The following is a 56988-nucleotide window of genomic DNA, read 5'->3' on the forward strand; positions in this document are numbered from 1 at the left end:
CTGGAATCTCGGGGGCGGTCTCCGGCTCGGTGGACATCGGGATGCGGCTCCTGCTCGTCCTGGGGGTGGATACGGCGGGTCTTCAGGATCGGGGGAAGGCGGGGAACGGGGTCGTACGGGTCGTGATCGTGATCAGACGGGGCCTGTCGGGTTTCGGGGATTCCGGACCGTTCGGCGGCTTTGCGCTGGCTGGGCTACCGGCACGTAGCGTATCGGCGGCACCGCCTGGTGGCACTGCGTCGTTGGCCACACCTCCTGACCCTAGGCTGGCCCCCATGACGCCTTCTGACACCCCAGGGAGCCCGGGTGACGCGCGCGGACGCTGGTCCGACCTGGAGCGGCCACCGCTGAACGCCACCGCGCTGCGCCGGGGGCTGGTGCGCCCCGGCGGGCTGTGGACCGAGCTCGAGGTGGTGCGGGCGACCGGCTCGACCAATACGGATCTGGTCACCCGGGCCCGAGCCGGAGCCCCCGAGGGCGCGGTGCTGATCGCCGAGGAGCAGACCGCGGGGCGCGGTCGGCTCGACCGCGCCTGGACGGCTCCGGCTCGGTCCGGGCTCTTCTTCTCCATCCTGCTACGGCCCGGCGGCGCCGGCGTCCCCACCGAGCGCTGGGGCTGGCTGCCGCTGCTGGCCGGGGTCGCGGCCGCCGGGGCGCTCAGCCGTACGGCGGGCGTGGACACCGCACTGAAGTGGCCGAACGACCTGCTGGTGACGGTCGCGGGCGAGGAGCGGAAGTTCGGCGGGATCCTCGCCGAGCGGGCCGGGGACGCGGTGGTGATCGGCATGGGGCTGAACGTCTCGCTGCGCGCCGGTGAACTTCCCGTTCCCACCGCCGGGTCGCTGGCCCTGGCGAACGCGATCTCCACCGACCGCGATCCGCTGCTGCGGGCCGTGCTGCGCTCGATCGCCGAGTGGTACGGGGAGTGGCGCCGCTTCGAGGGCGACCCCGGGGCGAGCGGCCTCCAGGAGACGTACGCGGCGGGCTGCGCGACCCTCGGGCGCCAGGTGCGGGCCGAGCTTCCGGGCGGCCGGGAGCGCGTCGGCGAGGCGGTCGCGATCGACGGCGACGGGCGTCTGGTTCTGGCCACGGAGGGCGGGGTTCAGGAGCCGGTCTCCGCCGGGGACATCGTGCATCTACGCTCCGTACCGAGGGAGGAATGACCCTCCCGCGCAAGAGTGAGCTACGGCACACCTGACGTATCGTGGTCGCGGTCGGTCCAGCTCGGGGCGGCTGTGAGCGAGCTCGGGACCGGGCCGGGAAGAGGGAACGGAAGGGCAGTGCGCAGGGATCGGACAGGGGGCGGGCGGTGACCGCCGACGACGCGGGTTCCGGCACGGCCGAGGAGCGCGAGGTGCTGGACGCCGCCGCGCCCGACGGGGCCGTACGGGACACCGGGGCGCGGGAGAGCGCCGACGCGGAGGCCCCCGACGACGAGGACCAGCCGGACCCCATCGCGCTCCGGCTGGAGCAGCTGATCCTCGGTGCCGAGCGGCGCTACACCCCCTTCCAGGCCGCCCGCAGCGCGGGCGTCTCGGTCGAGCTGGCCACCCGCTTCTGGCGGGCCATGGGCTTCGCCGACATCGGCCAGGCCAAGGCGCTGACCGAGGCCGACGTACTGGCGCTGCGGCGGCTGTCCGGTCTGGTCGAGGCCGGGTTGCTGAGCGAGCCGATGGCCATCCAGGTGGCGCGGTCCACCGGCCAGACCACCGCCCGGCTCGCCGACTGGCAGATCGACTCCTTCCTGGAGGGGCTCACCGACCCCCAGGAGACCGGGATGACCCGGACCGAGATCGCGTATCCGCTGGTCGAGCTGTTGCTGCCGGAGCTGGAGGAGTTCCTGGTCTACGTCTACCGGCGCCAGCTCGCGGCCGCGACCGGCCGGGTGGTGCAGGCGGCGGACGACGTCGAGATGGTGGACCGGCGGCTGGCGGTCGGCTTCGCGGACCTGGTGAGCTTCACCCGGCTGACCCGGCGGCTGGAGGAGGAGGAGCTCGGCGAGCTGGTCGAGGCCTTCGAGACCACGGCCGCGGACCTGGTGGCGGCGCACGGCGGACGGCTGATCAAGACCCTCGGCGACGAGGTGCTCTACGCGGCCGACGACGCGGGCATCGCCGCCGAGATCGCGCTGCGCCTGATCGAGACGCTGACGCATGACGAGACGATGCCCGAGCTGCGGGTCGGGATCGCGTTCGGCACGGTCACGACGCGGATGGGCGATGTCTTCGGCACGACGGTGAACCTGGCCAGCCGGCTGACGTCCATAGCCCCCAAGAACGCGGTCCTGGTGGACGGCGCGTTCGCCGAGGAGCTGAGCCGCACCGGGGAGGCCCCGGTGTCGGAGGCGGAGGCCGCGGAGGCGGCCGCCGCGGCGGAGAAGGAGGGCCAGGAGCCGCCCTCGTACCGCTTCGCGCTGCAGCCGATGTGGCAGCGGCCGGTGCGTGGCCTCGGGGTCGTGGAGCCGTGGCTGATGAGCCGTCGCGCGTGAGCCCGTGCGGGGCGGGCGGGTCCGTATCGTTTCCGCGGCTCCGGCCGGATGATTTCCCACCGGCTCCGGCCGGACTGTTGCCACCGGCTCCGGCCGGATCGTTCCGGTGGCGTCGGCCGGATCACTGAACGGGGCGCGGCGCGGGGCCCGTTGGGCTAGCCTACGTGCGCAAGATCCACTTGGTGGATCCCAGGTCCTGTCGTCGAAGTAGCACCGTCCGCGTCCGCCCGCGGGGTGGGCCCGGCGGTGTCCAGGAGCACGTGTGACCCAGCTTTACGATTCGAGTGCTCAGCGTCCGGGCGCCTTACCTCCACCGGGCTGTCCCGCCCATGGCGAGACCGGTGCCGAACCGCTCCACGCGCCCGAGTTCGGGGCGGACCCCTTCGCGGTCTACCGGCGGCTGCGCGAGGCCCATGGCCCGCTCGCGCCGGTGGAGCTGGACAGAGGCGTACCGGCCATGTTGTGCCTGGGGTACGACACGGCGCTGGAGGTCATGCGGCGCCCCGAGACCTTCTCCAAGGACCCCCGCCACTGGCGGGCCAGGAACGAGGGCCTGCTGCCGGAGTCCAGCTACGCCCCGCAGGTCATCAGGGTCCGGCCGCGGGTCGACTTCGTGGACGGCGAGGAGCACCGGCGGCTGCGCGGCGCCATCGAGGACACCACCGGCCGGATCGACTCCAGCGCGCTGCGGAACTATGTCGAGCGGATCGCCGACTCGCTGATCGACCAGTTCTGCGAGGCGGGCGAGACCGAGCTGATCGGGACGTACTGCGCGCTGGTTCCGATCATGGTGACCAGCCAGCTCTTCGGCTGCCCGCAGGAGATCATGGACCGGCTGCTGCGGGGCGTGGCGGCGTTCATCGACGGCTCGGACCCCTCGGGCGGGGACCGGACCTCGGGCGCGGCGCTGCGCGAGCTGATCGACCTCAAGCGGCGCGAGCCGGGCGCCGACATCACCTCCTGGCTGATCGCCCATCCGGCGCGGCTGAGCGACGAGGAACTGGTCGAGCAGCTACTGCTGCTGATCGGGATGGTGACCGGGGTGGTGCCCGGTCTGATCGGCAACGCCCTGCGGGTGCTGCTCACCGACGACCGGTTCTCGGGGGAGCTGATGGGCGGCAGCATGCTCGTCGAGGACGCCCTCGACGAGGTGCTGTGGACGGACCCGCCGCTGGCCAACATGGGGCTCTACTTCCCGGTGCACGACACCAACCTCGCCGGGAAGCGGCTGCGCGCGGGCGACGCCGTCATGATCAGCTTCGCGGCGACCAACCGGGACGCCCTGCTGAGGTCCCCGCACAAGCAGGGCAACCGGGCCCATCTGGCGTTCGGCGCGGGCGCCCACGCGTGCCCCGGCCGGTCCTCGGCCCGGCTGATCGCCTCCGTCGCGCTGGAGAAGCTGCTGGACCGGATCCCCGATCTCGCGCTCGCCGGGCAGATCGAGGAGCTGAAGTGGCTGTCCGGGATCTTCGTACGGGGGGTGATCACGCTGCCGGTACGGTTCGCTCCCGTTCCCAGGCCGGGGAGCAGGCGTGGCGCGCCGCCCGTCGGCCGCCCGGGTCAGCCGGGTCAGCCGGGTCAGCCGGGTCAGCCGGGTCCGCGGCAGGAGACGCCGCCGGGGGCGCCTCCGCCGCCGCCCATCCCGCCGATCTCGCTGCCGTTCGCCACCGACGCGGCGTCCGCGGCTGAGGCCCCGACGGGGTCGGGGCCGGACCAGGAGCAGCCGGAGGAGGGGCAGAAGCAGCAGTCGACCCTGCTGGGCTTCCTGAACCGGTGGCGGCGGGCCCGCTAGGGCCTGTCCGGGCGCTCACAGGTTCCGCACGCCCCGGGGAGCTGGAATGATCGCGGGCAGTGTGTTCACGGTCGTTAACCGGGAGGGTGCGTGATGAGTGAGCAGCGGTACGGGGAGTGGGTCGCGGTCCGCAGGGACGGCTTCGTGGCCGAGCTGGTGCTGGACCGGCCCAAGGCCATGAACGCCGTCTCGTCGGAGATGGCGCGCTCCATCGCGGCGGCCTGCGCGGCGCTGTCCGGGGACCGCGACGTCCGGGCCGTGGTGCTGACCTCGACCCATGAGCGGGCCTTCTGCGTGGGCGCGGACCTCAAGGAGCGCAACTCGCTCACCGACGCCGAGATGATGCGGCACCGGCCGGTCTCCCGCGCCGCCTACACCGGGGTGCTGGAGCTGCCGATGCCCGCCATCGCCGCGGTGCACGGCTATGCGCTGGGCGGCGGCTTCGAGCTGGCCCTGTCATGTGACGTGATCGTGGCCGACCCCAGCGCGGTGGTGGGGCTGCCCGAGGTGTCGGTCGGGGTGATCCCGGGCGGCGGCGGCACCCAGTTGCTGCCGCGCCGGGTGGGGGCCGCACGCGCCGCCGAGCTGATCTTCTCCGCGCGCCGGGTGGCCGCCGCGGAGGCCCATGCGCTGGGTCTGGTGGACCGGCTGACGGCGGAGGGCGAGGACCGGGCCGAGGCGCTGGAGCTGGCCCGGGGCATCGCCGCGAACTCCCCGGTCGGCGTGCGGGCCGCCAAGAAGGCGCTGCGGCTGGGGCAGGGGCTGGATCTGCGGGCCGGTCTGGAGGTCGAGGACGCGGCGTGGCGGACGGTGGCCTTCTCCGGGGACCGCGCGGAGGGTGTGGCCGCGTTCAACGAGAAGCGTCCGGCGAACTGGCCGGGGGAGTGACGAGCCGGGACCGGGAGGGGCGGACCCTCTGGCGGGAGGAGTAGCGGACCCGGACCGGGGAAGTTGACCGGATCCGGGGAGTGGCCCCGGCCCGGGGGGAGCGAAGCGGCCACCGGGGGTGACCGTTCGCTCGGATACCCGGGGTGAACGGCCCGCAGCGGATTGTTCTCGACGTTCTTACGCTGGAGAGCAGAGCGAACGATGCATGGCCGTGAGGAATGCGAGGCCGTCGTGACGGAAAACGGGGAGATCGGCGGGCGGCCCGGCGGGGTCGACGGACGATTGCGAGCCGTCGTGCGGCTCGCTCAGGAGATGGCGGCGGCGCACACCCCGCAGGAGTCGATGGGCGCGGCGGCCGAGGCGGCCCGCCGTGCCCTCGACGGCGGCTTCGCGGCGATCTCGGTGTGGGAGCGCGACCGGGGGCGGCTGCGGGTCCTGGTGAACGTGGGCGAGCTGATGGCGGGCGAGGAGCGGCTGCCGGAGGACGAGTCGTACCCGGTGCACGACTTCCCGGAGATCGCCGAATTCGTGCATGAGCACTGGGTGGCGGGCGGGGAGCCGCACGCCTGGGTCGAGACGGCCGAGGGCGTGGGCACCGGCGCCGGTTCGGCCCCGCCCGGCGGCAGCTGGGGGAGGGTGGCCGCGCTGCGGCGGCGCGGCCGTGGCAGCTGTGTGGTGGCCCCGATCGTGCTGCACGGGCGGGCGTGGGGCGAGCTGTACGTGGCCCGGTCGGCCGGGTGCCCCGTCTTCGACCGCGACGACGCCGACTTCGCGACCGTGCTGGCCTCGGTGACCGCCGCCGGGCTGGCCCAGACCGAGCGCCTGGAGGAGGCCCGCCGCCTCGCCTTCACCGATCCGCTGACGGGTCTCGGCAACCGGCGGGCGGTGGACATACGGCTGGACGAGGCGCTGGAGGCGTACCACGCGGACGGCACAGTGGTGAGTCTGGTGGTCTGCGACCTCAATGGCCTCAAGCGGGTGAACGACACGCTCGGCCACGCGGTCGGCGATCGCCTGCTGGAACGATTCGGCTCATTGCTGTCCATATGCGGCGCGATGCTGCCCGGGGCGCTGGTGGCCCGGCTGGGCGGCGACGAGTTCTGCCTGCTGGGGGTCGGGCCCCCGGCGGACGAGGTGGTCCGGGTGGCCGACGAGCTGTGCCGGCGGGCGGCGGAGCTGGAGCTGGGCGAGGGGGTGGCCTGCGGGATCGCCTCCACGGGCGATCCGATCGGCCCGGTGCCGTCGGCCCGCCGCCTCTTCCGTCTGGCGGACGCGGCGCAGTACCGGGCGAAGGCGGCGCGTTCGCAGAAGCCGGTTGTGGCGGGGCGGGACGGGGGTGCGGAGGACGCGGTGATCCGCCTGGCCGACACGTCTTCCGCCCACCCGCCGGAACGTCGTCGCTTCCGGGGCCGCCGCTAACCCCCACCGCGCGTTGCGTTCCCCCACCCCGCCCCTCCCCGACCCCGGGGGGCAGCCCCCCGGCCCCCCGCCGGGGCTCCGCCCCGGGCCGCGCTCCTCAATCGCCGGAGGGGCTGGATTGCGGGGCTCCGCCCCGGGCCGCGCCGGGGCGGAGCCCTGGATTTGGGAAGGGGTGGGGTGGGGAGAGAGGCCGCGGACGGCGGGGTGACAGGCGGGGATTCACTCTCTAGGGTGCCTGAATATGGATATGCACACTGTGGTGGTGGGAACGTCCGGAACGACCGCCGACGATGTCATCGCCGTAGCCCGCGGCACCGCCCGCATCGAGATCTCCGAGGCGGCGCTCGACGCCATCTCCGCGGCGCGGCAGGTGATCGACGACCTCGCGGCCAAGCCCGAGCCCGTCTACGGCGTCTCCACCGGCTTCGGCGCGCTCGCCGTGCGCCACATCAGCCCCGAGCTGCGCGCCCAGCTCCAGCGCAACATCGTGCGCTCGCACGCCGCCGGCATGGGCGCGCCGGTGGAGCGCGAGGTGGTGCGGGCGCTGATGTTCCTGCGGCTCAAGACGCTCGCGTCCGGCCGCACCGGCGTCCGGCCCGTCGTGGTCCGGACGATGGCCGCGCTCCTCAACGCGGGGATCACCCCCGTCGTGCACGAATACGGCTCACTGGGCTGCTCCGGCGACCTGGCGCCGCTCTCCCACTGCGCCCTGGCGCTCATGGGCGAGGGCGAGGCCGAGGGTCCTGACAAGACCGTGCGGCCGGCCGCCGAGCTGCTGGCCGAGCATGGCATCGAGCCGGTCGAGCTCCGCGAGAAGGAGGGGCTCGCGCTGCTCAACGGCACGGACGGCATGCTCGGCATGCTGATCATGGCCTGCGCCGACCTCGCCCGGCTCTTCACCGTCGCCGATGTGACCGCCGCCCTCTCGCTGGAGGCGCTGCTTGGCACCGACCGCGTCCTCGCGCCCGAGCTGCACGCCATCCGCCCCCACCCGGGGCAGGCCGCCAGCGCCGCCAACATGCTGCGGGTGCTGGAGGGTTCGGGGCTCACCGGGCACCACCAGGACGACGCGCCGCGCGTCCAGGACGCGTACTCGATCCGCTGCGCCCCGCAGGTCGCGGGCGCCGGCCGGGACACCCTCGCGCACGCCCGGCTGGTCGCCGAACGCGAGCTGGCCTCCGCCGTGGACAACCCCGTGGTGCTGCCGGACGGGCGGGTGGAGTCCAACGGCAACTTCCACGGCGCGCCCGTCGCGTACGTCCTGGACTTCCTGGCCGTCGCGGCCGCCGACCTCGCCTCGATCGCCGAGCGCCGCACCGACCGGCTGCTGGACAAGAACCGCTCCCACGGCCTGCCGCCCTTCCTGGCCGGCGACCCGGGCGTGGACTCGGGGCTGATGATCGCCCAGTACACCCAGGCCGCGCTGGTGAGCGAGATGAAGCGGCTCGCGGTGCCCGCCTCGGTGGACTCCATCCCGTCCTCCGCGATGCAGGAGGACCATGTCTCGATGGGCTGGTCGGCGGCGCGCAAGCTGCGCACGGCGGTGGACAGCCTGGCCCGCGTCCTGGCCGTCGAACTGGTCGCCGCCACCCGGGGCATCGAGCTGCGCCAGGGCCTTGAGCCCGCGCCCGCGAGCCGGGCGGTGCTGGCGGCGGTGCGCCGGGCGGGCGTCGAGGGGCCGGGCGAGGACCGCTATCTGGCGCCCGACTTGGCGGCGGCGGACGCGTTCGTACGATCCGGAGAGCTGATCGAGGCCGTGGAGTCGGTGACCGGCCCCCTCGGCTGAGCGAGCGGAGCCGGTACGTCCCCGGGCGAATGGGCTCGGGCGAAGGGGCTCGAGCGAAGGGGCTCGGGCGAAGGGGCTAGTACGCCTCCGGGCGGGTGCGCCGCACGGAGGCGGTCACCATCGCCACACCCAGCCCCAGGAAGGCCGTGCCGCCGAAGAGGTACGGAGTGACGTCCACGCTGCCGGTATCGGCCAGATCCCCGTCCGGCACGGCCTCGGTCCTGGGCCCGGACCCGGACGTGCTCTCGGAGGTCTGCGAGGACGAAGAGGATGACGAGGACGAAGACGACGATCCCGGGTCCTCCACCGTGGCGTTGGCGGACGGGACGAACCACAGGGCGCACAGCAGCGAACCGGCAGCGGCGGCGGTCAGCAGCGGTCGGCGTGCGGACAACGGCATCCTCCTTGAGGCTGCGGCAAATTGACCCCGTGCGCCGATCGTAGTGACAACTGCGGGTCGTGCGGAAGCGAAGTGGGTAGGACCCCTAACCTCCGTCGCATGACGAGTACCGAGACATCACGGTTTGTCCGGCTTCGTGTGGAGCTCGTGGTCGAGATCGCCGATGCGGACCGGCTGCGGCGCGCGGCCTACGAACGGATCGACGGCGACGCGTCCATGGCCGCGGAGGAGCGGGGCCACGCACGCCGCATGGTGGAGTCGGACGAGGCCGAGGCGCTGGCCTATCTGGTCGAGCCGTTCGAACTGGTGGAGGAGGTGCCGGGGGTCGAACTGGCCCAGGCGTCCTGGAGCAGCGAGCACATCGACTACGATCCTCGCTCCGTCGAGTGGTCCGGGGCCTTCGCCGATCTGGACGAGGACGATTGAGCGACTTCCAGGCGATTACGAGCGACTTCCAGGCGATTCCGGGAGACGAAGACGGCTGAGCCGTGCCGGTCCGGGTGCCGACGGGTCTTACGCTTGACTGGCGCCTTCGCCAAGTGGTCTTGCGCACAGTTTTACTGTGCGTGGAACCGGCCAAAAGGTGCAGGCGTTCTTATCGGGCAGGTCCGGGGTTTCTGGGGTCCAGATCAAGATCCAGGTCAAATGGAGAAGCGTGTGATGACGGACGGCAAGCGCCGTAAGGGTCTGGTGGCCGTGGCCGCCGTGCTCGGCGGCGTACTCACTCTCGCCGCGTGCGGTGGGGATGGCGGCGGCGACGACGCCAAGAACGACGGGCACAAGTCGCAGTCGCAGGTCGACGAGGCGGCCGCCAAGGACGCGTCGGACGCCCACATCAAGATCACGCCGAAGGCCGGTGCGACGAACGCGGGCATCAACAGTGACACCAAGGTCACGGTGAGCGACGGCAAGCTCACCTCCGTCACGATGACGTCCGCGGCGACCGGCAACACCGTGGCCGGGACCATATCGCCCGATAAGACGTCCTGGAAGCCGAGCGGGCAGTTGGAGCGGGCCACTCAGTACAAGATCAGGGCGTCCGCCGAGGACTCCAAGGGCCGTAAGGCGACCGAGAACTCGTCCTTCACCACCGTCTCGCCCTCCAACAGCTTCATCGGCAACTTCACGCCGGAGGACGGCTCCACGGTCGGTGTCGGCATGCCGGTGTCGATCAACTTCGACAAGGCGGTGACCAACAAGAAGGACGTCCAGTCCCACATCAAGGTCACCTCCAGCAGCGGCCAGGAGGTCGTCGGCCACTGGTTCAACGGCAACCGGCTGGACCTGCGCCCGAAGGAGTACTGGAAGGCCAACTCCACCGTCACCCTGAAGCTGGACCTGGACGGTGTCGAGGCGTCGTCGGGCGTGAAGGGTGTCCAGGAGAAGACCGTCACCTTCAAGATCGGCCACTCGCAGGTCAGCACGGTCGACGCCAAGTCCAAGACGATGAAGGTCGTCCGCGACGGCAAGCTGATCAGGACCATCCCGATCTCGGCCGGCAGCCCCGACAACACGACGTACAACGGTCAGATGGTGATCTCCGAGAAGTTCAAGGAGACCCGGATGAACGGTGCGACGGTCGGCTTCACGGACGACGACGGCAAGGGCGAGTACGACATCAAGGACGTGCCGCACGCGATGCGGCTGTCCACCTCGGGCACGTTCATCCACGGCAACTACTGGGGCGCGAAGTCCATCTTCGGCAGCCAGAACACCAGCCACGGATGTGTGGGCCTCTCCGACACCAAGGGCGCGGGCGACCCGAACACGCAGGGCGCCTGGTTCTACGACAACTCCCAGATCGGTGACGTCGTGGTGGTGAAGAACTCCAACGACAAGACCGTGGCACCGGACAACGGCCTCAACGGCTGGAACATGGACTGGAGCCAGTGGGTGGCCGGCAGCGCCGTCGGCAGCGCCTGACACACCCTCTACTCAGCACCGCCGGGCGGCGGTCGGCCTTCGGGCCGGCCGCCGCCCGGCTTTGTGGGGTGCTGAGTGCCGTGTTCACGGTCCGTCGGCGAACCGGTGCGCGCCGTAGCCGTCCGCGCCGAGTGGCGTGACGCGCGGGCCGGAGGAGAATGGGCCATGGGGGCATCCCGTACCGGCCGCGCACGGCCGGAAGTGGCGATACGGAGGCGGCCCCATGCCCGAAGTCACGTCCTATCAGCCCGGAACACCCTGCTGGATCGATCTGATGGTCCCCGACCAACAGGCCGCCCTGGACTTCTACTCCGGGCTGTTCGGCTGGGAGGGAGAGATCGGCCCTCCGGAGGCCGGCGGCTATGCGACCTGGACCCTGCGGGGCAAGCCCGTCGCGGGGGTGATGTCCGCGCGGTCGGTGGGCGAGGAGGCCCCGCCGCCGACCGTCTGGACCACCTACTTCTGCTCCGCCGACGCCCAGGCCAGCTCCGAGTCCATCAGCCGGGCAGGCGGCACCGTGCTGATGCCGGTCATGGATGTGATGGACCTCGGGCGGATGCTGGTGGCGGCCGACCCGCTGGGGGCCGTCTTCGGCGTCTGGCAGCCGCTCGGCTTCACCGGCGCGGGCCTCGTCAACGAGCCGGGCACGCTGATCTGGAACGAGCTCAACACCACCGACCGGGAGGCGGCTTCGGCCTTCTACGCGGAGGCGCTGGGCGCGGAGTCGACCCCCATGGAGGAGGAGGGCGCCGAGGGCTATTTCGCGCTCTCCGTCGACGGCCGCACGGTCGGCGGGCTCCAGCCGCTGCGGGAGGGGATGCCGCCGGAGGTGCCCCCGCACTGGCTGGTCTACTTCGCCGTCGAGGACACCGACCGCGTTTCGGCCAAGGTGTCCGCCGAGGGCGGTACGGTGTTGCGCCCGCCGTACGACATGGTCGCGGGCCGGATGTCACTGGTGAAGGATCCGCAGGGGGCGCCGTTCGCCCTGATCGCCCCGAAGCCCATGAGCTGAACCGGCGCGGGGCCCCGCTCGGTCCCGCTCAGCCCCGCTTGAGGACGAAGTAGCCGGACGTGGAGCCCACGGGCGTGTACGTGCTGCCCGGGTGGAGCTGCCCGGCGTACTCGATCACCTGCCGCTCGGTGCGCTCAGGCGGCTCCTGGAGGGCTATGTAGTCCGGCCGTATGTCCCGGGTGGCGCCGACCCACAGCACCCGGCAGCGGCTGGTGAGCCGGCTTATCGGCCCGACGTTGGCCTCCACCGTCGCCCCGTCCGGGATCCGGTCCAGCAGCCGCTCCACCGCCCGCGTCTGCGGGGGCTTGTCGTACGTGGCGCCCTGGGTGAGGCCGTACAGCGGCATGGAGGACGACAGCGCCAGGGCCGCGCCGCACACCGCGGCGGGCAGTTGACGGGCGTACGAGGCGAGCCAGGGCCGGTGGGTGTCGCGGACCCGGTCCAGGGCGTCCACCAGGGCCAGCAGGACGACCGGCATCAGCACCGCGCTGTAGTGCCAGTCCGTGCCCCAGTAGTGGTCGTCGTGGGAGAGGAAGCGCCAGCCGAGGGTGGGCACGGCGGCCAGCAGCAGCGGGGAGCGCAGCGCCAGCAGCCCGGTGGTCGGCAGCAGGATCCACAGCAGGGTGCGCAGCGCGGTGCCGAACGGGATCGTGCCGGTCTGCTCACCGCCGCTGCCGACCTTGTCCCAATAGTCGTACGAACCGGCGCCGTTGAAGCCGGGGATGACCACGCCGAGCGCGAGCGCCGAGACCGCGACGCCGAAGCCCATCAGCGCGACGGCGAGCGGGACGGCGCGGGGGCCGCGCTCCGGGTCGCGCCGGGCGCGGAGCCAGACGACCGCGCCGATCGCGGCCACGGTGGCGCCCATGTCCTCCTTGACGAAGACCAGCGGGGCGGCCCACAGCAGCGCCGCGTACCAGCGCCCGCGGATCACCGCCTCCAGGGAGAAGGCGATGAGCGGAACGGCGAAGCAGATCTCGTGGAAGTCGAAGTCCACGGCGCGCTGGAGGCCCCAGGACACCCCGTAGGCGATGCCGATCGCGAGCCCCCGGCCGCGCCCCAGCAGCCGGGCGGCGACGCGGGTGACGGGGACGGCGGAGACGGCGAACAGCGCCGCCTGCGCGACCAGCAGGGTGACCGGGCCGGGGAAGAGCCGGTAGACGGGGCCGAGCAGGGCCGTTATGGGGCTGAAGTGGTCGCCGAGGATATTGGCGCCGGGGCCCTTGAGATCGGCTATGGGCGCCTGGAAGTGCGCGTACGCCCGTATCGCCTGTTCGAAGATGCCCAGGTCCCAGGACATGGTGGCCATGCGGCGGTAGCGGCAGACCGACAGCGCCGTAAAGGCGGCGAAGAGGGCGAGGGCCAGCCAGTACGGATCGGCCTTCGGACGCCGCAGTACGCCTGCCCTCGCGAGAAGCCGGGTACGCCCCATGACGACGGCGGTCGCCCCTTCGGCGGTGGTGCCGGGCGGAGCGGTTGCGGCCGTGTCCATCCAGGGTCCTTATCGTGTGGGTGGTCTGTGCGAAAAGATACGCGAGGGGGCGGGAAGGTTGCAGGGACGGTTTCGCATACCGATGCGAGGTTCCGCGGCGGTGCTGGCCGCGCTGCTGGCGGTCGGCGGCTGCAAGGCCGGTGACCAGGACGGCAAGGGCGCTGACGAGGGCGGGGGCGGTCCGAGCCGGCCCGCGGCGTCCGGTTCGGCCCTGGCGGCTGTGTCCTCGCTCACAGTCAAGGGCCGGGCGCCGAAGACGGGTTACGAGAGGAGCGAGTTCGGCAGCTCGTGGGTGGACACCGACGACAACGGCTGCGGGACCCGCGACGACATCCTCAAGCGCGACCTGAAGGACGTGAAGTTCCGCGACGGCCACTGCCTGGTCGCCTCGGGCACGCTCACCGACGATCCGTACACCGGCCGCGATGTCCGGTTCGTCCGGGGCCGCAGCAAGGTGGACATCGACCATGTGGTCGCGCTGTCGGACGCCTGGCAGAAGGGCGCCCAGAAGTGGGACCGGGACAAGCGCCTGGAGTTCGCCAACGATCCGCTCAATCTGATCGCCGTGGACGCCTCCGCCAACCGCCGTAAGGGCGACGGCGACGCGGCGACCTGGCTGCCGCCCAACAAGGCGTACCGCTGTGACTATGTGGCGCACCAGGTGGCGGTGAAGAAGGCGTACGGGCTGTGGGTGACCGGGGCCGAGCGGACCGCGATGCGGCGGGTGTTGGGCGGCTGCCCGGGCACGAAGCTGCCCGCGCGTTAGCCTGCCGGGGCCGGCGGCGGCCACCGGCTCCGGGCCACCGGCGGCGGACCGGAAGCCGGGAGCTGACCAAGACCGTGGTGAATCGTTGTCCAAGCAGTGGCCTAGGCCGCGCCGACTCCATACCATCGATCAACGCCAGATCGTTTGTCGCGCCGCACGATCTCTGCCGGGAGGCTCAATGATCCGCCGCCGTACTGCGCTCTCCGTCTCCGCCGCGTCCGCGCTGCTGCTCTCCGCGCCGCTGATCACCGCGTGCGGCGATGCCCAGCGGCCCGGTGCCGCGGCGGTCCTGGACGGTGGGCGGATCACCGTGTCCCAGCTCCAGGCGCAGGTCAAGGCCGTCCGCCAGGCTCAGGGCAGCGACCCGAGGGCGGCTCAGATGGTCGCGGGCAGCGGCCGGCTGAGCCAGGACACACTGATCCGGATGATCCAGTTCCGGGTAATTGAGCGGGCCGGTAAGGACAACGGGATCAGCCCCAGCCGCCGCGAGGTCCAGCGCGCCCGATCCGCCGCCGAGAAGCAGAGCGGCGGGGCCACCGCCCTGCGCGCCCTGTACCTCCAGCAGGGCATCGCGCCCGGCGGGATCGACGAGGCGGTCCGGATGGACCTCACCCGCAACGGGCTGCTGCGCAAGCTCGGCACCTCCAAGGTCAACGAGGTGTTCACCCAGACCTCCAAGGCCCTCGACATCCGGGTGAACCCCCGCTACGGAAAGTGGAACAACACCCAGGGCACCGCCGTCCTGGCCAAGGAGGCCTGGCTGCGCACCTCCGGCGGTACTCCCGAGCAGGCGTAAGTTACGTTGCAGGGGTGACCGCAGCCGACTCGCCCGTCTCCGCCGACGCCCCCACCGGGCGCATCGTCCTCCTCACCACCAGCCACCGGGTGGCCCCCGGACTGCTGTCCTGGCCCGCCTGGCAGGCGCTGCGCGGCGCCGACCGGGTGCTCTCCGGCGATCCGGACCATCCCCAGCTGCCGTATCTGCGGGACGCTGGCGTCGAGGTGGAGCCGGGCGCACCGGGCGCACGCGAGCTGGTCGACTACTGCGCGGCGGAGGGCGGCCGCACGGCCGTCGTGATCACCTCGGCCGAGGGCGAGTCCGAGCTGACCGACGGGCTGGCGCGGCTGGCCGGATCCGGCCGGGAGGCGATGCCGGACCTGGAGCTGCTGCCCGGTTCCTACGACCTGCCGGGCGCGCGACTGCTCGATCTGGTGCAGGTCATGGACCGGATCCGCGCCGAGTGCCCGTGGAGCGGCACCCGGACCAACGAGGAGCTGGTGAAGTACGGCATCGAGGAGGCGTACGAACTCGTCGAGGCCATCGAGGAGGGCGACCGCGAGGCGCTGCTCGAGGAGCTCGGCGATGTGCTGCTCCAGGTCGTCTTCCACGCCCGGATCGCCCAGGACGACCCCGAGCACCCGTTCTCGATCGACGATGTGGCGGGCGGCATCGTGGACAAGCTGATCCACCGCCATCCCCATGTCTTCGGCGACGAGGCCGCCGAGACCCCGGAGGACGTCCAGCGCCACTGGCTGCGGACCAAGGCGGCCGAGAAGCGGCGCGATTCGGTCACCGAAGGGGTGCCGCTCGGACAGCCCTCGCTCGCGCTGACCGCCAAGCTGGCCTCCCGCGCCCGGATGGCCGGGCTCGACGTGGCCCTGCCGGGCGGGGCGGGCGTCGGCTATGAGCTGCTGGCGCTCGCGGTGCGCGCCGAGGCGGACGGCGTGGACCCGGAGGCGGCGCTGCGCGCGGCGGCCCGCGCCTACCGCGACGCGATCCGGGCGGCGGAGGGCTCCCCGGCGCGGTGACGCGGGGGCTCCCCTACGACGCGGGGGCTCCCCTACGACGCGGGACGGTGACGCGGGGCCGGGTGTGACGCCCATGGGGCCGGAGTGATATCCGGGCGGGCCCGGGTACCCGGCCGCCATGGATACGTACACCGAGGATCTCGCCGTGACCCGGGACCTGCTGGTCGGGACGGGGCCGTTCATCGTCGGGCTGGTGGTCGTGATCCTGTGCTTCGGGGCCGTGTGGTGGGGGATACGGATACGGGCCCGTGAGCCGGTCCCGCCCCAGCGGCCGCAACGCCGCGCCGGTTCCTGGCAGAAGGCCCACGAGGCCGACCACGAGGCGCGGGCGGCGGGCCATGGCCCGGGGCACCAGGACGACGAGGACAGCGTCGGCTACGTCACCCAGAACCGCGAGCCCCATGAGGTGGACCGGGACGGCCGCCGCCGGTTCCCGTCCGAGCTGGGCGGCTCCGGGACCCGCGACTCCGGCAAGCGCGGTACCGAGGACCGGCCCACCTGGCGCGAGGGCGGCAGCGGCTCGTTCGGCAACGGCTGAGCGGTCCGGGTGCTCGGTGGGCGCGTACGACGAGGGCCCGGCACCGGTGGTGTCCGGTGCCGGGCCCGCGTACGGCCGTGCGGAGGTCAGCGCCTGACGGGCACCGGCTCCAGCGTGGCGCGGAAGTGGCGCAGGATCGGGGACTGGTCGGTGATCCGGAAGCCGTAGGCCTGGTCCGCGTTCTTGGCGATCTTCGCGAGCGTCTCGCCCACGTGGTCGTAGTGGCTACGGGTGTAGACCCGGCGCGGCAGGGCGAGCCTGACCAGCTCGTACGGCGCGCTCTTGACCGGGTTGCCGTGCTCGTCCTCCTCGCCGAGGTAGAGCGACCCCAGCTCGGCCGAGCGGATGCCGCCCTCCAGGTAGAGCTGGCAGGCCAGGGCGTGGCCGGGGTAGTGGTGCGGCGGGATGTGCGGCAGCAGCCGCCCGGCGTTGAGGTAGAGCGCGTGCATGCCCGGCGGCTCGACGATGTCCACGCCCGCGGCGCGGACCCGGTGGGCGAGGTGGGAGGCGATCTCGGCGCGCTCGGCGAGATAGCTCGGCTCGGTCACCTCGGTGAGCCCCTGCGCCATCATGTCGAGGTCGCGCCCGGCCAGACCGCCGTAGGTCGCGAACCCCTCGGTGGCGATGAGGAGCAGCTCGCACTTCTGGGCCAGCTCCGGGTCGTTGGTGCCGATGAAGCCGCCGATGTGGACGATGCCGTCCTTCTTGGCGCTCATCATGCAGCCGTCCGCCAGGCGGAACGCCTCCTCCGCGACCTGCCGGGGGGTGCGGTCGCGGTAGGCCTGCTCATGGCGGGTGACCAGCCAGGCGTTCTCGGCGAACCGGGCCGCGTCCAGGAAGAGCGGCACCCCGTGCTGACGGCACAGGGCGGCCGTCCGCTTGAGGTTCTCCATGGACACGGGCTGGCCGCCGCCGCCGTTGTTGGTGATGGTCATGACGACCACGGCGACCCGGGAGCCGTCGGGCCCGGACAGCGTCCGGGCGAGCGCGTCCAGGTCGATGTTGCCCTTGAACGGGTCGGCGCTGTCGAGGTTCTTGGCCTCGGGGCACGGCAGGTCGCGCGCCTCGGCCTGGTTCAGCTCGACATTGGCCCGGGTGGTGTCGAAGTGGGTGTTCGACAGCACGAGGTCGCCGCGCTCCAGCAGGGTGGTGAACAGCACGCGCTCGGCGGCGCGCCCCTGGTGGGCGGGGAGGATATGGGCGTAACCGGTGAGTTCGGTGACCGTCTCGTGGAAGCGGTAGAACGAGCGGGAGCCCGAGTAGGACTCGTCGCCCGCCATCCCCGCGGCGAGCTGGGCGGCGGACAGCGCCCCGGTGCCCGAGTCGGTCAGCAGGTCGATGGTCACCTCTTCGGCGCGCAGGTCGAAGAGGTTGTAGTTGACACGCTTCAGCGCCGCTTCGCGCTGCTGCCGTGTGGTGACGGGTATCGGTTCGACAACCTTGATCCTGTACGGCTCCACGCTGCCCCTGCTCCTGTCTGTTCGTCGTTCGGTGTTTCGGCGTGCTCGGCGTGCGGGGTCCCGGAGTTCGGTGTCCCGGCGTGCTCGGCGTGCTCGGTGTTCGATGTACCGGCGGATCTCGCAGCCGGTGGATTCAGAGCCGAGCCCGCACCCGGTCACGGGTGGGAACCGTCTCGCGGGGCGGCCGGGTCTCGTACGCCTCGGAGGAGACGTAGACGGTCACCCGCCGCGGCCGGCCGTGCTGGTGGACCAGTGCCAGATAGGCGATCAGGCCCACGCCGTCGCCGAGGGGGCGCGGGCTCACGGCGGCCAGCGCCCGGTCGAGGGCTGCGCTGTCCATGTCATTGCTGCGCAACACGGAAATGGCCCGCTCCCGCGCCTCACCGTCGTGCCGGACATAGTCGCGGACGGGCACATGGAGCGTGTATCCGCTGGGCAGCCCGGTCGCCGTCTCGGTGAAGGAGTGGCAGGTGAGGGCGGGGCGCCCGGTGAGCCGGTCGGCGCCCTCGTCGTCGGCGAAGTCCCCGGCGGGGAGGTCACCGACGGTGCGGAGGAACTCCTCCAGCCGCTCCCGGCCCGGTGCGGGGGTCATCCGGGGCAGGGCGCCAGCCTCGGCGGGGGACAGCCCGGGGTGCTTGAGGTAGACCTTCACCCGCGGGGCGTCCCAGTCGCCGAGGTCCAGGGCGAAGAACGGGAAGCCCTCCGCCCGGGGCAGTGAGTCGAACGCTTGGCCGTGGTCCAGCCTCGCCAGCGCCTCGCGGACCGTCTCGGCGGCCCGGTCGGCGCCGTTCGCCGAGGGGTTGAGGTAGACCTTGACCCCGGGGACGCCGCCGGGGCGGAGCTCCAGGGCGCACCAGAGGGCCATCGGGCCCTCGGGGGACGGCGGGAGGAACAGGTCCTCGATCCGGTCGAGCTGGTCGGTCGAGAATCCCCAGCGGTCCGCCATGGCGTGAATTGATCGCAGACCGGCCCGGCCGTTCTCCGCCAGGTCGTCCCCGCCGGAGCAGCCCGGCTCCACCAGCACCCGCAGGTCCGGGGGCCGGCCCGGCAGGAAGGCCAGGGAGAACTCCATGGGGCTGTGGTCGTCGGAGAGAAAGGTGCGCGACGGGGGCGGCAGTGCCAGCGGCCGTCCGGCCGTGGCCCCCAGACTCTCGATCAGCACCCCGTTGTACGCGGCCGTATCGGCCTCGCTCAGCCCCGCCACGTGGCACAGCCGGGTCAGCTGGCCCGTGGCGAGGTCACCCAGCAGTGCCTCGCCCGAACGGAAACCGTTCATCGAACCTCCCGCTGAATCGAGAGGAACGGCTGTTTTGGTTTAGGCGGCGGGGATACCCGGTGTTCCGGTACCACGAGAAGATACCCGCCCTGGGGGGCGGGTATCCGGGCTCCCATCGCGTGTGCTTCCGCGAAATTAGGGTAGGTGTTCGATTGGCCGCAGGGGTGGGGGTGCGGTCGGGATATGAGTGAAACCGCTGATCGTCGACCGACAGTGATGTCGTCGGCGGCGGGAGACCTCACGACAGCTCCTCTTAGATTTTGGCCAACATAAATTGCGCAACACTGCCTACCCGTTCAATTGAACATTCATGCGGTATGAAATGGGTGCCCGATGTGACCTAGATCACGTTCGCCACCACGAGAGGAACGAACTCCACAAGCCGCCCTTCTCCTGCTTATTCTGGGCGTGGGTGCGATGGTCACCCGTCGGGATCTGTTGCTGCGTAACAGGCTGTTTATCCGTACGTATCGGAGTGAATCGGGCAGGCAGCGCGGTCAGCCCTCGGTTGAATGGGCCGGGGCGCCACGTCAGGCTCGACTCGGGCACCGCGAGCTCGATGTCCGGCAGCTTGTTGAGCAGTTTCTCGATGGCCACCACGCCGATCAGCTGAGCGGTGTCCTTGGCCGGGCAGGCGTGCGGACCGGCGCTCCACGCCAGGTGGGCGCGCTTGCTGAGCTGCTGCCGGGAGGCGGACAGCGCCGGGTCGGTGTTCGCGGCCGCGATGGAGACCAGCACCAGATCGCCCGCCCGCAGCCGGGTCCCGGCGAAGTCCACATCCGAAACCGGGTAATGCGGAGCGTAATTGGCCATCGGCGGGCTGTTCCACAGCACATCGTCGAGAGCGTCCTCGACCAGCAGCCCGGCCCCCGCGTACCGCTCGTCCGAGAGCAGCAGCAACAGCGCATTGGCGATAAGATTCCGCTGCGGCTCCGCACCGGCGCCCAGCAGCAGCACCAGTTGATGAGCCATTTCGCCGTCATTCAGCTGGGCGTGGTGCTCCATAAGCCAGGACGTGACATCGTCACCGGGCTGCTTACGCTTCAATGCGACGAGTTCGGCCACGCTCTGGCCGAGTACCTCGTTCGCCTTCTCCGCATTGATTCCGTCAAAAATACCGGAAATACCGAAGATGACCCGGTCGCCGATCTCCGCCGGGCATCCGAAAAGCTCATTGAAAACAAACAGCGGCAGCAGTTTGGCATAATCGTTGAGCAGATCGGCCGAGCCGCGGGCGAGGAACTGGTCCATCAGATAATCCGCGACGCGCTCGACATGGCGGCTCAGCCGATGCGTATCCACCCGGGCCAGGCTGTCGGTCACCGCCTGACGCAGCCGCATATGCTCGGCGCCGTCGGTGAACATGCAGTTCGGCCGGTACTCCAGCAACGGGACGACCGGATTGTCCCGGGTGACCTTGCCCTCGTTGTATTCACGCCAGCGGCGCGAGTCCTTCCGGAAGGTGTCCGGGTTCTGCAGCAGCTGGAGCGCCGCCGAGTAGTCCGTGACCAGAGTTGCGTCGACGCCCGGCGAGAGCTCCACCGGTGCGGTGGGGCCGTACGAGCGCATATAGCTGTAGTAGGCACCCGGATCGGCGGCGAACTCCGTCCCGTACAGCGGCACCCGCTTGCCGCTGCCATGGGCGGGGCAGCCGGGTGGTGGCGCCGCCGGAAAATCCGATTGCATGTTCATCAGGTGCTCCTAGCGGGTACGTTCCTGTAGGTAACGGACAAGCGTTATCAGCGCGTTGGCGGATGACTTCTCGTCACGTGCGTCACAGGTGACGATCGGGGTCTCGGGCAGCAGGTCGAGCGCCTCGCGCAATTCGTTGTCGGGGCGGCTCGGTGTGCCGTCGAAGTGGTTGACGGAAATCGCATAGGGCAGTCCGTAGTGCTCCACCAGGTCGATCACCGGGAAGGATTCCTTGAGCCGTTCCGGATCGACGAGGATCAGTGCCCCGAGAGCGCCTCGGGTCATGTCCTCCCACACCTGGACGAAGCGTTCCTGTCCGGGCGTGCCGAAGAGATACAGGACAAGTCTGTCGCTGAGCGTGAGCCTGCCGAAGTCCATGGCCACGGTGGTCGTGGTCTTGCCCCGGGTGCCCATGAGGTCGTCGATATGGGCTCCGGCCTGAGTCATCCGCTCCTCGGTGCGCAGCGGAGGAATCTCGGACATGGTGCCGATGAACGTCGTCTTTCCGACCGCGAAATGCCCCACGACCAGGATCTTGGCCGCGATCTGCACCGCTTCGTTCAGATAGACGTCATCATCCGAAACGGGCCTGGAGCCCATCCAGCACCTCCTGAAGGAGCGAAACGTCGACAAGCTGCGCGGGAGGCGCGGGTGCGCGGGTGACGAGGTATCCGTCCGAGGAGAGATCGGACAGCAGGACCTTCACGATGCCGATCGGAAGTCCCATGTGTCCGGCTATCTCCGCGACCGAGAGATATCCGCCCGAGCACAGCTCCAGGAGCCCGCGCTTCTCCGGGTCGAGATGGCTGGGGGGTCTCTCTTCGGAGGCGGTGACCAGCGTGATCAGGTTGAACTGGTCGTTCTCCGGAAGCCCTCGACCGTTGGTGATGACGTACGGTCGCACTAATTGAGCGGATTCGGGCTCCTGCTCCCCTGGCGCCGTCATGCCTGAATTCCGGAGTTTTCGCGAGGTGGTGTGGTCAGCGCCTTGCCCAGCTGTCCCACAAGCTGCTGCATCCGGAAGGTGATGTCGGCCATGTCGACATCCGGCGCCGAGGAGACCGCCAGATACGCGCCCTCACCCGCGGAGATGAGGAAGACCCAGCCACCGTCGAACTCGACCAGGGTCTGGCGCCACGTCATATGGGGGCCACCGCAGAAGCCGGCCATGGTGCGGCTCAGCGACTGGATGCCGCTCATCGCCGCCGCGACGGTGTCGGCCTCGTCCTTTTTGACCTCTTGAGAACGGGCCATCAGCAGACCGTCGGCGGAAACCAGGATCGCATGACGAGCCCCTGGTACTTCCAGGGCGCTCTCAAGCATCCATGACAGGTCGTTGTTCACTGAGGATCATGCCCTTCCCTGTTCGGGTTTGCTGCTGAGCGGCCGGACTGAGTGCCGCGCTGGAACGCGCCCATGATCGATGCGGTTTCCTCGCTCGTCCGGGCCGCGGCAGTGGCGTCCGTTCTCGGGACGATGGAAATCGCGCCCTTACGGCGACGCTTGGGCAGGCCCCCGGCGGTGGAACCGCTCACGGTGGAACTGGTCATGGTGGAACCGATCGGCTCCGGCTGCTCGGCCGCCGCGGGAGCGTGGGTCGTCGGCTGCTCTTCCGGCTCGGGCATATTGGTCAGAAGGTCCTCGGGGAGAAGCACGACCGCGCGAACACCACCGTAGGGAGAGGCCGAATCGACGGACACCGTGAAGCCATAGCGCGCGGCGAGCACACCGATCACCGCAAAACCGAACTGCGGCGGATTGCCCAGTCCCGTTACACCGGTTGCGTGCGTGGCCGAGAGCAGCTTGTCCGCCCGGTTCTTCTCCTCCTCGTTCATACCGACACCGGCGTCGTCGATGATGACGCAGACGCCCTTGGGGACGGTGCGGATGGTGATGTCGATGGGCGAGTCGGGCGCGGAGTAACTGGTCGCGTTGTCCAAAAGCTCGGCCAGCGCCAGCGCGACCGGTTCCACGGCCCGGCTGACCAAGGCGAAGTTGCTCTGCGAGCGGATTTCCACCCGGGTGTAGTGACGGATGCGGCCCTTGGCGCTGCGTACCACGTCGTACACCGAGGCGACGGCACGCTGCCGGCCCAGCCAGCCGTCACAGAGCACCGCGATGGACTGCGCACGCCGACCGAACTGCGAGTTCATATGGTCGATCTCCAGGAGGTCCTGGAGAAGCTGGTGCTCGCCGTACTTGTCCTGTGTCTTGGAGATGGCCAGCTGCTGCTCGTTGGCGAGACCCTGAAGGGTACGCATGGCGGACTTGAGCGCGCTCTTGGTGGCCTCTTCGGCGCGGGTGTGGGCCTCCTGCACCGCCTCGGCGTAATTGTTCTCGAGGTCGGCCGAGCGTTTCTCCAGCTCCGCCTTCTCCTGGCGCAGATTCGCCCGCGCCCTTCGCCCGCGGATAATGGCGGTTGCGGCGAGAGGCGTGCCAGCGATCAGGGCCCAGAGCGCTGGATCCTGTAGATATTGCGTCATTGAGACTCTCTTTAAACGACTAGACCGCCAGGGACTTTAGGGAGATGTGGTGCGTTATGCGTCTGGAATGGTCGGACGGCGGTAAGTCAGCGCCCGTACGGCGCCCGCGGGTTCCGGGGACATCGCACTCGTCTTGCCGACGGCAGCGCACAGGCGTCGGTGCGCCGGAACGGCTCCGTATGCCCGACTGGCGGCATAATGCTCCTCAGAGTGGGGATCTCTCGGCGTGATGTGCCGGATCGCCGTGTGTCTTACGCGCCCTTGGCTCGCCTGGCAAGCGCGGTGATCGTATCACCGGTATCACTGGGCCCCGTGCATGTGCCCCAGTCTCATTCGTTTACCTGACGTTGTTTCAGCCACACCGCCGGTTCACCGCGTTGACCGACGTCAGGGCGGGTGCCGGGGGCTCGTGACGGGGCGGCGCGGGCATCCGCCGAACGGCGGTGCCAGCCATCAGATATCCGGGCATTCGACCCCGGCTGTGCGTGGGTGGTGAAGGATGTGTGGAGATGAATGGGGAATTCCGCTAGACATTCATCCCGGTCATGACTCTCTTATTCTCTTTGTTCTGCTTATTCCCTTATTTCGCTTGTCTGCCGTTACTTCCGGCGGGCCGGGCAAGGGCGACCCGTCGCCGGTATCGTCGGGGGGTGTCGGAACAGCCCCGTGACAGCTCCGCTCCCACCCTCTTCACCTGGGAGTTCGCCAGCGATCCATACCCGGCGTACGCCTGGCTACGCGAACACGCCCCGGTGCACCGGACCACGCTCCCCAGCGGTGTGGACGCCTGGCTGGTGACCCGTTACGCCGACGCCAGGAAGGCGCTGGCCGATCCCCGGCTCTCGAAGAACCCCCAGCGGCACAGCGCGGCGGCCCACGCCAAGGGCAAGGTGGGCATCCCGGGCGAACGCCGTGCCGAGCTGATGACACATCTGCTCAATATCGATCCCCCCGACCACACCCGGCTGCGGCGGCTGGTGTCGACGGCGTTCACCCCGCGCCGGGTGGCCGCGTTCGCCCCCCGGGTGCGGACCCTCACCGATCAGCTCATCGACGCCTTCGAAGAGAGGGGAGAGGCGGATCTCATCCATGAGTTCGCCTTTCCCCTCCCCATCTACGCCATCTGCGATCTGCTCGGGGTGCCGCGCGAGGACCAGGACGACTTCCGGGACTGGGCGGGCGCGATGATCCGGCACGGCGGGGGCCCGCGCGGTGGTGTGGCCCGTGCCGTGAAGCGGATCCGGGCGTATCTGGGCGAGCTGATCCACCGCAAGCGCCTGGAGCTCGCGGAGCGGAGGGAAGGACGCGGAGAAGAAGGAGAAGAAGAGGACGGGGAGGACCTGATCTCCGGCCTGATCCGGGCCGGAGATCACGGGGAGCACCTCACCGAGAACGAGGCCGCGGCCATGGCCTTCATCCTTCTCTTCGCCGGCTTCGAGACGACCGTCAATCTCATCGGCAACGGCGTCTACGCGCTGCTGCGCCATCCGGAGCAGCGCGCCCTCATGCAGCGGGCCCTGGAAGAAGGGGACGAGCGGCTGCTCGCCGCCGGGGTCGAGGAGCTGCTCCGCTACGACGGTCCCGTGGAGATCGCCACCTGGCGGTTCGCCACCGAGCCGCTCACCCTCGCCGGGCAGCGGATCGCCGAGGGGGAGCCGGTGCTGGTGGTGCTCGCCGCGGCCGACCGGGACCCCGAGCGGTTCGCGGAGCCGGACGTGCTCGATCTCACCCGCCGGGACAACCAGCACCTCGGCTACGGCCACGGCATCCATTACTGTCTGGGCGCCCCGCTGGCCCGGCTGGAGGCCCGGACCGCGATCGCCACCCTGCTGCGGCGGCTGCCCGGACTGCGGCTCGCGGAGGATCCGGAGGATCTGCGGTGGCGCGGCGGGCTCATCATGCGCGGGCTGCGCACGCTCCCGGTGACCTGGAATTCCGCGGACGGCTGAGCCCTCTGAAGTGGGCGGCCGGGGCCCCAAGCCCCGTACAGCCGGACATACGTGACGAATGATCAGCCGTGTGACCTTGGCGTGACCTGGGATACATCGCCTTGTGATGATCGAGGGCCCTCGCTATGTTCACCGGCAAACCTTGTCGCCATAGCGCCATAGCGCCATAGGAGAGGTCAATCGCATGCGTTCCGGTAATGGTCGACACCGTCGCCCCCGTCAGGCCCCGGCCATCATCGTCGCGGCGGGGGTCACGGGAGCGGGCCTCGCCATGCCCCTCTTCGGGGCGGCCGGCGCACAGGCCGCCCAGACCGCCACATGGGATCACGTCGCCGAGTGCGAGAGCGGCGGTATGTGGAGCGCCAACGAGGGCAACGGCTTCTACGGCGGGCTCCAGCTGACCCTCGACATGTGGAAGAAGTACGGCGGCACGGAGTACGCCCCGCGCCCCGACCTCGCCAGCCGCTCCCAGCAGATATCCGTCGCCGAGGCGATCCTCGGCGACCGTGGCCCCGACGCCTGGCCGAGCTGTGCGCTGGGCGCCGGGCTCACCGACGGCGGCGGCGCCCCCGATGTGGACCCCGGCAGCACGGCCACCCCGGACCAGGGGACGGGCCGCGGCGGGGACGACCCGGGGGACCGGGGGCGGGACGGCTCCTCCTCGGACGCGGACGGCTCGGGTGCGTCCGGCGACGCCGACAAGTCGGACGCGCCGGATGCGTCCGGTTCGGCAGAGGACCCGGAGGCGCCCCACACCTCCAAGTCCCCCGACGGGCTGGACGGCTCCGCCTCGGACGACCCGGCCTCGGACGGTTCGGATTCGGACGGTTCGGATTCGGGCCGTTCCTCGGACTCGGGCGGCTCCTCGGCGTCCGACGGCTCCAAGACCCCCTCGGCGGACCCCTCCGCCGACCCGTCGCCCTCCGGCCGTCACCGCGGCTCCCCGGACGCCGGGGAGCGGACCGACGACGGCGACGCCGGGAGCGGGCGGCCCTCCGGGCGCCATGCCTCGCGTGGCGGGTCGGACCGCGACGATGGCTCCACGGGCGACGATTACACTGTTCGCCCCGGTGACAACCTGTCAGGGATCGCCGAGCACCAGAATGTGGCCCGGGGTTGGGAAGGGCTCTACGAATCCAACGAGGACCTCATCGGGGCCGACCCCGACCTGATCATCCCTGGTCAGCGACTTGACCTCACCATCAGGGAGCAGTGATTCGGGGGGAATTGCCCGATCTGGCCCCAGTGAGACATACATCTCGTCACATTTTCCGGGGCGCACCTCGTGTCCGATCCCTCCTCACCCGGCCCTACCTGCGTCGATGTGGGCCGGGTGAGATCAATTACAGCCCCATTCGCTGCCCTTGGGGTGTTTGAACGTTCTTGGAAGGTGTGTTTAACGTCTTTCCGCTCGCCACCGCGGGCACCGTCGATCGTCACGCCGAATCCTGCCGGCGGTCGGGGGGAACCGACGCGTCAGCGCCGAAGGCAGGAGCGGGGGACCCAAGGTAGGTGCCGAATGGCCTGTGGAAACGGGCTCGTCGGCTAGGGGTGAAGCCGGGAGCGACCATCGCGACCGGCCGGGCAACTCACGTCCGAACCCGACAGCTCACCTCGTAGGCGTCGGTGAGGAAACGAACCAAAATGCTCAAGTCCAACGGGAAGCACCGCCGCCCCTCCAAGGCCACCCGTATCGCCGCGCTCACCGGTCTCGCCGGTGCCGCCGTGGCGGCACCGCTCATCGGGGCGACCTCCGCCTCCGCGGCCACCACCTCGCAGTGGGACCAGGTCGCGCAGTGCGAGTCCGGTGGCAACTGGTCGATCAACACCGGCAACGGCTACTTCGGCGGCCTGCAGTTCTCGAGCTCCACCTGGGCCGCCTACGGCGGCACGGCCTACGCCTCCACCGCGGACAAGGCCAGCAAGGCCCAGCAGATCCAGATCGCCGAGAAGGTCCTGGGCAGCCAGGGCAAGGGCGCCTGGCCGGTCTGCGGCAAGGGTCTGACCTCCGGCGGCGCCCCGTCCGCCCCGTCCGCGCCGTCCGCGCCCTCCGGTTCGCAGGACCAGTCCTCGACGACCACCAAGTCGGCCCCGGCCGCCCAGCCGGCCCAGCCGAAGGCCCAGCCCAAGGCGCAGCCGCACACCGCGCCCGAGCACGCCGCGCGGCACCAGGCCCGTGGTCCGATCAAGAAGGGTGACGGCGAGTACAAGGTCAAGTCCGGCGACACCCTCGGCAAGATCGCCAAGGCCCACGACGTCAAGGGCGGCTGGAAGAAGGTCTTCGAGCTGAACAAGGACATCGTGGAGCAGGCCGACCTGATCTTCCCGGGCCAGCAGCTGCACCTCCGCTGAGCCACGGTCACGGCCACGGCCACGGCCACGGCCACGGTCACGGCCACGGTCACGGCCACGGCCACGGTCACGGTCTGAGGACTCCTCCCGAGTGCCTCTCCCGGGGCCGGCCCCCGAGAACGAGCCCCGGCCGGGCGTGCCGCCCCTATGGCGCGCCCCGCCGGGGCTTTCCCAATGCATAAGAAATCTGGATTTTTAATCCAGAATCTGGCTTTTTGCGTCGCGCCCCTGTCTCGTGGGGCGGGCGAACGCGGGGCGCAGCCCTCCCGGCCCGTTAGGCTCGTGCTGCTACCGCAGACCCATACGAAGGAGAACCTCGTGCCGTCCATCGACGTCGTCGTAGCTCGCGAGATCCTCGACTCGCGAGGCAACCCCACGGTCGAGGTCGAGGTTGGCCTCGACGACGGCAGCACCGGCCGTGCCGCCGTGCCGTCCGGCGCCTCCACCGGCGCCTTCGAGGCCCTCGAGCTCCGTGACGGCGACAAGAACCGCTACAACGGCAAGGGCGTGGAGAAGGCCGTCCTCGCCGTGATCGAGCAGATCGGCCCCGAGCTGGTCGGCTATGACGCCACCGAGCAGCGGCTGATCGACCAGGCGATGTTCGACCTGGACGCCACCCCGGACAAGTCCTCGCTCGGTGCCAACGCGATCCTCGGCGTCTCCCTCGCCGTCGCGCACGCCGCCTCCGAGGCGTCCGACCTCCCCCTCTTCCGTTACCTCGGCGGCCCGAACGCCCATCTGCTGCCGGTGCCGATGATGAACATCCTCAACGGCGGTTCGCACGCCGACTCCAATGTGGACATCCAGGAGTTCATGATCGCGCCCGTGGGCGCGGAGTCCTTCTCCGAGGCCCTGCGCTGGGGCGCCGAGGTCTACCACACCCTGAAGTCCGTGCTGAAGGAGCGCGGTCTGTCCACCGGCCTCGGCGACGAGGGCGGCTTCGCGCCGAACCTCGGCTCCAACCGCGAGGCCCTCGACCTGATCCTCGAGGCGGTCAAGAAGGCCGGCTACCAGCCGGGCCAGGACATCGCGCTCGCGCTGGACGTCGCCGCCTCCGAGTTCTACAAGGACGGCACGTACCAGTTCGAGGGCCAGTCCCGCTCCGCCGCCGAGATGACCTCGTACTACGCCGAGCTGGTCGCCGCGTACCCGCTGGTCTCCATCGAGGACCCGCTGAACGAGGAGGACTGGGACGGCTGGAAGACCATCACCGAGCAGCTCGGCGACAAGGTCCAGCTGGTCGGCGACGACCTCTTCGTCACCAACCCCGAGCGGCTGTCCCGCGGTATCGACAGCGACACCGCGAACGCCCTGCTGGTCAAGGTCAACCAGATCGGCTCGCTGACCGAGACCCTCGACGCGGTCGAGCTGGCCCAGCGCAGCGGCTACAAGTGCATGATGTCGCACCGCTCCGGTGAGACCGAGGACGTCACCATCGCCGACCTGGCCGTCGCCACCAACTGCGGTCAGATCAAGACCGGCGCCCCGGCCCGCTCCGAGCGGGTGGCCAAGTACAACCAGCTGCTGCGCATCGAGGAGATCCTCGACGACGCCGCGGTGTACGCGGGCCGTTCCGCCTTCCCGCGCTTCAAGGGCTGAGCGGACACGTCTGACGCCCGTCCCCGGCCGCGGTCCCGTACCGTGGCCGGGGACGGCGTCGCTCGACGGCGTTACCCAAGCGAAGTCACCACCGGGGAGGCGACGTGCCGGCGGATCGGGAACGGTTCTCCACCGCGACCAGGCTCAAGGCGCTCGGCGAGCACGCCGCCGCCCGGGTCTACCGCGTGCGCACCAAGCGCCGCCGCGGCCGGCTGACCGGCCGGGCCGCCCTGCTCGCGCTGGTCGTCTGCTCCCTCGTCGTGGCGCTCGCCTACCCGATGCGGCAGTACATCTCCCAGCGCTCCGACATCGCCGAGCAGCGGCACGAGGCCCAGCGGGCCCGCGAGGACGTGAAGAAGCTGCGGGAGCGGAAGGCCCGGCTGCGCGACCCCGCCTACACCGAGCAGCAGGCCCGGGAGCGGCTGCACTTCCTGATGCCGGGGGAGACCGGCTACAGCGTGGTGGACGGCGCCGGCGCCGGCGAGCACTCCACCGACCAGGGCGCGGCCGGCCGCCCCTGGTACACCAACCTCTGGGACGCCGTGGACACGGCGGACGCGGCGGGGGCGGGCAGTGCGCGCCGCTGAGGCGCCGCGCTCCGGCCGCACCCGGCGTTCGAATCGAAACGAAGAAGAAGAACTTTCCCACTCATGGATACGCCCCCGCCCCAGACGGAGCCCACCGCGCCCACCGACGCGGACATCCACGCCGTACGGGAGCAGCTGAACCGCGTGCCCCGGGGCCTGCGTGCGATCGCGCACCGCTGCCCCTGCGGCAATCCGGACGTCGTGGAGACCGCGCCGCGGCTCGAGGACGGTACGCCCTTCCCCACCCTCTACTACCTGACCTGTCCGCGCGCCGCGTCCGCGATCGGCACGCTGGAGGCCGAGGGCGTGATGAAGGAGATGACGGCCCGGCTGGGCGGCGACCCCGAGCTGGCCGCCGCATACCGGGCCGCCCACGAGGACTACATCGCGCGCCGCGACACCGTCGAGGTGCTCCAGGGCTTCCCCAGCGCGGGCGGGATGCCGGACCGGGTGAAGTGCCTGCATGTGCTGGTGGCCCACTCCCTCGCGGCCGGCCCCGGGGTCAATCCGCTCGGGGACGAGGCGATCGCGATGCTGCCGGAGTGGTGGCGCAAGGGCCCGTGCGTGAGCCCCTGCGGGACCGAGGACCCGAGCCGGGGGGAGGGCGCATGACCCGCGTCGCCGCCGTGGACTGCGGCACCAACTCGATCCGGCTCCTGGTGGCGGACGTCGATCCGGCCACCGGGGAGCTGATTGAGCTCGACCGCCGGATGAAGATCGTCCGGCTGGGCCAGGGCGTGGACCGCACGGGCCGGCTCGCGCCCGAGGCGCTGGAGCGCACCTTCGCCGCCTGCCGTGAGTACGCGGGGGTCGTGCGTGAGCTGGGCGCCGAGCGCGTCCGCTTCGTGGCCACCTCCGCCTCCCGGGACGCCGAGAACCGCGGCGAGTTCGTGCGCGGGGTCATGGAGATCCTGGGCGTGGAGCCCGAGGTGATCACCGGGGACCAGGAGGCGGAGTTCTCCTTCACCGGGGCCACCAAGGAGCTCACCGGCCATGACCATGTGGCCGGGCCGTATCTGGTGGTGGACATCGGCGGCGGTTCGACGGAGTTCGTCGAGGGCGGCGACGAGGTGCGGGCGGCCCGCAGCGTCGACATCGGCTGTGTGCGGCTGACGGAGCGGCATCTCATCGTCAAGGGTCAAGTGACCGATCCGCCAACGGCCGGTCAGATCAGTGCCATCAAAGCGGATATCGGCCGGGCGCTGGACCTGGCCGGGGAAACCGTGCCCCTGACCGGGGTCTGCCGCCCGGACGGGGGCGGGCACACCCTGGTCGGGCTGGCCGGTTCGGTCACCACCATCGCCGCCATCGCGCTGGGGCTGGCGGAGTACGACCCGGCCGCCATCCATCACGCGAGGATTCGAGCCGATCACGTCGACGAGATCGTGGGCAAGCTGCTGACCTCGACTCATACCGAACGGGCGGCCCTCGGGGCGATGCATCCGGGCCGCGTCGACGTGATCGCGGCGGGCGCCCTCGTGCTCCTTTCGATCATGGAAAGGACCGGCGCCGAGGAGGTTGTGGTGAGCGAACACGACATCCTCGACGGCATCGCGTGGAGCATCGCCTGAGCGGGATCGATAGCGTATGAGCGGCTGCGGAGGGCTCCTCGGGGGCCTTTCGCTGATGGCCGCCAAAAGAGTTCGTGAAATCCTTCACATGAAAAAATTGCCTGGTGGCCGCCTTCTGTGGCGCACCCGACCCTCTTTTGGTGATGGTGTTCAACAAGTGGCGGATCATGGACCGGGTCGTCCGGTGGCGACAGGCCGGCCGGGAACCTCGTGGTCTACTCCCGCGTTCAACGACTGTCGCTGCTCAGAGCGCTGGGAACGTCTTGATCCGCTTACTGGTTCCCCCGCGGAACTATGGCGTCGATCACGGGGGCGCCGGAGTGTAGCAGATACCCCCACATTGCTTGTGAAGGGGCTCACGAGGTCCCCCCCATGGGGTGCTGGATACTCGAATCATGAGCACCACGGAGCGTCCCAGGATCCTCGTTGTAGGCGGTGGGTACGTTGGCCTGTACGCGGCGCGCCGCATTCTGAAGAAGATGCGGTACGGCGAGGCGACCGTCACGGTCGTCGACCCTCGCTCGTACATGACGTACCAGCCCTTCCTCCCCGAAGCTGCGGCCGGCAGCATCTCCCCGCGCCACGTCGTGGTTCCGCTGCGGCGTGTGCTCCCCAAGGCGGAGGTCCTCACCGGCCGCGTGTCGACCATCGACCAGGACCGCAAGGTCGCCGTCATCCAGCCGCTCGTCGGCGAGACGTACGAGCTGCCCTTCGACTACCTGGTCGTCGCCCTCGGCGCGGTCTCCCGCACCTTCCCGATCCCCGGTCTCGCGGAGAACGGCATCGGTATGAAGGGCATAGAAGAGGCCATCGGCCTGCGCAACCACGTCCTCGAGCAGCTCGACAAGGCCGACTCCACCACGGATGAGGAGATCCGCCGCAAGGCGCTCACCTTCGTCTTCGTCGGCGGTGGCTTCGCCGGCGCGGAGACCATCGGCGAGGTCGAGGACATGGCCCGCGACGCGGCCAAGTACTACCCGAACGTGAAGCGCGAGGACATGCGCTTCGTCCTCGTCGACGCCGCCGACAAGATCCTCCCCGAGGTCGGCCCGAAGCTGGGCAAGTGGGGTCTGGAGCACCTGCAGAAGCGCGGTGTCGAGGTCTACCTCGAGACCTCGATGAACTCCTGCATCGACGGCCATGTCGTCCTCAAGAACGGCCTCGAGGTCGACTCCAACACCATCGTGTGGACCGCGGGCGTCAAGCCCAACCCGGCGCTGGCCCGGTTCGGCCTCCCGCTCGGCCCGCGTGGCCATGTGGACGCCGCCCCGACCCTCCAGGTCCAGGGCACCGACTACATCTGGGCCGCCGGTGACAACGCCCAGGTCCCGGACCTCGCCACCGGCGAGGGCGCCTGGTGCCCGCCGAACGCCCAGCACGCGCTGCGCCAGGCCAAGGTCCTCGGTGACAACGTGATCTCCGGTATGCGGGGCTTCCCGCAGAAGGACTACAAGCACGCCAACAAGGGCGCCGTCGCGGGTCTGGGCCTCCACAAGGGCGTCGCGATGATCGTCTTCGGCAAGATGAAGATCAAGCTGAAGGGCCGCCTGGCCTGGTACATGCACCGTGGCTACCACGGCATGGCCATGCCGACCTTCAACCGCAAGATCCGGGTGCTCGCCGACTGGACGCTGGGGATGTTCCTCAAGCGCGAGGTCGTCTCGCTCGGCGCCATCGAGAACCCCCGCGAGGAGTTCTACGAGGCCGCCTCCCCGGTCAGCGCCGCCACCGCGGCCAAGCCGGCGGTCCCCGCCGAGAAGGCCAAGGCGTCCTGACCATACGGGCCGACCGGCCCGACCGTACGGGCCCGGCCCGCACAACTGAACGCCGAGGGCGTCCGCCATCCGTGGGGCGGACGCCCTTACGTCTGCCCTCGCACGGCCTCCGATGGCCCGCTTTTTGAAGCTGTTTTGCCGATTCCAGACGTGTCGGCGGGACTGAACGGTGGGTTCCGTGGTGTTTACGTGGTGAGTGAATCTTCCTGACTCGCCATCACGGAGGTGTGAAATGGCCGACGCCGCTGGGCGGATCGCCACCCTGGCCGAGGAGGTGCTGGGAGCCCCCCTCCCGATCCGCGTCCGCGCCTGGGACCACAGCGAGACCGGTCCGCCCGGCACGCCCACCCTGGTCATCCGGCGCCGCCGCGCGCTGCGCAGGGTTCTGTGGCGGCCGGGCGAGCTGGGCCTGGCCCGCGCCTGGGTCGCCGGGGACATCGATGTCGAGGGCGATCTGTACGACGCCCTGGACCGGCTGTCCGGACTGCTGTGGGAGCGCGGCCCCGCCACCGCGCCGCCGTCCCGGCTCCGCACCGGCATCCAGACGCTGCGCGACCCCGCGCTGCGCACCGCGGCCCGGGAGATGATCGCGCTCGCCGGGCCGGGGCTGCCGCCGCCCCCGCCGCGCGAGGAGGCCCGGACCACCTTCGGCCCGCTGCACTCCCTGCGCCGCGACCGTAAGGCCATCAGCCACCACTACGACGTCGGCAACGACTTCTACGAGCTGGTGCTCGGCCCCTCGATGGTCTACTCCTGCGCCTACTGGGAACGGGCGGACTCCACGCTGGAGGAGGCCCAGCGCGCCAAGCTGGACCTGGTCTGCCGCAAGCTGGCCCTGAAGCCCGGCCAACGGCTGCTGGACGTGGGGTGCGGCTGGGGCTCGATGGTGCTGCACGCGGCGCGCGAGTACGGGGTGCGCGCCGTCGGCGTCACGCTCTCCGAGGAGCAGGCGGCGTACGCCCGTAAGCGCATCGCGGACGCCGGGCTCACCGACCAGGTGGAGATCCGGGTCCAGGACTACCGCGAGGTTCCGGACGGGCCCTACGACGCCATCTCCTCGATCGGCATGGCCGAGCACGTCGGCGCCGTGCGGTACGCCGAGTACGCCGCCATCCTGCACCGGCTGCTGCGGCCCGGCGGGCGGCTGCTCAACCACCAGATCGCCCGGCGCCCCCAGCCGGACGAAGAGGCGTACCACGTGGACGAGTTCATCGACCGCTATGTCTTCCCCGACGGTGAGCTCGCCCCGGTCGGCCGGACCGTGGCCCAGATCGAGGAGGCGGGCTTCGAGGTACGCGACGTGGAGGCCATCCGCGAGCACTACGCGCTCACGCTGCGCCGCTGGGTCGCCAACCTGGAGCGGTCCTGGGCCCGGGGCGTGCGGCTGACCTCCCCGGGCCGGGCCCGGGTCTGGCGGCTCTACATGGCGGCCTCCGCCCTCTCCTTCGAGCGCAACCGGATCGGGGTCAACCAGGTCCTGGCCGTCCGCACCCCCGAGGGCGGGGCCTCGGGGGTTCCGCTGCGCGCCCGCGAGTGGCGCGGCTGAGAGCGACCGATCGGCCGCAGGCGGCTGAGAGCGGCTGAGAGCGGCCACAACGCGGACGTCCCCGCCCGCCCCGGAGAGGGGTGGACGGGGACGTCCCGGGTCCGGCTCGCCGCTACTCGGCCTTGATGGCCATCAGCATGTTGAGCTTGGACGCCCGCCGGGCCGGCCACAGCGCCGCGATCGCGCCCACGAACGCGGCCATCAGCAGGAACAGACCCATCCGGGCCCACGGCAGCACCAGCTCGTAGCTCGGCAGCTCGGCGGCGATCAGCTCACCGACCGCCCAGCCGAAGAAGACGCCGAGGCCGAGGCCGAGCACCCCGCCGAAGAGCGAGATGACCAGCGACTCCAGCCGCACCATCCGCTTGATGCCGCTCCGGTCCAGGCCGATCGCCCGCAGCATGCCGATCTCCTTGGACCGCTCGAAGACCGACATCGCCAGGGTGTTGATGACACCGAGCACCGCGACGATCACGGCCATGGCGAGCAGCCCGTAGAGCATGTTCAGCATCAGGGTGAAGGCCGAGGCGATCTCGTCGGAGGTGTCCTGCTTGTTCTGGATCTTGATCGCCGGGTTCTCGCCGAGCGTCTTCTTCAGCAGGTCCTTGTTGTGCTCCGTCGCGCCGCCCTTGGTCTTCAGCATCACCTGGAAGTCGGCGACGGTGGCCATGTGCGGGGTGACCGCGGCGTTGTCGACCATGACACCGCGGATCATCTGGTTGCCCTTGTAGACACCGCCCACGGTCAGCTTGCCGCTGCGGCCGTCCTCGTAGGTCACCGGGATGGTGGAGCCGACCTTCCAGTCGTGCTCGTCGGCGATCTTGTCGTCGATGAGGGCCTTGGTGCCCCCGAGCGCGGCGAACGAGCCCTCGGTGAAGTCCACGTTCACCAGGTCCTTGATGGCCTTCGGGTCGACGCCCGTGAGGGAGTCGGTGTCGCCCGCGACCCGCGCCGGGGAGGAGCGCAGCGCGCTGATCGAGGTGACCTCGGGCAGCTTCGCCAGGGTCTTGGACACCTCGGGCGACAGCGGCCGCCCGCCGGTCCCGCCCATGCTGACGACGTAGTCGGACCGCAGCCCGTCGGCCGCCATCTTGTCGATCCCCTTCTGCATGGATCCCGCGATCACCGTCATGCCGGTGATCAGGGTGAGACCCACCATCAGGGCGGAGGCGGTGGCGGCGGTGCGGCGCGGGTTGCGCACCGCGTTCTGCCGGGCCAGCTTGCCGGGCATCCCGAAGATCCGCAGCACCGGGGCGGCGGCCGCGATCAGCGGCCGGGACAGCAGCGGGGTGAGCACGAAGACGCCGATCACCAGGACGGCGGCGCCGAACGCCATCGGGCCCTGGCCGTCGCTGCCCATGCCCGCACCCGAGATCACCAGCGCGATACCGGCGGCGGCGAGGATCGCGCCGATGGTGTTGCGCACCACCAGACCGCGGGTGGTCGGCGTGGCGTGCACGCTGTTCATCGCGGCGACCGGCGGGATCTTGGCGGCGCGGCGGCCGGGCAGCCAGGCGGAGAGCACGGTCACCACGACGCCCACGAGCACCGAGACCAGCACGGTGGTCGGCGCGACGATCAGCGGACCGTCCGGGACCTTGGCCCCGGTGGAGTTGAGCACCGAGCGCAGCACGGCGCCGATGCCGACACCGGCGACGAGGCCGACCACGGCCGCGATGGCGCCCACGATGGTGGCCTCGATCAGCACCGAGCGGGTCACCTGGCGGCGGGTCGCGCCCACCGCGCGCATCAGGGCGAGTTCCTTGGTGCGCTGGGCGACCAGCATGGAGAAGGTGTTGACGATGATGAAGATGCCGACGAAGAGCGCGATACCGGCGAACACCAGCATCGCGGTCTGCAGGCTGCTCATGCCGTCTTCGATCGCCTTGGCCTGGTCCTTGGCGAGCTTCTTGGCGGTGTCGGCCTTGGCCTGCTCGGGCAGGACCTTGTCGATCGACGACTTCAGGGTGGCCTGCGAGGTGCCCGCGGCGGCCTTCACGTCGATCTCGTCGAACTGCCCCGGCTTGCCCATCAGCTTCTGCGCGGTGGCCGTGTCGTACAGCGCGAGGGTGCCGCCCGCCGCGACATTGCCGTCGTCGGTGGTGAAGACGCCGACGACCTTCTCGGTGCGCACCGGGCCGTTGACGGACACCCGGATGGAGTCCCCGGGCTTGTAGTGGCCGCGCTCGGCGGTCTTGGAGTCGAGCGCGATCTCGCCCGTGGCCTTGGGGGCGCGGCCCTCGGTCATGTTGTACCGGGCGTCCTTGCCGTCGGCGCCCGGGTAGTAGTTGCCGCCGCGGTTGGAGAAGCCGCCGCCGATCAGGTCGCCCTTCTTGTCGGCGAGGGCGGAGTCGCCCTGCACCACACCGTAGGCGGAGTCGGCGCCGGACACCTTGGACGCCCGGTCCAGCAGCTGCTGGCTCAGCCGGGGCGGCTCACCGGGGTTGGCGGAGTCGTCGTCCTTCTTGTCGGGGGTGATGGCGACGTCGACGCCCTGGAACCCCTTCTGGGAGCTCTTCTGGTAGGCGTCGGAGATGGTGTTGGTGAAGACCAGGGTGCCGGCGACGAAGGCCACGCCGAGCATCACGGCGAGCACGGTCATCAGCAACCGGGCCTTGTGCGCAAGCACATTGCGCAGGGCTGTACGGAGCATGGGGTGTCAGTCCTGAAGGGTGGAGTGGGGTGTGCGGGGCGGCGCTGCGAGTGAGCCGAAGGGGCTTCGGCGCCCCGGAGGCGAACCGAGCCTTCAAAGGGGAGGTGGACGCGCCCCGCGTCAGCTCGTGCGGCCCTTGGCGTCGAAGCGCTTCATGCGGTCCAGCACCCCGTCGGCGGTGGGGTTCCGCAACTCGTCCACGATCCGGCCGTCGGCCAGGAAGACCACCCGATCGGAGTAGGACGCGGCGACCGGGTCATGGGTCACCATCACGATCGTCTGGCCCATCTCGCGCACCGAGTTGCGCAGGAAGCCCAGGACCTCGGCGCCGGAGCGGGAGTCCAGGTTGCCGGTCGGCTCGTCGGCGAAGATGATCTCCGGCTGGCCGGCCAGGGCGCGGGCCACGGCGACGCGCTGCTGCTGACCACCCGACAGCTGGTTGGGACGGTGCTTGAGCCGCCCGGCCAGACCGACCGTGGCCACCACCTGGTCCAGCCACGCCTGGTCGGCCTTGCGGCCCGCGATGTCCATCGGAAGGGTGATGTTCTCCAGCGCGTTCAGCGTCGGCAGCAGGTTGAACGCCTGGAAGATGAAGCCGATCTTGTCGCGGCGCAGCTGGGTGAGCTTCTTGTCCTTGAGCGTGGTCAGTTCGACGTCGCCGATCCGGGCCGAGCCGCTGGAGATGGTGTCGAGACCCGCCATGCAGTGCATCAGCGTGGACTTGCCGGAGCCGGAGGGGCCCATGATCGCGGTGAACTCCGCCTGGCGGAACTCGACGGAGACTGAGTCCAGGGCGATTACCTGGGTCTCGCCCTCGCCGTAGACCTTGCTCAGGTCCGTGGCGCGAGCGGCCGCCGCGGCGGAGTGGGCGGTGGTTTTGACGCCGAGGGGCATGGTGGTCACGGTGAATGGCTCCTGTCGTGCTCTGCGGAGTGGGCGGGACGTCACTCCATGGTTCCGGTTGTGAAAGGGGACGGGATCAGCCCGTGTTCCCGTTCTCGTGGGGGTCTCGCGATGTAGGTGGTGGCGGCGGAGTCCTCCCTGAGGAGGAGAGAACGCCCCGTCCGGGGCGTCGAGATTGCGTCAATCCCCAGTTAATGGGGGTTCAGGGCATATCGGCAGGTCCAATGGCCGTCGGCATCTTCGGGTACCCCGCCCCGCTGCTGATGCACCCTCAGTTGCCAATAAAATAAGACAACCTCGGTCTGCGGATCCACTGTGCGGGGGCATGTCCCCGGATAGGCTCGTGCTGCTCTCTTCCAGGGGAGGGCCGTATGCGCACCGTACGGCCCAGGGGGAACCGCTGCCCGGATGGTGGAATGCAGACACGGCGAGCTTAAACCTCGCTGCCCCTCGCGGGCGTACCGGTTCAAGTCCGGTTCCGGGCACCTTCAGATCCGGTGGGCGCACTCAGCGTGTGTGGATGGTCGCCCCCAGTGCGTGCGCGGGGCCCGCAGGGGCCTCGCGCGGCCTCTTCCTGCATGAAAAGATCCTCCTTGGGCACTAGGGTGCTTTCTTTGCTTACCCATTACTCTTGAGTCAAGGTCGCGCCCGGCGGCCACGGAGGAGTGAGATGAGGAGCAGCAACCCGGTCTTCTCGCGACGGGGGTTCAGCCGCAGCGGCGGCTACGCCGGTTTCGGCGCGGCGCCGCAGGCCGGGAGTCCCGCCGCCGGTCAGGCCAACCCGTACGCGGGCGGTAACCCGTACGCGCAGACACAGGCGCCCAACAACCCCTATGCGGCGGGCGACCAGCAGAATCTGACCCCCGAACAGCTGCAGCAGATGTACGGCGCGCCGCCGGCGGGCCCGCTGCAGACCGGCCGGATGACGATGGACGACGTCGTCATGCGCACCGGTATGACCCTCGGTACCGTCATCGTCGCCGCCGCGGTCGCGTGGATCGCGCAGCTTCCGGTGGGCGCGGGCATCGGCGCCGCGCTCGTGGCGATGGTGCTCGGCCTCGTCCAGTCGTTCAAGCGCACGGCCTCGCCCGCGCTGATCATGGGTTACGCCCTCTTCGAGGGTCTCTTCCTGGGCGTCATCAGCCAGGTGTACAACGAGCGCTGGTCCGGCATCCCGATGCAGGCCGTGCTCGGCACGATGGCCGTGTTCGTCGGTGTGCTCGTCGCGTACAAGACCCGCCTCATTCGGGTGAACGCGCGATTCCAGCGCTTTGTGCTCGCCGCGGCCATCGGCTTCGTCCTGCTGATGGCCGTCAACCTGCTGTTCGCCGCCATCGGCGGCGGGGACGGCCTCGGCTTCCGCAGCGGTGGCCTCGGCATCGTCTTCGGCCTCATCGGCGTCGTGCTCGGCGCGGCGTTCCTGGCGATGGACTTCAAGCAGGTGGAGGACGGCGTCCGGTACGGCGCTCCGCGTGAGGAGTCCTGGCTGGCCGCCTTCGGGCTGACGCTCTCGCTGGTGTGGATCTACCTGGAGCTGCTCCGGCTGATCTCGATCTTCAGGGACTAGTGCCCCTGGGTGTCGCGCAGCACATAGCCGGCACACAGAGCACATAGAAGGGCCCGCGGAGGGGAACCTCCGCGGGCCCTTCTTCCTGTGCGGCTTAAGCCGCTCCGCTCGGTGGGTCTGTCATACACGCTTCTGCCTCCGGGCAGCGGCTACAGCAGCTTGCGTGCCGCACGCCTCAAGTCGTGTTCATGGATGATGGCCTTCGCATGGCCATAGGCGAGCTGATGCTCGCCGCGCAGCCAGCTGACCTTCTCCTCGAATCGGAAGAAAGCGGGGCCCTCGTCGACCGTGCGCAGCCATTCGGCGACTTCACGGCCCGTGCACTGGGGGATGCGGGAGAGTAGGTTCCGGTGAGTCTCGTCGGAGAAGATTTGGGACATCGGCGCCTCCGGACGCTTCCATGCCGGACCCGGGTCCATGGCCCGGGTTTCCTTCAGCTCACCGTGCCTGAGTGTTCGCCCGTTGGCAACAGTCCCTCAGTGGCGCATACGCTCGGAGCGTGGATGATGTCTCCCCCCTCCTGTCCGCCGTCGACCGGCTCGCCGACCGGTTGCGCGCCCTTCCGCAGTCCCGGCTGCGCGCGGGCGCGGCGGCCGAAGGACTGGCCCTGGCTAGGGAATTGTCGGTGCGCGCCCAGCGGCTTGAGGAGCCGGGAACCCCGCCGCGGATCATGCCGGACGCGGGGCTGTTCGTGGTCGCCGACCAGGTGGCGGTGGCCGGACATGACTTGGTGCACGCGCTGGAGCGTGCGCCGGGCGGCGCCGGGGGCGGCGAAACGGCGCGGGGAGCCGCCGACGCGGTGGCGCTCGTGACGGAGGCGGCGGGGCGCTGCGGGGTCTGAGGGCGCGCTTGCGGCCCGGGGCGTGTTTGCGGCTGGGGGCGTGTTTGCGGCCGGGGGCGTGTTTGCGGCCGCGGGCGTGCTTGCGGCCCGGGGCCCGCTGACAAGTACAGGGAGCCCGCTCACCGCCCGAGGTTCCGCCCGCAGCGGGGCGCTGGGTCCCTTACAGCGAGGCGATGACGCGGTCGGCGAGGACGTACACGTTCTCCTCGCCGCAACCGAACGTGAGCGCATACGCACCGGAGACGCCCGAGCCGCCCAGCAGCACCGGGGCGGTGCCCTCGCGCAGCGCGTCCGCCAGCCGCTCGGCCGTCTCCCGGTGGCCCGGGGTCATGCAGATCGTGGTGCCGTCGGCGAAGACGTAGACATCGAGGGTGCCGAGGGGGCCGGGCCGCACGTCGGACAGCGGGGTGCGGGCGTCGGCCAGCTCGGTGAGCCGGGTCACCGTGCGGTCGTGGTCGGCGACGGGCGACGACGGCGCGAAGTCGGGGTGGGACGGATGGCGACGGCGGGCCGCCGCCAGCTCGGCCGACTCCCGGGGCTCGGCCGCGGGCTCCGCCCCGGCGCTCAGCTCCAGCTCCACCTCGGACTCGACCTCGGGCTCCGGGTCCCCGCCCGGGTCCATGGCCTCGGGGCCCAGCGCGTCCAGCCCGAGCAGCGGTTCGAGCCCGGCCAGGTCGGCCTGGCGGGGCACGAAGAGCTGCGCGTCCTGGGAGGCGTCCTCGAACCCGCCCGGCCCGCTCAGCAGTGAGTGGGCATCGGCCGCTCCGGCGGAGTCCCTGGCCTCCTGGGCGGCCCAGAACGCCCGTGCCTCGGCCAGCTCGCGCTCCCGCTCCTCGGCCAGCGCGTCGGCGACGGCCGCGCGTATCTCGGCGGCCGGGGTGGCGCGGGGCGCGGGCACCGTCGCGCCGCTCTCCTCGCCGCCGCCGCCTTCGCCGCCTCCGCCGCCCGTCCGGGCACCGGCGGCCACGGTGGCCGCGAGCTCGGCACGCAGCTCACTGATCTGCCGGCGCACACCGCGCGCGGTGTGCAGGGCGGCCGCCCCTACGGCCGTGGCGGTCACCGCGGCCAGGAGGAGGACAAGACTCGTGGGGCTCACTGACGTACTCCCGGTTGGCTGTAGATCCCCCGAATTCCTACCTCAGCTTGAGGCTTATCGCCTCTCGACGTCAGTGCATACCATCACCAAATGGGCAGAATTCGGTGCCGGGCGGGCCTTTGGTCACCGGTGCTGAGCTGGGGAGACGGCTCTCCCCCAGGACTTTTGTCACATCCTGGGGGAGATTCGGTCACGGCCCGGGCCGAACCAGTGTCGCAGACGCGCTACGACGCGGCCGTCCGGCCCGGCTCCGCGGATCGGCTCAGCCCGGCTCAGCTCAGGCGCTCGATGACCATGGCCATGCCCTGGCCGCCGCCGACGCACATGGTCTCCAGGCCGAACTGCTTGTCGTGGAACTGCAGCGAATTGATCAGCGTGCCGGTGATCCGGGCGCCGGTCATGCCGAAGGGGTGGCCCACGGCGATCGCGCCACCGTTGACATTGAGCCGGTCCAGGTCGATGCCCAGATCGCGGTAGGACGGGATGACCTGCGCGGCGAACGCCTCGTTGATCTCCACCAGGTCGATGTCGCCGATCGACATCCCGGCGCGGGCCAGCGCCTGCTTGGACGCCTCGACCGGGCCGTAACCCATGATCTCGGGGGAGAGGCCGGTGACACCGGTCGACACGATCCGCGCCAGCGGCGTCACGCCCAGCTCCCGCGCCTTGGTGTCGGACATGATCACCAGCGCCGCGGCGCCGTCGTTGAGCGGGCAGCAGTTGCCCGCGGTGATCCGGCCGTCGGGGCGGAAGACCGGCTTCAGGCCCTGCACCGCCTCCAGGGTGGTGCCCGCGCGGGGGCCGTCGTCCTGGCTGACGACCGTGGAGTCGGGGGTGGTCACCGGGGTGATCTCACGCTCCCAGAAGCCCTTCTTGATGGCCTCCTCGGCGAGGTTCTGGGACCGCACGCCGAACTCGTCCATCTCCTCGCGGGTGACCCCCTTGAGCCGGGCCAGGTTCTCGGCGGTCTGGCCCATCGCGATGTACGGGTCGGGCAGCAACTCGTCCTCACGCGGGTCGTGCCAGTCGGAGCCCCCCTGCTCGGCGCGGGTGGCGGTACGGGCCTCGGCCTCCGCGAACACCGGGTTGTGGGTGTCCGGCAGCCCGTCCGAGGTGCCCTTCTTCGACCGCGAGACCATCTCGACGCCCGCCGAGATGAAGACGTCGCCCTCGCCCGCCTTGATGGCGTGCAGCGCCATCCGCGAGGTCTGGAGCGAGGAGGAGCAGTAGCGGGTGATCGTACAGCCGGGGAGGTGGTCCATCCCCATCTGTACGGCCACGATCCGCCCCAGGTTGTGCCCCTGCTCACCGCCCGGGAGCCCGCAGCCGAGCATCAGGTCGTCGATCTCGCGGGGGTCGAGCTCGGGGACCTTGGCGAGCGCGGCCTTGATGATCTCGGCGGTGAGGTCGTCCGGCCGCAGATCCTTGAGCGAACCCTTGAAGGCGCGGCCGATGGGAGAACGGGCGGCAGAGACGATCACTGCTTCGGGCATCACGGCTCCATGGGGGCGGGGTGGGTGCGGGCGGGACTGTGAGGGAAGTTACCCGTACGTATCGGCAGGGTCACGGGGTGCGGGCTGTGACGCGGGACTCTTTTTTCCAAGCGTACGCTCAGTGCGGTCGAAGTGGGCCCCGCTTGCGGGGGGCACGCCAAGGCCGCGTCGGGGCGCCCCAAGGGCGCGTCGGGGGGCCCCAAGGGCGCGCCGGGGGGCCTCAAGGTCGCGTCAGGGGCCCGTACGGCCCGTACGTGACGCCTGGCGCGGCCCGGCCCGGCCCGGGTCAGCGCCCTCAGCAGTTCTCAGCGGCCCGAAGTCGGCGGCGACGTCGGGGACGAGGCGTCGGGGGAGCCGGAGACGGCCGCGGGCTCCTTCGTGGCGGGGCCCTGGCGGCGCAGCAGACGGGCCCAGGGGCCGCGGGCCGCGGTGACCTCCGTGCCGCCCTCCGCGGCCGCCTCGGCCGCCGCCGTGGCGACCGGCAGGATGCCCTCGTCGAGCATCTCCGGCGCCTCCTCGGGCCACAGGCCCAGCGAGTCGCACAGGGTCGGCAGAACGGCCATCGCGGCCGTGGCGTACCCCTCCGCCGAGGGGTGGTAGTTGTCCGGGCCGAACAGCTCCCGCGGGTTCGCCGCGAACTCCGGCCCGAGCAGATCGCCCAGCGAGACCGTGCGCCCGCCCTGCTCCACCACCCCGATCGTCTGCGCGGCGGCCAGTTGCCGGCTCAGCCGCCGCGCGATCCAGCGCAGCGGCTGATAGACGGGCTCGATCGTGCCGAGGTCGGGACAGGTGCCCACGATCACCTCGCAGCCCGTCTCGCGCAGCCTGCGCACCGCGTCCGACAGCAGCCGCACCGAGTTGGCGGGCGGCATCCGCCGGGTGACGTCATTGGCGCCGATCATGATCACGCATACGTCGGGGAACAGGTCCGGATCCTCCAGCACCAGCGTGACCTGGCGCTCCAGATCGCTGGACTGCGCCCCCGGCAGCGCCACGTTGCGCAGGTCCACCGGGCGTTCCGCGACCGCCGCCAGCCCCGAGGCGAGCAGCGCGCCCGGGGTCTGACTAGGGCGGTGGACGCCCTGCCCGGCGGCCGTGGAGTCGCCGAGAAAGGCCAGCCGCAGCGGTGACTGGCCGGTCCTGCGGGCGAAGGCGAAGCCATATCGGCCGTCCGCACGCGGAGGCGGATCGTCCGCCCCGCCCACGACCCGCTTCGCATGGGACACCTCGGTGAGCAACAGCACGGCGGTCACCCCGCCCAGCAGCCCGATCCCGCCGCCCCCGTACGCCGCCGCGGCGGCGATCCGCCGCGCCACCCTCGCCCTCGACATCGACATGGGTCCAGCCCACCTCCGTCCGCACGCGCACGCGCTTCTTTCTCCTTTGTACGCCTTGCTAACAACTTGTTGCCCCGTGCAGGCTTCGTCCCAACGCGCCGGTCGGAGGGCGGCAGCGCGCAATAAGCTGACAGCACGGCCCCGCGACGGCGGCCGCCCCGACGCGGAGACCCGCGGAACCGGACCAGGAGCAGGTGTGCAGTACTACGAATCGATGATTGAGCTGGTCGGCAACACCCCGCTGGTGAAGCTCAACACCGTGACCGAAGGCATCCGGGCGACCGTCCTGGCCAAGGTCGAATACTTCAACCCCGGCGGCTCGGTGAAGGACCGGATCGCGGTCCGGATGATAGAGGCCGCCGAGCGTTCCGGGGAGCTGAAGCCGGGCGGCACCATCGTGGAGCCGACCTCCGGCAACACCGGCGTGGGCCTCGCCATGGTCGCCCAGCGCAAGGGCTACAAGTGCGTCTTCGTCTGCCCGGACAAGGTGTCCACGGACAAGATCAACGTGCTGCGGGCCTACGGCGCCGAGGTCGTGGTCTGCCCCACCGCGGTGGACCCCGAGCACCCCGACTCGTACTACAACGTCTCCGACCGGCTGGTCCGCGAGACGCCGGGCGCCTGGAAGCCCGACCAGTACAGCAACCCGAACAACCCGCTCTCCCACTACGAGACCACCGGCCCCGAGCTGTGGGAGCAGACCGAAGGCAAGATCACCCACTTCGTGGCGGGCGTCGGCACCGGGGGCACGATCTCCGGCACCGGCCGCTATCTGAAGGAGGCCAGCGAGGGCCGGGTCCAGGTGATCGGCGCCGACCCCGAGGGCTCGGTCTACTCCGGCGGCTCCGGCCGCCCGTATCTGATCGAGGGCGTCGGCGAGGACTTCTGGCCGACCGCGTACGACCAGACCGTCGCGGACGAGATCGTCGCCGTCTCCGACAAGGACGCCTTCCAGATGACGCGGCGGCTGGCCAAGGAGGAGGGGCTGCTGGTCGGCGGCTCCTGCGGGATGGCCGTCGTGGGCGCGCTGAAGGTCGCCGAGCGGCTCGGCCCGGACGATGTGGTGGTCGTCCTGCTGCCCGACAGCGGCCGCGGCTATCTCTCGAAGATCTTCAACGATGAGTGGATGGCCGACTACGGCTTCCTCGAGGAGGACGGCCCCTCGGTGCGGGTCGGCGATGTGCTCCAGGGCAAGCAGGGCGGGCTGCCCTCGCTGGTCCATATGCACCCGGACGAGACGGTGGGCGAGGCCATCGACGTCCTGCGGGAGTACGGCGTCTCGCAGATGCCGATCGTCAAGCCGGGCGCCGGTCACCCGGATGTGATGGCCGCCGAGGTGATCGGCTCGGTGGTGGAACGCGAGCTGCTGGACGCCCTGTTCGCGCGGCGGGCGGAGCTGACCGACCCGCTGGAGAAGCACATGAGCCCGCCGCTGCCGCATGTCGGCTCCGGTGAGCCGGTCGAGGACCTGATGGCGGTGCTGGGCACGGCGGACGCGGCGATCGTGCTGGTGGAGGGCAAGCCCAAGGGCGTGGTGAGCCGGCAGGACCTGCTGGCGTACCTGGCCAACAGCCCGAAGTGAGGGCCCGTAAGGGTCCCCAACTGCCCTTCGGGCAAGTGGTACGAACGTGTCACGCGCCCGCAGCACAGGGTTAACACAGCTCCGGCAGATTAGTGGGCGTCGGAAGGACGACACCGACACCCGAGATGAGGCGACAGGACCTCCGGAGCGGCTCCCGGACCTCCATGTTCGCCTGGACGCGGAATTCCGGCCCTGACCCGGCCCGCGTCCCCGCGGGGACCGCCGTCGTCCCGCCCTCGGTGACTTGTCACCGGGGTGCGGCGGTCCCCGCGCAGTACTTCTCCCGGTCTCCGCTTCTCAGCCCCCGCTCTCTTCGGACTTCCGGCCCCGGCGCAGCCAGGAGAGAGCCCCGGCCGCGTGGACCGCGTTGACGCCGAAGACTCCGGCCCAGGTGATCAGCAGGCCGGGCAGGCCCGCGTTCACGACGCCGATGGCCGACAGCGGGATGGCCAGCACCAGGGAGACCCCGACGAAGGCGAAGCGCTCGCCGAGGCCCAGGCCGTGGGCCGGGTCCGCGGGCGCGCCGGTGGCGTACGGGCGGCTGCCGCGGGCCGTCGCCATCTGCTGTTCGGCGAGCTGGCGGCGGACCTGGCGGTCCGCCGTATCGTTGAAGCGCTGCTCGACCTTCTCCATGAAGGAGTCGACCAGCTCCGACTCGTACTCCGCACCCAGCTCCTTACGGGTCTGCAGGGCCGCGTCGAGTTCCTTTTTCAGATCCGGGTCACGGGCGTCCATGCTTAGGAACGGTACGGTCACGGGGACGCTTTGTCGGTAGGGCTAGCCCCCTGAACCAGCCCCCCTGAACCAGCCCCCCTGAACCAGCCCCCCGAAACCAGACGCCGAAACCAGACGTCGAGACCAGACGTCGAGACCAGTCCCTGAGACCACCCCCGGAAGACGAGCGGGCCCGAGAGACACCCCCGGCCCGCTGTGGAAGGAGCCAGTTCCGTGACCGCACCTCTCCTCACGTCCCTCGCCGCGCCCGGCGACGACCGCCCCGACGCGCTGAGCGTCGCCGGCCGCGCGCTCTCGCGCGAGGAACTGCTCGGTGCCGCGGGCGCGGTGGCGGCTCGTATCGCCGGTGCGCCGGTCGTCGCGGTGCGGGCGACCGCGACCCCGGAGACGGTGGTCGCGGTGGTCGGCGCGCTGCTGGCCGGGGTGCCGGTGGTGCCCGTACCGCCGGACTCCGGCCCGGCCGAACGCGACCACATACTGCGGGACTCGGGCGCCACCCTGCTGCTCACCGGGGAGGCCGTGGACGCCCCGGTCGAGACCGTCCCGGTGGATCCGGCCGAGCGCGCGGCATGGACGAAGCCGGAGCCGGACCCGGAGTCCACGGCGTTCATCCTCTACACCTCGGGCACGACGGGCGCGCCCAAGGGTGCGCTGATCTCCCGGCGGGCGGTGGCCGCGGACCTGGACGGGCTCGCCGCGGCCTGGGCCTGGACCGCGGAGGACACCCTGGTCCACGGGCTGCCGCTGTTCCATGTGCACGGCCTGGTGCTGGGCGTCCTGGGCGCGCTGCGGACGGGCAGCCGCCTCGTGCACACCGGCAAGCCGACCCCGGCGGCGTACGCGGCGGCGGACGGCAGCCTCTACTTCGGCGTCCCCACCGTCTGGAACCGCATCGTCCAGGACCCGGACTCCGCCCGCGCCCTGGCCTCCGCCCGGCTGCTGGTCTCCGGCAGCGCCCCGCTCCCCGCCCCCGTCTTCCGCGAGCTGGAGCGGCTCACCGGCCAGCGCCCCATCGAGCGCTACGGCATGACCGAGACCCTCATCACCATCAGCACCCGCGCCGACGGCGAGCGCCGCCCCGGCTATGTCGGGACCCCGCTCTCGGGCATCCGCACCCGGATCGCCGCCGAGGAGGGCGCCGAGATCGGCGAACTCCAGCTCACCGGCCCGACCCTCTTCGACGGCTACCTCAACCGGCCCGAGGCCACGGCCGGTTCGTACACCGAGGACGGCTGGTTCCGCACCGGCGACATCGCCGCCGTCGACCCCGACGGCTTCCACCGCATCGTGGGCCGCGCCTCCACCGACATGATCAAGTCCGGCGGCTACCGCATCGGCGCGGGCGAGGTCGAGAACGCCCTGCTGGACCACCCGGCCGTCCGCGAGGCCGCCGTCGTCGGCGCCCCGCACGAGGACCTGGGCCAGGAGATCGTCGCGTACGTGGTGGCCGACGGCATCGGCGAACGGGAGCTGATCGACTTCGTGGCCTCCCAGCTCTCCGTCCACAAGCGCCCCCGCAAGGTCCGCTTCCTGGAGGCCCTCCCCCGCAACGCCATGGGCAAGCCCCAGAAGAAGCTCCTCCCCCCGGCCTGACCCCGGCTTGATTCAGTCCTCGGCCCCGGCCTCCGGCTTCCCGCGCCGTTGCCATTCGCGACGCCGCGACCTAGCTTCAGCGGCCAAGGACCGACGAAGGGAGAGACCGATGACCCGCGCGTGGGAAGCCGACCCGTCCGCCTCGTTCGCGCGCCGATTGGGAAAGTCGGCGCGCGAACTCGGTACCACCGGAGGGCGCGACGGGTGCCCCGACATCTGGCAGCTCGACAACGGTGACATCGCGGTCATCGGCCGCGACCTCACCGACACCTACCGGGCGAAACTCCCCGACGACGCCAGCATCGCCCCTGACGAGCGCCTCGTCGTCATCCCGGGTTCCACTCTGAGCGCGGCGAAACCGGACATCCCCGATGCTCGGACTTGACGCCCCGCCGCGTCCCGCCGGTCACTCCGGCGGGACGCTGTACTGCTCCAGAGTCGCCTTCGAGGTCGAGGTGTCCATCAGCCGCAATCGTCACGGCCTGACGAGTAGTAGTCGTACCGGGAAAAGCCAGACACCTCGTACGACGACCCCCGGGCGGTCGCACTGCGCGAACGCGTCTCCGCCGCCCTCGCGCAATAGGGCACGATGGGGAACGCCTTTGTGGGGCTCCGCTCACCCGGACTCGGTGGCGTACGGGCGGCTCGAGGGGGGTTCCGGGGTGAGGATCATGTGGTCCGGGACGTGGGCGGTGTCGCGGTGGGCCAGGAGCCAGTAGACGGCGGCGGGGACGGCCAGGCCGATGAGCCAGGAGATGTCCGCGCCGCCCAGTGGGGCGACGAAGGGGCCGGTGTAGAAGGCGGTGGAGAGGAAGGGGAGCTGGGCCAGGACGCCGAGGGCGTAGGTGGACAGGGCCTTCCAGCGCCAGGCGCCGTAGCGGCCGTTCGGGTCGTTGAGGGCGGGGATGTCGTAGCGCTCCTTGGCGATGGCGTAGTAGTCGACGAGGTTGATCGCGCTCCACGGGGTGAAGAAGGTCAGCAGGAACAGCAGGAAGTCCTTGAAGGAGGACAGGAAGCTGTCCTTGCCGAGCAGCGCGACCGCGGTGCCCGCGACCATGATCCCGGCGATGTAGGCGGCCCGGCCGCGCGGGGAGAGGGTGGCGCGGCCGCGGAAGCCGCTGACGCTGGTCACCATCGACATGAAGCCGCCGTAGGTGTTGAGGACGTTGATCGTCAGCTTGCCGAGGGCGATCACGAAGTAGAGCAGTGAGGTGATCAGGGCCGCGCCGCCGCCGAGGCCGACGATGTACGTGACCTCGTGGCCGACGAAGGCGTGGCCGGCCGCGGCGGCCGCGAGGGCGCCGAAGGTCATGGACCACTGGGAGCCGAGGACGGTGCCGGCGAGGGTCCAGGAGAAGGTGGCCTTCGCGGAGGTGGCGCGCGGCAGATAGCGGGAGTAGTCGGCGACGTACGGGCCGAAGGCGAGCTGCCAGGAGGCGGACAGCGACACCGCGAGGAGGAAGAGCGGGAAGTCGAAGGTCCGGTCGTGCAGGAGGGTGGCCAGGTCGGTGCGGTCCAGCAGCCGGATGCCCAGGTAGACGAAGGCCAGGGCGCAGACGATGCCCGCGATCCGGCCCAGGATGTGGATCAGACGGTAGCCGACGGCGGCCGCGACGCCGGTGACGAGGGCGAAGAGGACGATCCCGGTGGTGTCGCCGAGATGGGTGAGTTCGCCGACCGCCTGTCCCGCGAGCACGCTGCCGCTGGCGAAGAAGCCCACGTACATGACGATGACCAGCAGCAGCGGGACGATCGCGCCCCGGACCCCGAACTGGGCCCGGGAGGAGATCATCTGAGGAAGGCCGAGCCGCGGTCCCTGGGCGGAGTGGAGCGCCATGACGGCTCCCCCGAGCAGGTTGCCGAGCAGCAGGGCGATGATCGCCCAGAAGGCGGCGGCGCCGAAGACCACGGCCAGGGCGCCGGTCACGACGGCGGTGATCTGGAGGTTGGCGCCGAGCCACAGGGTGAACTGGCTGAAGGCGGTGCCATGGCGCTCCGCGTCCGGGACGACGTCGATCGAGCGCTTTTCGACCAGCGAGTCCAGGGAGTCCAGAGGGTTCAGAGGGTTCAGAGGGTCCGGAGAGTTCGGGGTGTCGGTCATACGGTGCTCCTGCCGCTACTTCTTGGTGAGGCCGTTCTTGGCGGCCCAGTCGGCGGCGACCCGGTCCGGGTCCTTCTTGTCGTTGCTCACCAGCTTGTTGAGCCGGGCCAATTCGTGGGTGGTGAGGGCGCCGCCCAGGCGGGCCAGGGCCTTGCGCACCTTGGCGTCGGCCTTGGCGGCGCGGACCACGGGCACGATGTGCTGGGCGGGGATGAGGGCCTTGGGGTCGGCGAGGATCACCCAGTCGTTGGCCTCGATGTCGGGGTCGGTGGAGAAGAGGTTGGCGACGTCCACATCGCCCTTCTTCAACGCGCCCTTGACCAGGGGTCCGGAGGCGTCGAGGGCCTTGAACTCCTTGAACGTCACGCCGTAGCGGTCCTTGAGGCCGACCAGGCCGACCACGCGGTTCTTGTCCTCGGCCGGGCCGCCGAAGACCAGCTTGCCGTTCTGCCCGGCGAGGTCGGCGAAGCTGCGCAGCCCGTACTTCCGGGCGGCCTCGCGGGTGACGCAGAAGACGTCCTTGTCCTCGGCGGCCGCGTACGACAGGGCCTCCAGACCGCTGGGGAGGGCCACGGTGAGGGCGTTCTGGAGGTCGCCGGCCTCGGTCTGGGGGGCCTTGTCGTCGAAGTGGAGCAGCAGATTGCCCTGGTACTCGGGGAGCAGATCGATATCGCCCTGCTGGAGGGCGGGTATGACGATCTCCCGGGAGCCGAGGTTGGGCCGCACGCTGGTCTTGATGCCCGCGCCCTTCAGCGCCTCGGCGTAGAGGTAGCCCAGCAGCTGGTTCTCGGTGAAGTTGGCGGTGCCGATGACCAGCCCGCCCAGGCTGCTGCCGCCGCCCGAGCCACCGCTGCCACCGTCGCCCTTCAGTGAGGTGACGCCGCCGCTACAGGCGGCGAGCGTGGGCACGGAGGCGCCGGCGAGTAGGCCGCCGAGCAGTTTCCTGCGGTTCATGGGGTCGTCTCCTCGGATCGGAGTGAGGTCGCTGAGTCGGTGGGGCGCCGAGGCGCCGAGGTGCTGAGTCGCCGAGCCGGTGGGTCGGGCCTCAGTGCGCGTGGGCGCGCGGGGGGCGGTTGCGGAACAGCAGGCGCTGCACTCCGGCCAGCGCCAGGTCCAGGGCGATGGCCAGCGCGGCGACCAGCACCGCCCCGCCCAGCACCTGCACCAGATCGCGCTGGGCGAGCCCGTCGAAGACATAGCGGCCGAGTCCGCCGAAGCTGACGTACGCGGCGATGGTGGCGGTGGCCACGACCTGGACGCAGGCCAGCCGCAGCCCGGTCATGATCAGCGGCAGCGCGAGCGGCAGCTCGACCTGGAACAGCACCTGGTACCAGCGCATGCCCTGGCCCCGCGCCGCGTCCCTGACCTCGGGGTCGACGGCGGCCATGCCCGCGTACGTATTGGTGACGATCACCGGGATCGCGAGGGCGACCAGCGAGACGTACACCGGCCACATGCTCAGCCCGCTGGCCAGGAAGACCAGCGTGACCAGGCCGACGGTCGGCAGCGCCCGCCCGAAGCCGGAGAGGTTGATGGCGAGGAACGCGCCGCGCCCGGTGTGCCCGATGAGCAGCCCGACCGGGAGGGCGATGGCGGCGGCGACCAGGGTGGCCAGCAGCGAGTACTGGAGGTGCTCCAGCAGGCGGGTGGCGATGCCGTCGGGACCGGACCACTGGGAGCCGCTGGTCAGCCAGCGGAGGAGGCTCTGGAGTAGTTCGAGCATGTCAGGCACGCCTCCTCAGCCACGGGGTGCACAGCCACTGGATGGTGACCAGCACGGCGTCCGCGACCAGCGCCAGTACCAGGGACAGGATGACTCCGGCCACGACGGGGGTGGGGTAGTTGCGCTGGAAGCCGTCGGTGAACAGCTGGCCGAGGCCGCCGTACCCGATGTAGCTGGCCACGCTGACCAGCGATATCGCCATCACCGTGGCGACCCGTACGCCCGCCATGATCACCGGGAAGGCGAGCGGCAGCTCGACGGTGAGCAGGGTGCGCAGCGGGCGGGCGCCCATCGCGGTGGACGCCTCGCGGACCTTGGTGGGGACGCTGTCGAGGCCCTCGACGGTGTTCCGGAGCAGCACGACCAGGGTGTAGATGGTCAGGCCGGTGATGGCGGTGGTGCGGGTGAGGCCGGTGACCGGCAGCAGCAGCACGAAGATCGCGATGGAGGGGATGGTGAAGAGGATGTTCGAGAGCCCCAGCAGGAGTCCGCGCAGCGGGCGCACCCGGTGGGCGATCACGGCCAGCGGCAGCGCGATCAGCAGACCGAAGAGGACGGCGGGGACGGCGGTGGAGAGGTGGTCCAGGGTGAGCGTGACCAGGTCGGACTGATGGTCGGGGAACCAGCCCCAGTCGATGGTCATGCGGTCACGCTCGTGTCGGAGCTCTTCGGGTCCTCGTCGGCTTCGGAAGTCCCGTCGCCGGAAGTTCCGTCGGCTTCGGAAGTCCCGTCGCCGGAAGTTCCGTCGGTTCCGGAAGTCCCGTCGGTCCCGGGCGCCTCGGCGGCGTTCTTGAGGGCGGCCGCGCGGCCCGCCTCCGCGTGGCGCTGCCCCGCGTACTCATGGATCGCGTCGCGCCCGGTGATCCCGGTGAGCACCCCGTCGGCGTCCACCCGGGCCACCAGACCGGCGGGGGAGGCCAGCGACTCGTCCAGGGCGGTGAGCAGCGAGTCGCCGTCCCGCAGCGGGCGCACCGGCAGCAGCGGGGCCCGGTCGCCCTCCGGTCCCTCGGTGTCGCGCCAGCCCAGCGGCTCACCGCGCTCGGAGGTGACCAGCCGCCAGCGCTGCCCGTCGGCGGGCACGGGCTCCCGCTCCACATCGGCGAGGGTGGACAGGGAGAGCAGCTTCAGCCCGCGCTCGGCGCCGAGGAAGCCCGCCACGAAGTCGTCGGCCGGGCTCGCCAGCAGCTCGGCGGGGGGTGCGCACTGGACGAGGTGGCCGCCGGTGCGGAAGATCGCGATGCGGTCGCCGAGCCGTACCGCCTCGTCGATGTCGTGGGTGACGAAGACGACCGTCTTGCGCAGCTCGCTCTGGAGCCGCAGCAGCTCGTTCTGGAGCTGGGTCCGCACGACCGGGTCGACCGCCCCGAACGGCTCGTCCATCAGCAGCACCGGCGGATCGGCGGCCAGCGCGCGGGCGACCCCGACGCGCTGCTGCTGACCGCCCGAGAGCTGGTGCGGGTAGCGCTTGCCGGCGTCGGCGGGCAGCCCGACCAGCTCCAGCAGCTCGGCCGCGCGGGCCCGCGCCTTGCGGCGGCCCCAGCCCAGCAGCAGCGGAACGGTGGCGATGTTGTCGAGGATCGTGCGGTGCGGGAAGAGCCCGGCCTGCTGGATCACATAGCCGATCCCGCGCCGCAGCTCGGCGGCGTCCGCCTTGAGGACATCACGCCCGCCCACGCTCACCGTGCCGCTGCTCGGCTCGACCATGCGGTTGACCATGCGGAGGGTGGTGGTCTTGCCGCAGCCCGAGGTGCCGACAAGAACGGTGATGCCCCCTTCCGGGAGCTCGAGACTGAGGCGATCCACCGCCGTGGTGCCGTTCGGGTAGTGCTTACTGACGTCCTTGAAGCTGATCATCCGCTTCCCCTTGCCCTGTCTGCATATAGTCATGCACAGTCATAGTCGAGTGAATAGAAGTCAAGAGGTCTGCGTTAATCACCGGTTACTTCTGCTCGCGATGTGGACGGAGCGCTAGGCAATTGGCCCGGAAAGGGCATGTTTGAGAGGGGTTGCCCTGGATGTTGTCTCACATGCTGGATGTTGATCACGCGGCGGCCGACGGCACCGGCGGCGCCGACCCGCGGATCACGCTGGACGGCCGGAGCCTACGCGTCGTGGACGTCGCGCGTCTGGCCGACCGTCGCAGCCGGCCCGCCGCGCCCGATCCCACCGCGCTCGCCCTGGCCGAGCGCGCCTGGGAGACCGCGGACCGGCTCGCGGCCACCGGTCGCGTCTACGGGCGCAGCACCGGTGTGGGCGCCAACCGCACCGAGGACGTCGGCCCGGCCGACTCCGATCACGGGCTGCGGCTGCTGCGCAGCCACGCCGGCGCGATCGGTGCACCGCTGCCCGCCCGCGAGGTGCGCGCCATGATGGCCGTCCGCGCCAATCAGCTGCTGGCGGGCGGCGCCGGACTGCGCCCCGCCGTCATCACCGCGCTCGTCGAGGGACTCGACAGCGGCGCCCACCCGGTGATCAACGAATACGGCGCGGTCGGCACCGGGGACCTCGCCGCGCTCGCCCAGACCGGTCTCGCGCTCGTCGGCGAGCACCCCTGGGACCTCACCGAGGCCGCCCCGGGCCGTCGCGCCCCCGACCCCATCACGCTCGACAGCAACGACGCCCTGGCGCTCATCAGCAGCAACGCCCTCACCCTCGGCCAATCCGCGCTCGCCCTCGCCGAGCTGCGGCGGCTGCTGTCCGCCTCGCTCGCGGTGGCCGCGCTCTCGCTGATCGCGGTCGGCGGGTCGTACGAGGCGTACGCCGAACCCGTCCACGCGTCCCGGCCGCACCCCGGCTCCGTCGCGGCCGCCGCCCGGATGCGGGCCCTGCTCGGCGCCCCGTCCCGGCCCACCCCGCCGCTCGGCCGCATACAGGACCCGTACGGCTTCCGCTGTCTGCCGCAGATCCATGGACCGGCGCTGGACGCGGCGGACGCGCTGGAACGGGTGCTGGCCGTCGAGTTCAACGCGGCCGCCGAGAACCCGCTGATCAGCTCCACCGACGAGGCCGCCTACCACCACGGCAACTTCTACGCCGCGCACACCGCCCTCGCCCTGGACCACTTCCGGCTCGCCGCGCTCCAGACCGCCCGGCTCTCCACGGCCCGGCTCGCCGCGCTCAGCGAACCCGACTTCACCCGGCTGCGCCCCTTCCTCGGCGACGCCGCGCCCGCGAGCTCGGGCGTGATGATCCTCGAATACGCGGCGGGGGCGGCCCTCGGCGAGATGCGCGCGGTCTCCCACCCCGCCTCGCTGGGCCACGCCGTACTCTCGCGCGGGGTGGAGGAACAAGCCAGTTTCGCCTCGCTCGGCGCCCGCCAGACGCTCCGGGTGGCCGACCACTACCGGCTGGTGCTGGGCTGTGAACTCGTGGCGGCCATACGGGCGTTGCGCCAGCGCGGCCTCGAGCCGGACCCGGAGCTCCCGGCCGGTGTGGCCTTCGCCCTGGCGTCGGAAGTGCTCGATCCCCGGATGGAGGACCGGCCGTTGACAGAGGATGTGGCGGTGGCCGCGCGCCTGCTCGACCGGCTGGCGGGGGTCTGAGGTACGAGGGTACGAGGCTCAGGAGGACGTGATGAGTACGGAACACGGGGTGGGCGGCGGTGCGCGGGTGACGCAGGTGGGCGAGGACGTCGCGGCGGTGGTGCCGGGCGGTCCGGCCGGTTCCGGCGCCTCGACCGCCGCCCGGCTTCAGGCGCTCTTCGAGGGCCACCGGCTGACCCCGACCCAGCGCCGGATCGCCCACTGCATGGTGCGACGGGCCGCGGACGCGCCGTTCCTCTCCAGCGTCGAGCTGGCCGAGCTCGCGGGCGTCAGCCAGCCGTCCGTGACCCGGTTCGCGGTCGCCCTCGGCTTCGACGGCTATCCGGCGCTGCGCAAGCATCTGCGCGATGTCGCGCCCGCCGAGCCGCAGGCGGACGAGGGGTCGTACAACGAGTACCAGCAGGCCGTGCAGTCCGAGATCGACAATCTGCGCCATCTCGCCGCGCTGCTGGCCGACCCCGCCCCCGTCATCCGCGCCGGGCGGCTGCTCGCCGACTCCCGTCCGCTGCCGGTCCTCGGCCTGCGCGCCGCCTCCGCGCAGGCCCGCGGCTTCACCTACTTCGCGCGCAAGGTCCATCCGGACGTCCGGCTGCTCGACGAGGGCGGCACGATGCTGGACGACCGGGTGGACGCGGCGAAGCGGGCGGGCGCGACGGCGCTGCTCTGCTTCGCGCTGCCGCGGCATCCGCGCGAGGTCGTGGAGGGACTGGAGTACGCCCGGGAGGTGGGCCTGACCGTGGTCACTGTCGCCGACAGCGCCTTCGCCCCGGTCGCCCGCCACAGCGACCTGCTGCTGCCCGCCGCGGTCGGCACGGGCCTGGCCTTCGACACCGCGTGTGCGCCGATGCTGCTGGGGCGGGTGCTGCTGGAGGCGATGTGCGACGCGCTGCCGGACGCGCAGGCGCGGCTGGAGGAGTTCGACGCGAAGGCGGCGGAGCGGGGCCTGTTCGTGGAGTGAGCGGAGCGGGGCCGGTTCGCGGAGTGAGCCGGGCTTCCGGGCCGCGCTGTGTGCCGACTCTGTGCCGACTCCGGGTGCCGATTCCGTGTGCCAACCCCCGTTCCTCTCACCGAATTCTCAGGCATCCTGGCTAGATTCCTCGATTGGATTCCTCGATTCGGCAGGGATTTCTTCCGGGATTCACCAGGGTGAGGAGGTCGGTCGTGGGGCGCGGGGCGTATGCGCTGGCACGGGTGGCGGTGATCGTGAGGGCTCCCGCGG

The 56988-nt window shown here is 70.9% G+C and carries 51 protein-coding genes, 1 tRNA gene and 1 riboswitch (1 of these 53 only partly in view); of the genes, 31 read left to right on the forward strand and 21 right to left on the reverse strand.

Annotation, left to right across the window (positions count from 1 at the left end; translation table 11 throughout):
- The first annotated feature begins 275 nt into the window (after positions 1-275).
- The 6 genes from NP777_RS29670 (at position 276) to hutH (ending at position 8373) form a co-directional block, all read left to right on the forward strand.
- Positions 276-1163: a biotin--[acetyl-CoA-carboxylase] ligase gene (locus NP777_RS29670; protein ID WP_256653244.1), complete on the forward strand. Its 888-nt coding sequence runs from the start codon at positions 276-278 to the stop codon at positions 1161-1163.
- 146 nt (positions 1164-1309) lie between these two features.
- Positions 1310-2488: an adenylate/guanylate cyclase domain-containing protein gene (locus tag NP777_RS29675; RefSeq protein ID WP_256653245.1), complete on the forward strand. Its 1179-nt coding sequence runs from the start codon at positions 1310-1312 to the stop codon at positions 2486-2488.
- Positions 2489-2750: 262 nt separating this feature from the next.
- The gene (locus NP777_RS29680; RefSeq protein ID WP_256653246.1) at positions 2751-4280 is read left to right on the forward strand and encodes a cytochrome P450; all 1530 of its coding nucleotides are present in this window, start codon (positions 2751-2753) and stop codon (positions 4278-4280) included.
- Between the two features lie 93 nt (positions 4281-4373).
- A complete protein-coding gene (locus tag NP777_RS29685) occupies positions 4374-5168 on the forward strand; it encodes an enoyl-CoA hydratase/isomerase family protein (protein WP_256653247.1) in 795 nt (264 codons plus the stop codon).
- Between the two features lie 312 nt (positions 5169-5480).
- Positions 5481-6587, forward strand: a complete 1107-nt coding sequence (locus tag NP777_RS29690) for a GGDEF domain-containing protein (RefSeq protein WP_256653344.1) — start codon at positions 5481-5483, stop codon at positions 6585-6587.
- 241 nt (positions 6588-6828) lie between these two features.
- Positions 6829-8373, forward strand: a complete 1545-nt coding sequence (hutH, locus tag NP777_RS29695; protein WP_256653248.1) for a histidine ammonia-lyase — start codon at positions 6829-6831, stop codon at positions 8371-8373.
- 76 nt (positions 8374-8449) lie between these two features.
- On the opposite strand, the gene NP777_RS29700 is transcribed toward hutH, so the two are convergent.
- Complete coding sequence (locus tag NP777_RS29700; protein ID WP_391858599.1) at positions 8450-8773, reverse strand: hypothetical protein; 324 nt, start codon at positions 8771-8773, stop codon at positions 8450-8452.
- Between the two features lie 99 nt (positions 8774-8872).
- Here NP777_RS29700 and NP777_RS29705 point away from each other — a divergent pair, with 99 nt between their 5' ends.
- The 3 genes from NP777_RS29705 (at position 8873) to NP777_RS29715 (ending at position 11708) form a co-directional block, all read left to right on the forward strand.
- Positions 8873-9199: a hypothetical protein gene (locus NP777_RS29705; RefSeq protein WP_256653250.1), complete on the forward strand. Its 327-nt coding sequence runs from the start codon at positions 8873-8875 to the stop codon at positions 9197-9199.
- Between the two features lie 234 nt (positions 9200-9433).
- Complete coding sequence (locus tag NP777_RS29710) at positions 9434-10696, forward strand: L,D-transpeptidase (protein ID WP_256653251.1); 1263 nt, start codon at positions 9434-9436, stop codon at positions 10694-10696.
- Between the two features lie 223 nt (positions 10697-10919).
- Complete coding sequence (locus NP777_RS29715; protein ID WP_256653252.1) at positions 10920-11708, forward strand: VOC family protein; 789 nt, start codon at positions 10920-10922, stop codon at positions 11706-11708.
- 28 nt (positions 11709-11736) lie between these two features.
- On the opposite strand, the gene NP777_RS29720 is transcribed toward NP777_RS29715, so the two are convergent.
- The gene (locus NP777_RS29720) at positions 11737-13200 is read right to left on the reverse strand and encodes a DUF2079 domain-containing protein (RefSeq protein ID WP_256653253.1); all 1464 of its coding nucleotides are present in this window, start codon (positions 13198-13200) and stop codon (positions 11737-11739) included.
- Positions 13201-13282: 82 nt separating this feature from the next.
- Here NP777_RS29720 and NP777_RS29725 point away from each other — a divergent pair, with 82 nt between their 5' ends.
- The 4 genes from NP777_RS29725 to NP777_RS29740 all read left to right on the forward strand — a co-directional run bounded on the left by NP777_RS29725 (position 13283) and on the right by NP777_RS29740 (position 16313).
- A complete protein-coding gene (locus tag NP777_RS29725) occupies positions 13283-13966 on the forward strand; it encodes an HNH endonuclease family protein (RefSeq protein WP_256653254.1) in 684 nt (227 codons plus the stop codon).
- Between the two features lie 178 nt (positions 13967-14144).
- The gene (locus NP777_RS29730; protein ID WP_256653255.1) at positions 14145-14762 is read left to right on the forward strand and encodes a SurA N-terminal domain-containing protein; all 618 of its coding nucleotides are present in this window, start codon (positions 14145-14147) and stop codon (positions 14760-14762) included.
- 14 nt (positions 14763-14776) lie between these two features.
- Entirely contained in the window at positions 14777-15775 is a 999-nt protein-coding gene (locus tag NP777_RS29735) for a nucleoside triphosphate pyrophosphohydrolase (RefSeq protein ID WP_256653256.1), read from the forward strand.
- A gap of 118 nt (positions 15776-15893) precedes the next feature.
- The gene (locus tag NP777_RS29740; RefSeq protein WP_256653257.1) at positions 15894-16313 is read left to right on the forward strand and encodes a DUF6479 family protein; all 420 of its coding nucleotides are present in this window, start codon (positions 15894-15896) and stop codon (positions 16311-16313) included.
- Between the two features lie 86 nt (positions 16314-16399).
- On the opposite strand, the gene NP777_RS29745 is transcribed toward NP777_RS29740, so the two are convergent.
- The 7 genes from NP777_RS29745 to NP777_RS29775 all read right to left on the reverse strand — a co-directional run bounded on the left by NP777_RS29745 (position 16400) and on the right by NP777_RS29775 (position 23224).
- The gene (locus tag NP777_RS29745; RefSeq protein ID WP_256653258.1) at positions 16400-17773 is read right to left on the reverse strand and encodes a tryptophanase; all 1374 of its coding nucleotides are present in this window, start codon (positions 17771-17773) and stop codon (positions 16400-16402) included.
- Positions 17774-17906: 133 nt separating this feature from the next.
- Entirely contained in the window at positions 17907-19049 is a 1143-nt protein-coding gene (locus NP777_RS29750; protein ID WP_256653259.1) for a tryptophan dimethylallyltransferase family protein, read from the reverse strand.
- Between the two features lie 345 nt (positions 19050-19394).
- On the reverse strand, positions 19395-20741 hold the full coding sequence (locus NP777_RS29755) for a cytochrome P450 (protein ID WP_256653260.1): 1347 nt from the start codon (positions 20739-20741) through the stop codon (positions 19395-19397).
- Between the two features lie 9 nt (positions 20742-20750).
- The gene (locus NP777_RS29760; protein WP_256653261.1) at positions 20751-21341 is read right to left on the reverse strand and encodes a GTP-binding protein; all 591 of its coding nucleotides are present in this window, start codon (positions 21339-21341) and stop codon (positions 20751-20753) included.
- The gene (locus NP777_RS29765) at positions 21316-21687 is read right to left on the reverse strand and encodes a DUF742 domain-containing protein (protein ID WP_044574205.1); all 372 of its coding nucleotides are present in this window, start codon (positions 21685-21687) and stop codon (positions 21316-21318) included. Before NP777_RS29765 ends, NP777_RS29760 begins: the two co-directional genes overlap by 26 nt.
- Positions 21684-22085, reverse strand: coding sequence for a roadblock/LC7 domain-containing protein (locus NP777_RS29770; RefSeq protein ID WP_256653262.1), 402 nt, complete (start codon positions 22083-22085; stop codon positions 21684-21686). The genes NP777_RS29765 and NP777_RS29770 overlap by 4 nt, the downstream gene beginning before the upstream one ends.
- Complete coding sequence (locus NP777_RS29775) at positions 22082-23224, reverse strand: sensor histidine kinase (RefSeq protein ID WP_256653263.1); 1143 nt, start codon at positions 23222-23224, stop codon at positions 22082-22084. Before NP777_RS29775 ends, NP777_RS29770 begins: the two co-directional genes overlap by 4 nt.
- A 650-nt stretch (positions 23225-23874) precedes the next feature.
- On the opposite strand from NP777_RS29775, the gene NP777_RS29780 reads away from it, so the two are divergent.
- The 9 genes from NP777_RS29780 (at position 23875) to NP777_RS29820 (ending at position 34603) form a co-directional block, all read left to right on the forward strand.
- Entirely contained in the window at positions 23875-25173 is a 1299-nt protein-coding gene (locus NP777_RS29780; protein ID WP_256653264.1) for a cytochrome P450 family protein, read from the forward strand.
- Between the two features lie 184 nt (positions 25174-25357).
- Positions 25358-26389 carry a transglycosylase family protein gene (locus tag NP777_RS29785; protein WP_256653265.1) on the forward strand — a complete coding sequence of 344 codons (1032 nt, stop codon included), beginning with the start codon at positions 25358-25360 and terminating at the stop codon, positions 26387-26389.
- 254 nt (positions 26390-26643) lie between these two features.
- Positions 26644-26811: riboswitch (cyclic di-AMP (ydaO/yuaA leader) on the forward strand.
- A 6-nt stretch (positions 26812-26817) separates the two neighbouring features.
- Positions 26818-27525, forward strand: a complete 708-nt coding sequence (locus NP777_RS29790; protein ID WP_256653266.1) for a transglycosylase family protein — start codon at positions 26818-26820, stop codon at positions 27523-27525.
- A 318-nt stretch (positions 27526-27843) separates the two neighbouring features.
- On the forward strand, positions 27844-29124 hold the full coding sequence (eno, locus tag NP777_RS29795; RefSeq protein ID WP_256653267.1) for a phosphopyruvate hydratase: 1281 nt from the start codon (positions 27844-27846) through the stop codon (positions 29122-29124).
- Between the two features lie 104 nt (positions 29125-29228).
- Entirely contained in the window at positions 29229-29711 is a 483-nt protein-coding gene (locus NP777_RS29800; protein ID WP_256653268.1) for an FtsB family cell division protein, read from the forward strand.
- A 63-nt stretch (positions 29712-29774) separates the two neighbouring features.
- Complete coding sequence (locus NP777_RS29805; RefSeq protein WP_256653269.1) at positions 29775-30323, forward strand: DUF501 domain-containing protein; 549 nt, start codon at positions 29775-29777, stop codon at positions 30321-30323.
- Positions 30320-31282 (forward strand): Ppx/GppA phosphatase family protein, encoded by a 963-nt coding sequence (locus tag NP777_RS29810; RefSeq protein ID WP_256653270.1) that lies wholly within the window; start codon positions 30320-30322, stop codon positions 31280-31282. The genes NP777_RS29805 and NP777_RS29810 overlap by 4 nt, the downstream gene beginning before the upstream one ends.
- Before the next feature lie 395 nt (positions 31283-31677).
- A complete protein-coding gene (locus NP777_RS29815) occupies positions 31678-33057 on the forward strand; it encodes an NAD(P)/FAD-dependent oxidoreductase (protein WP_256653271.1) in 1380 nt (459 codons plus the stop codon).
- 232 nt (positions 33058-33289) lie between these two features.
- Positions 33290-34603 carry an SAM-dependent methyltransferase gene (locus NP777_RS29820; protein WP_256653272.1) on the forward strand — a complete coding sequence of 438 codons (1314 nt, stop codon included), beginning with the start codon at positions 33290-33292 and terminating at the stop codon, positions 34601-34603.
- A gap of 112 nt (positions 34604-34715) precedes the next feature.
- Here the strand turns inward: NP777_RS29820 and NP777_RS29825 are convergent, their stop codons facing one another.
- Entirely contained in the window at positions 34716-37256 is a 2541-nt protein-coding gene (locus NP777_RS29825) for an ABC transporter permease (protein WP_256653273.1), read from the reverse strand.
- Positions 37257-37376: 120 nt separating this feature from the next.
- Positions 37377-38150 (reverse strand): ABC transporter ATP-binding protein, encoded by a 774-nt coding sequence (locus NP777_RS29830; protein WP_305890275.1) that lies wholly within the window; start codon positions 38148-38150, stop codon positions 37377-37379.
- Between the two features lie 411 nt (positions 38151-38561).
- Between NP777_RS29830 and NP777_RS29835 the strand changes: the two genes are divergently transcribed.
- Positions 38562-38644: transfer RNA gene (locus NP777_RS29835), tRNA-Leu, on the forward strand.
- 185 nt (positions 38645-38829) lie between these two features.
- A complete protein-coding gene (locus NP777_RS29840; protein WP_256653275.1) occupies positions 38830-39726 on the forward strand; it encodes a Bax inhibitor-1/YccA family protein in 897 nt (298 codons plus the stop codon).
- 149 nt (positions 39727-39875) lie between these two features.
- Here the strand turns inward: NP777_RS29840 and NP777_RS29845 are convergent, their stop codons facing one another.
- Positions 39876-40106 (reverse strand): DUF4287 domain-containing protein, encoded by a 231-nt coding sequence (locus NP777_RS29845; protein ID WP_256653345.1) that lies wholly within the window; start codon positions 40104-40106, stop codon positions 39876-39878.
- A gap of 119 nt (positions 40107-40225) precedes the next feature.
- Here NP777_RS29845 and NP777_RS29850 point away from each other — a divergent pair, with 119 nt between their 5' ends.
- The gene (locus tag NP777_RS29850) at positions 40226-40567 is read left to right on the forward strand and encodes a hypothetical protein (RefSeq protein WP_256653276.1); all 342 of its coding nucleotides are present in this window, start codon (positions 40226-40228) and stop codon (positions 40565-40567) included.
- Positions 40568-40727: 160 nt separating this feature from the next.
- Here NP777_RS29850 and NP777_RS29855 read toward each other — a convergent pair whose 3' ends face one another.
- The 3 genes from NP777_RS29855 to NP777_RS29865 all read right to left on the reverse strand — a co-directional run bounded on the left by NP777_RS29855 (position 40728) and on the right by NP777_RS29865 (position 44493).
- Positions 40728-41663: a hypothetical protein gene (locus NP777_RS29855; RefSeq protein WP_256653277.1), complete on the reverse strand. Its 936-nt coding sequence runs from the start codon at positions 41661-41663 to the stop codon at positions 40728-40730.
- A 272-nt stretch (positions 41664-41935) separates the two neighbouring features.
- Positions 41936-43156, reverse strand: a complete 1221-nt coding sequence (locus NP777_RS29860) for an acetyl-CoA C-acetyltransferase (protein ID WP_256653278.1) — start codon at positions 43154-43156, stop codon at positions 41936-41938.
- A 305-nt stretch (positions 43157-43461) separates the two neighbouring features.
- Positions 43462-44493: an SGNH/GDSL hydrolase family protein gene (locus tag NP777_RS29865; protein WP_256653279.1), complete on the reverse strand. Its 1032-nt coding sequence runs from the start codon at positions 44491-44493 to the stop codon at positions 43462-43464.
- Positions 44494-44689: 196 nt separating this feature from the next.
- Between NP777_RS29865 and NP777_RS29870 the strand changes: the two genes are divergently transcribed.
- On the forward strand, positions 44690-46075 hold the full coding sequence (locus NP777_RS29870) for a cystathionine beta-synthase (protein WP_256653280.1): 1386 nt from the start codon (positions 44690-44692) through the stop codon (positions 46073-46075).
- Between the two features lie 297 nt (positions 46076-46372).
- Here the strand turns inward: NP777_RS29870 and NP777_RS29875 are convergent, their stop codons facing one another.
- Entirely contained in the window at positions 46373-46810 is a 438-nt protein-coding gene (locus tag NP777_RS29875) for a hypothetical protein (protein WP_256653281.1), read from the reverse strand.
- A 213-nt stretch (positions 46811-47023) separates the two neighbouring features.
- Here NP777_RS29875 and NP777_RS29880 point away from each other — a divergent pair, with 213 nt between their 5' ends.
- Both NP777_RS29880 and NP777_RS29885 read left to right on the forward strand, forming a co-directional pair.
- Entirely contained in the window at positions 47024-48403 is a 1380-nt protein-coding gene (locus tag NP777_RS29880; RefSeq protein ID WP_256653282.1) for an acyl-CoA synthetase, read from the forward strand.
- 109 nt (positions 48404-48512) lie between these two features.
- Complete coding sequence (locus NP777_RS29885; protein ID WP_256653283.1) at positions 48513-48788, forward strand: hypothetical protein; 276 nt, start codon at positions 48513-48515, stop codon at positions 48786-48788.
- 231 nt (positions 48789-49019) lie between these two features.
- Here the strand turns inward: NP777_RS29885 and NP777_RS29890 are convergent, their stop codons facing one another.
- The 5 genes from NP777_RS29890 to NP777_RS29910 all read right to left on the reverse strand — a co-directional run bounded on the left by NP777_RS29890 (position 49020) and on the right by NP777_RS29910 (position 54081).
- The gene (locus NP777_RS29890) at positions 49020-50504 is read right to left on the reverse strand and encodes a purine-cytosine permease family protein (RefSeq protein WP_256653284.1); all 1485 of its coding nucleotides are present in this window, start codon (positions 50502-50504) and stop codon (positions 49020-49022) included.
- A gap of 15 nt (positions 50505-50519) precedes the next feature.
- Complete coding sequence (locus NP777_RS29895; RefSeq protein WP_256653285.1) at positions 50520-51458, reverse strand: ABC transporter substrate-binding protein; 939 nt, start codon at positions 51456-51458, stop codon at positions 50520-50522.
- A 91-nt stretch (positions 51459-51549) separates the two neighbouring features.
- Positions 51550-52227, reverse strand: a complete 678-nt coding sequence (locus NP777_RS29900) for an ABC transporter permease (protein ID WP_256653286.1) — start codon at positions 52225-52227, stop codon at positions 51550-51552.
- A gap of 1 nt (position 52228) precedes the next feature.
- Positions 52229-52870, reverse strand: a complete 642-nt coding sequence (locus tag NP777_RS29905; RefSeq protein ID WP_256653287.1) for an ABC transporter permease — start codon at positions 52868-52870, stop codon at positions 52229-52231.
- Entirely contained in the window at positions 52867-54081 is a 1215-nt protein-coding gene (locus NP777_RS29910) for an ABC transporter ATP-binding protein (RefSeq protein ID WP_256653346.1), read from the reverse strand. The genes NP777_RS29905 and NP777_RS29910 overlap by 4 nt, the downstream gene beginning before the upstream one ends.
- Positions 54082-54242: 161 nt before the next feature.
- Between NP777_RS29910 and NP777_RS29915 the strand changes: the two genes are divergently transcribed.
- The 3 genes from NP777_RS29915 to NP777_RS29925 all read left to right on the forward strand — a co-directional run.
- Entirely contained in the window at positions 54243-55769 is a 1527-nt protein-coding gene (locus NP777_RS29915; protein WP_391858600.1) for an aromatic amino acid ammonia-lyase, read from the forward strand.
- Positions 55770-55800: 31 nt separating this feature from the next.
- Entirely contained in the window at positions 55801-56727 is a 927-nt protein-coding gene (locus tag NP777_RS29920; RefSeq protein WP_256653289.1) for a MurR/RpiR family transcriptional regulator, read from the forward strand.
- Between the two features lie 203 nt (positions 56728-56930).
- Positions 56931-56988 carry the 5' end (the start) of a hypothetical protein gene (locus NP777_RS29925; protein WP_256653290.1) on the forward strand. Its footprint extends 530 nt past the window's final position, so the window shows 58 of its 588 coding nt (coding positions 1-58); its start codon is at positions 56931-56933; the stop codon falls past the right edge of the window.

This window comes from Streptomyces rugosispiralis, assembly GCF_024505145.1.
Lineage (GTDB): Bacteria > Actinomycetota > Actinomycetes > Streptomycetales > Streptomycetaceae > Streptomyces > Streptomyces rugosispiralis.

Bases quoted from the DNA above. Each gene is read 5' to 3' on its own strand.
- NP777_RS29670 (WP_256653244.1), top strand. From the start codon at position 276: ATGACGCCTTCTGACACCCCAGGGAGCCCGGGTGACGCGCGCGGACGC.
- NP777_RS29685 (WP_256653247.1), top strand. From the start codon at position 4,374: ATGAGTGAGCAGCGGTACGGGGAGTGGGTCGCGGTCCGCAGGGACGGC.
- NP777_RS29690 (WP_256653344.1), top strand. From the start codon at position 5,481: ATGGCGGCGGCGCACACCCCGCAGGAGTCGATGGGCGCGGCGGCCGAG.
- hutH (WP_256653248.1), top strand. From the start codon at position 6,829: ATGGATATGCACACTGTGGTGGTGGGAACGTCCGGAACGACCGCCGAC.
- NP777_RS29700 (WP_391858599.1), bottom strand. From the start codon at position 8,773: ATGCCGTTGTCCGCACGCCGACCGCTGCTGACCGCCGCCGCTGCCGGT.
- NP777_RS29705 (WP_256653250.1), top strand. From the start codon at position 8,873: ATGACGAGTACCGAGACATCACGGTTTGTCCGGCTTCGTGTGGAGCTC.
- NP777_RS29710 (WP_256653251.1), top strand. From the start codon at position 9,434: ATGACGGACGGCAAGCGCCGTAAGGGTCTGGTGGCCGTGGCCGCCGTG.
- NP777_RS29715 (WP_256653252.1), top strand. From the start codon at position 10,920: ATGCCCGAAGTCACGTCCTATCAGCCCGGAACACCCTGCTGGATCGAT.
- NP777_RS29720 (WP_256653253.1), bottom strand. From the start codon at position 13,200: ATGGACACGGCCGCAACCGCTCCGCCCGGCACCACCGCCGAAGGGGCG.
- NP777_RS29725 (WP_256653254.1), top strand. From the start codon at position 13,283: ATGCGAGGTTCCGCGGCGGTGCTGGCCGCGCTGCTGGCGGTCGGCGGC.
- NP777_RS29730 (WP_256653255.1), top strand. From the start codon at position 14,145: ATGATCCGCCGCCGTACTGCGCTCTCCGTCTCCGCCGCGTCCGCGCTG.
- NP777_RS29740 (WP_256653257.1), top strand. From the start codon at position 15,894: ATGGATACGTACACCGAGGATCTCGCCGTGACCCGGGACCTGCTGGTC.
- NP777_RS29750 (WP_256653259.1), bottom strand. From the start codon at position 19,049: ATGAACGGTTTCCGTTCGGGCGAGGCACTGCTGGGTGACCTCGCCACG.
- NP777_RS29755 (WP_256653260.1), bottom strand. From the start codon at position 20,741: ATGAACATGCAATCGGATTTTCCGGCGGCGCCACCACCCGGCTGCCCC.
- NP777_RS29760 (WP_256653261.1), bottom strand. From the start codon at position 21,341: ATGGGCTCCAGGCCCGTTTCGGATGATGACGTCTATCTGAACGAAGCG.
- NP777_RS29765 (WP_044574205.1), bottom strand. From the start codon at position 21,687: ATGACGGCGCCAGGGGAGCAGGAGCCCGAATCCGCTCAATTAGTGCGA.
- NP777_RS29775 (WP_256653263.1), bottom strand. From the start codon at position 23,224: ATGACGCAATATCTACAGGATCCAGCGCTCTGGGCCCTGATCGCTGGC.
- NP777_RS29785 (WP_256653265.1), top strand. From the start codon at position 25,358: ATGCGTTCCGGTAATGGTCGACACCGTCGCCCCCGTCAGGCCCCGGCC.
- NP777_RS29790 (WP_256653266.1), top strand. From the start codon at position 26,818: ATGCTCAAGTCCAACGGGAAGCACCGCCGCCCCTCCAAGGCCACCCGT.
- NP777_RS29805 (WP_256653269.1), top strand. From the start codon at position 29,775: ATGGATACGCCCCCGCCCCAGACGGAGCCCACCGCGCCCACCGACGCG.
- NP777_RS29810 (WP_256653270.1), top strand. From the start codon at position 30,320: ATGACCCGCGTCGCCGCCGTGGACTGCGGCACCAACTCGATCCGGCTC.
- NP777_RS29815 (WP_256653271.1), top strand. From the start codon at position 31,678: ATGAGCACCACGGAGCGTCCCAGGATCCTCGTTGTAGGCGGTGGGTAC.
- NP777_RS29820 (WP_256653272.1), top strand. From the start codon at position 33,290: ATGGCCGACGCCGCTGGGCGGATCGCCACCCTGGCCGAGGAGGTGCTG.
- NP777_RS29825 (WP_256653273.1), bottom strand. From the start codon at position 37,256: ATGCTCCGTACAGCCCTGCGCAATGTGCTTGCGCACAAGGCCCGGTTG.
- NP777_RS29830 (WP_305890275.1), bottom strand. From the start codon at position 38,150: ATGCCCCTCGGCGTCAAAACCACCGCCCACTCCGCCGCGGCGGCCGCT.
- NP777_RS29840 (WP_256653275.1), top strand. From the start codon at position 38,830: ATGAGGAGCAGCAACCCGGTCTTCTCGCGACGGGGGTTCAGCCGCAGC.
- NP777_RS29845 (WP_256653345.1), bottom strand. From the start codon at position 40,106: ATGTCCCAAATCTTCTCCGACGAGACTCACCGGAACCTACTCTCCCGC.
- NP777_RS29860 (WP_256653278.1), bottom strand. From the start codon at position 43,156: ATGCCCGAAGCAGTGATCGTCTCTGCCGCCCGTTCTCCCATCGGCCGC.
- NP777_RS29865 (WP_256653279.1), bottom strand. From the start codon at position 44,493: ATGTCGATGTCGAGGGCGAGGGTGGCGCGGCGGATCGCCGCCGCGGCG.
- NP777_RS29875 (WP_256653281.1), bottom strand. From the start codon at position 46,810: ATGGACGCCCGTGACCCGGATCTGAAAAAGGAACTCGACGCGGCCCTG.
- NP777_RS29885 (WP_256653283.1), top strand. From the start codon at position 48,513: ATGACCCGCGCGTGGGAAGCCGACCCGTCCGCCTCGTTCGCGCGCCGA.
- NP777_RS29890 (WP_256653284.1), bottom strand. From the start codon at position 50,504: ATGACCGACACCCCGAACTCTCCGGACCCTCTGAACCCTCTGAACCCT.
- NP777_RS29895 (WP_256653285.1), bottom strand. From the start codon at position 51,458: ATGAACCGCAGGAAACTGCTCGGCGGCCTACTCGCCGGCGCCTCCGTG.
- NP777_RS29900 (WP_256653286.1), bottom strand. From the start codon at position 52,227: ATGCTCGAACTACTCCAGAGCCTCCTCCGCTGGCTGACCAGCGGCTCC.
- NP777_RS29905 (WP_256653287.1), bottom strand. From the start codon at position 52,870: ATGACCATCGACTGGGGCTGGTTCCCCGACCATCAGTCCGACCTGGTC.
- NP777_RS29910 (WP_256653346.1), bottom strand. From the start codon at position 54,081: ATGATCAGCTTCAAGGACGTCAGTAAGCACTACCCGAACGGCACCACG.
- NP777_RS29915 (WP_391858600.1), top strand. From the start codon at position 54,243: ATGTTGTCTCACATGCTGGATGTTGATCACGCGGCGGCCGACGGCACC.
- NP777_RS29920 (WP_256653289.1), top strand. From the start codon at position 55,801: ATGAGTACGGAACACGGGGTGGGCGGCGGTGCGCGGGTGACGCAGGTG.